Below are 57,671 nucleotides of genomic sequence, written 5' to 3'. Positions count from 1 at the left end.
CTAAGTTCATGGACTGGCGCGGTTTTATATTTTTACTACAGTATTTGCCGAGCTAACGGCAACACCATGTTGCCTGGCACAATGATGATGGTGACCAGCGGTGTGAACCTTGTGCTCGATCCACTATTTATTTTTACGTTTGACTTGGGTATTAACGGAGCCGCAATAGCAACCATCGTTGCTTTTGGGTTTGGTATTTTAGTCGTCGCGCCTCGCGTAAAGAAGAATCACTGGGCAACAACGCAGTGGCAAGACCTCAACGTAGCTAAAAGTGTTGCGTCTATCGGCAACATCATGGGACCTGCGATGATCAGCCAACTGCTGCCTCCGTTGTCGTCCATGTTAGCAACAAAGTTATTGGCAAGCTTCGGGACCGCCGCAGTCGCCGCTTGGGCGCTCGGTTCACGCTACGAATTCTTTGCTATCGTTTCGGTGTTAGCGCTGACAATGTCTATGCCCCCAATGGTCGGGCGCTTACTTGGCGCAAAGAACTACCAAGATATCCAATCGCTAGTCAGTATTGCCGTAAAATTCATTCTGGGCTTTCAACTTTTGATCGCAGCCATTACGTTTGCCGTCGCAAACCCACTTGCACTACTGATGACCAGCGATGTTCAAGTAGAGCAAGTATTAGAAATGCATTTGCTGATTGTTCCCATCAGCTTAGGTTCACTAGGTGTATGTATGTTGATGGTTTCTCTTTGCAATGCATTAGGTAAGTCTTACACCGCGCTCACCATTTCAGCGCTACGCTTGTTTGTCTTTTTCCTTCCTTGCTTATGGGTTGGCGCTCAAATGGGGGGAATCCGAGGTCTACTGTTAGGAGCTTGTATCGGCAACATTCTGGCGGGCATTTCCGCTTACCTAACCTATCGACAAACCATACGTAAACTCGCTGGCGCTCAAGCAAACGCATAACAATACATGGTTAAAATAAAGCCCCTTTGATTGGGGCTTTATCGTCTTGAAATGTTATCGATTTAGGCGAGTTTTAATTCATTGAAGAGCTCAAATAGCTGATTCGATTTATAAGGCTTAGGTAAATAAGCATCCATACCTGCAGCAAAACAGTTGTGAATGTCTTCTTCCAAAACACTCGCGGTGAGCGCAATAATGGTCGTTTTCTCACGCCCGGCTTTCTTTTCCCAACGACGAATTTCTTTCGTCGCGGTCAGTCCATCCATCACTGGCATCATACAATCCATTAAAATTGCATCGAATTCTTCTCCCTTTGTGATGGCTTCCAACGCTTCTTGTCCATTGCTTGTTATCAAATAGTCATATCCTGCTTTATCCAGAAAGAAACTCGCTATTTTCTGATTCATCAAGTTATCCTCCGCGATTAAGATCCTCCTGTGAGAGCGCGACGTTCGATATTCAGACTTTGGAATACTATTAGTGACAGCGTCACTTGAAATGGTTTTTTCTACCTTCGCTAAATCGTCAATGACATGCTTAAATCGATTGCCAAGAAAAGGCAATGTGAGCACAGCATGTACTCTTTCTGCATTGTCGTAGGGAGTGGATAGATGATGCTGACAAATAATCACACGACGAAGATCATACTTGAGTGACAACTCATCTAAGGCTTCATCCGTATTGGAGTCGTCACTATGGCACAGAAATATGACATCAAAGTCATCGTTTATTGCTTTTACTTCATTAACATTATTCGCACCAAAGAGATTGATTTTCGCTAATCGACACTCTTTCAAAAGTTGATCAGCGTAATCGTAATTTGTGCAGATCAAGAGCCCTTTATTTATCACGTCCGAGCGCCAGCCAAACATCGGAATAACGTCAACCTCAATAGAGAATTCAAAGCATGTGCCCACTCCTTTTGTGGATGTCGCTATAAGCTGCCCTCCCATCATGGATACCAGTTGACGACAAATTGCCAATCCCAGCCCCGTTCCACCGAACTGCCTCGACACCCCTTCATCTTCCTGAGTAAAGGGTTCAAAAATCGTCGTTAACTTATCTTGTTCAATGCCTATCCCGGTATCTTCGACTTTAAACATCAGCGTTCCGCGCTCGTTCTCAGGTAACTCGTCATAACTGACATCAACACGTATATGACCGCTTTCGGTAAACTTGACCGCATTCGATACCAGATTCGTGATGACCTGCTTGATGCGATGATCATCAACCATCACTCGAGTTGGAATGTTTTCAGCTAAGTTAATCCCCAGCTCTAGCTGTTTAGATGTGGCTTTGGATTGAAATAAAACCATCGACTGGTACACCACCTCTCGGATATCGGCCTCGACTAGCGACAACTCCAGTCGACCAGATTCGATTTTAGAAAGATCCAAAATATCGTTAAGCAAGGTAAGTAATGTTTGAGATGAAGAGTCAATGTCATCAACGACTTCTTGTTGATGGGAAGATAACTCGCTTTGAGAGAGTATCTCCGTCATGCCCATAATACCGTTTAGGGGGGTACGTATTTCATGCGACATGTTGGCAAGAAATACTGATTTAGCGCGATTAGCAGACACTGCTGACTCTTTAGCATGGAGTATTTCGTCTGTTTGTCTCTGCTTTTCTTCAACCACTCGATTCACTTGCTGAGCGAAAATCGTCAGTTCATCACTGCCATCGACTTTGACTTTCGTCTGTTTCTCTTCATCGTTGATCAGCGCCGTTAAGGTATGAATAATCGCATCTAGTTTGCTATTAACCCGAAACCAAGTGCCAAAGCCAAGCCAGCAAAGCATGACGATAACCAAAATAACGCCAGAGGTAATCATCGCAATATTGGTCTTTTGTTCATGAACTTGTGTTAGGAGCGATTGCTCTGTTTGTTTCGTGAACCCATCAATGAGTACTTGCAAGCGTTGCACACGGAAATCGAGTTCTCTCAAATACGCTTCATAGTCACTACGTGACATGTCCCCTGACATTAATCGCCCACGAGATGCCAAATTTCTCTGATATCTGGGCGACGTAAACAAGCCTAGCAGTTTATCAACTTGATCGTATGACCCTCCTAAATTTAAAAACGCATCCAAATTTTGCTGCTGTCGATCAATAGCCTGAAAAAACAGACTCTGACTCAACCGACTCTTAGGATCTTGAACTAGGCGATGCGTCAACCAGGCTTCTTTCTGTGTCCAAAAAGACAGCTGAGCAAGGTAAGCAATAAAATTCTGCATTCGAATACCGTCCTCACTGCCATACCACTGATGATTTTGTAGCAAAGAGCGCGACATATTTTGAAGCAGTTGAAATGCCCAATCGCCAAGGTCATCCATCTCGTCCAACCTACCGGATAATACCCCTAGCATGGCCTCTTTCAGCTCATCAGCATATTCAGCGGTATTGGGGTTACTGACGAATTTTTGATGCATGGAAGAAATAACACCGTTTTGTTCTTCTATATTAAGTGCGGCTGATGCTTGAAGCGTAGGCTGGCGGCGTGCTTTCTCTATGGAGTAAATAAAATGAGAGGCTTGGGATATCAACTGGAAACCTTGGATATTGATTACCGTTTGATTGAGACGGCTTACGCGCAACGCATTGTCAGAAAACTGCTGAACTGCAAAAACCACTATCACCACCGTGGGTAATAGTGCGAGGAGTGCCAAGCGTGTTTTTATTGATAATCTCAACATCCATCAGCCCAATGGTTGATCTCATCCGATTATTTAATACTAGACTAGTTTCTAGCATTGAAAGGCATATACGACATGGTTACTTTAAAACAATATTCACCTACCAAAACCATGGTCATTCCGCTTATTTCGCCATCGGTCAATGAAATGGTAATTGTGACTCGAATCATACTTTTTGATCTTCAAGCTGAGTTCAAACAGTGAAGTTTCACTCATACCTAAGATGCACATCGCTTTTCATAAAATTCCAAACCATATGTTCACCTATTTCGTTGCCTTATCGAGGAAAATCACACAAAAATGCAAACGAATTCACAGTGACAACAAAACTAATTTGAAAACACACATTATCATCGCGAAAAAAGTGGATGACTTTTTAAATGTCAATACGTGAAAACCACCGCTTTAGTCACATTAATTCACCACTAACACGACCTTAACTAGTGTTTTACACTGGATTTAATTTTCCTAGCAGAATAAGGGCTCCGACCTTAGAATCCGCACACATAACTATTACAACCCGATTACATAACCCACCACACTCTTGCACGCTGCCGAAGAGGCAACAGCAGAGAGTATGGTTAGCCCCCAAAACGTGAAAGGTCTAATACAACAATGAGTCCAGAGAAATATCTCCAAGACTGGCAAACTAGCCAAACGATTGCTGAATCTATTTCCCCTCTAATTGGTAAGCTATATCGTCAAAAAGGAATCGAAGTGGTTCTGTTTGGTAAAACGCTTATCAATGCTACTACTATAGACATTCTCAAAACTCATCGCGTTGCAAGACGTTATACAGGCAGCCCACTCTCACTTGAGCACACGATGCCTATCATTCAAGCGCTATGTGAAATGAGCATTTCTTCGTGTCGTGTCGATGTTGGCCAATTGGCAACTAAGTACTGGAATGAACATGACGATACTGCCTCTCTAAATGATTTCCTTATCACTGCACTTGATGGCGCACGCGATGCAGACTCTTCATTGAAAGCGCGTGATGTAGTTCTTTACGGTTTTGGTCGCATTGGTCGACTACTAACTCGCCTTCTAATCGAGAAAAGTGGCCCAGGTTACCCACTACGACTGCGAGCGATTGTGGTTCGTGGCGGTAAAAAAGGCGATTTAGAGAAGCGTGCTAGCTTACTGCGTCGTGACTCAGTCCACGGTCAGTTCAACGGTAGCATTGTGATCGATGAGGAACGTAAAGCTCTGATCGTTAACGGTAACTACATCCAAATCATCTACGCAAACAATCCAAGCGAAGTGGACTACTCTGCTTACGGTATTAACAACGCGCTTGTTGTTGATAACACAGGTGTTTGGCGTGATTCTGAAGGCCTAAGCCAACACTTAGCGTGTCAAGGTGCAGAGAAAGTGCTGCTAACGGCACCAGGTAAAGGCGATATCAAAAACGTTGTATTCGGTGTAAATGAATCAGTTATTCAAGAAGATGACACCATCATCTCTGCCGCGAGCTGTACCACAAACGCAATCACGCCGGTTCTTAAAGCGCTGAATGATAAATATGGTGTCCTTTCTGGTCACATCGAAACCGTGCACTCATACACAAACGACCAAAACTTGATCGACAATTTCCACTCTGGTGACCGCCGTGGACGTAGTGCTTCTCTGAACATGGTTCTAACTTCAACTGGCGCAGCTAAAGCAGTAGCAAAAGCACTGCCAGAGCTAGCTGGTAAGCTAACAGGTAACGCAATTCGCGTACCGACACCAAACGTTTCGATGGCAGTCGCTAACCTAAACTTAGGTGAAGACGTAGACCGTGATTCACTGAACGATTACTTGCGTGAAATGGCGTTGAACTCTGAGCTTTCGGCACAGATTGACTACACCGATTCAACAGAAATTGTATCAACTGACTTAGTTGGCTCTCGCCATGCAGGCGTCGTAGATGGTCAAGCGACTATCGCACAAGACAAGCGTTGTGTACTTTACATCTGGTACGACAACGAATTCGGTTACAGCTGCCAAGTTGTGCACTGTATGGAACAAATGATGGGTGTTCGTTACCAAACATTCCCTCGATAGGTGAACTTTGCTCCACAACGTTAACCACATAGCGTAACGGACAATATCTCATATTTGTTCTAAATAATAAGCGCAAAGCGCATTACTAATATTTTTCCCCGTTTATACGCCTGATCACCCTCAGGCGTTTTTTCATTTCGCTCATTTGACACTCTCCGGACAAAGTGAAGGCTATCATTCATGTTTTGTTCATGTTCACAGCATTAATCTGAGCACATGAATTACAGAGAGGTCATGATTATGAATCGGATTATTGTTACCGCACTGGCACTGATTACGGGCTTTTTTACATTAGTATTTAGCTTGATCATTGCGATTCCGTTGACCATCGCAGCATTGATTACAGGCAAGCGTATTGAGAAGCGCGTGAAGAAAATGCAGAAAGAAATGCATGAAGAGTATGAATTCAATACTGGTAAAGCCGATGCTATCGAAGGTGAGTTCGAAGAGGTTCGCCGATAAGTAAATAGAATTTATATAAGTTTCTCTCCCCCGACTGCTCCTGAGAAACTTCTTGCTTTCACCCTGTCTTTACAATGGCAGGGTGCTTTTTTTGAAAAGCACAACGTCAAATAAGCAACTAGCGGCTTATTGTTTTATCTTTGTGTTGTGAGAGGCTGTGTAGCCAGCCTCCCACAAATCACCATCAACACCAGAGTATGGGTTAGATTCTTTCGGGGTCCCATTTTGGCAAGCTTCTCTGCCTTCTCTCTTTATTTCTTCTATGTGATTTAAAACGAAGTCAAAGTGCTGAGGATCAACCTTTTGTAGTAGCGCGTACAAAAGCCCAAAACCAAGCATCGTGAATACAAACAGTTCAAAAAACACCCATATGCTCTTTGTTGAAAGAAATATCCAAGCAACGCTGCAAACACTGGTCAAAATTACTACTAGAGCTAGATTTACTATTCTTTGCATATTGCTCTCTCACCTTCTAAACGGTCATGAAGTCTCTACCCCTTTCATAGGATAAGTAAGAGGAAAGTCCGTTTTACCCAATAAAGCATTCTCGACTTAATATGCGACACTGTTAGTATTAACGTTAAGTGGCTCTCGTTCTAATTATAACAGTGCGTTGGAAAGCTGCGCTTACTACAAATGATAATGTGAACCAAAGTAACACTATTGATAGTATTAACTTTAGCTGCATTTAGCGTCAAGATTACGTAAATTATATGAGGGTTTACTGAGAGCAGAAAAAGGCAGCCGTCCGGGCTGCCTTTAATATTTTGTTGTCTTTGCAAACTTATACGGTTACGACCACTCGAAGTGCCAATAGCATGAGAACAATCCCTGACAAACGATCAATTAACACTGCTTTAGAACGAATTCTGTCCACCACTTTAGAGCTTGATAACACTAGGGTGATAAAGGTATACCAAAGCCCGTCCACAACAAATGGTGTAGCAACAATGATCATTTGATTGCTCAAATCATTACCTAGCGCTACAAACTGACTGAATAATGCGATAAAAAACAAAGCAATTTTAGGACTTAAAATCGAGATAAAAAAACCTTCTCGAGCGGACTGGCTTACCGTTGTTTCCTCGCCTGACTCCAACTTCGCCGCCACACCGCCTTTCGAACGCAGCGCATTGAACCCTAAATATGCAAGATATGCTGCGCCTGCAAGGCTGATCGTCTTGAACAACATCGGGCTTTGCTGCAAAACAACAGCGAGGCCAATCAGCGTGATAAAGGCATAAACGCCAATTCCAAAAGCGTGTGCCCAAGCCGTTGCCAAACCATTGATGCGTCCACCAGCCAAAGCATGTTTTGCCACAATTGCTAGGCTAGGCCCAGGTGACATAGCGCCGAGTAAACACACGGTAAAAAGTGATAACCAAACTGTTAGTGTCATAAATAACCTCTCTCCATTTGAACTCAATCTATCAATTGAAGAGCTATAATTTGAAATCAAAGTTTCGCATAAAAGTCATGATTTAAAATCATAACTTAATGGATGGAGTATTCCGATATTTTCATCACCGCGTGGATTTGCTCTCGCACCCACTGATGAGCTGGATCATTGTCGTATTTAGGATGCCACATCAGCCAGTATTCATGGGTAGGTGTCTCAAAAGGAAGCGCTTTATGAACCAAAGGCCAGTGCTTGGCCAAATTATTTGCAATGTGCTCCGGAACTACCATCAAGTGGTCACTTGAGACCAAACGATTTACCGCCGCAGAGAAAAAAGGCACTTTAAAGGTAACATGACGCATCAGCCCCCTGTCTTTTAGTGCCATATCAGTACTTGAGTCTTTGTCTCCCCCACCCGTCACTTGAATATGCGAATGACTGATGAGGTCCTCTATAGAAATCGAAGCCTTACCAGCTAAAGGGTGAGACGCCTTCATCAAACAAACTGACTTATCAGAACCAATATTGATGCTAGATACACCTTCAGGCTGAGTGGGATACATAGAAGAAGCAAGATGGATTCCTAACTCGTGAAGCTTATCGATAAAATCTAGTTGCCACAGTCGATACGCCAAATCCAATTGTGGTGCTTGTTCACCTAAGTGAGATGCAATATCGGGCAAAACGTATTGTGCCACGTAATCACTTGAGGCAATAACCAGCTCGCCTTGCCACAGTTGCGGCTCAAAAGGTTTGTCATCGAGTAAATGGTCAAACTCAGCCAGTAACGCATCAAGCTTTGATTTTAATGCTATTGCTCGCGGGGTTGGTATCAGCTGATTACCTTGACGAATAAGCAGTGGGTCACCACACAGATCGCGCAATTGTGCAAGCTGTCGGCTAACCGCAGACTGAGTAATGTGCAAACGTTCTGCAGTTCGGCTGACATGACACTCTTCTAAAAGTACATGCAAGGACCTAAGTAGATTCAAATTGATGTTGTTTAACATACCGGCTCAAGAAGGTTTAATAAATAATGGCACCCATGATGCTTATTTCACAAACTGGTTGCCAGTCGTATTAAAGAACTCAGCTAAAACGGTATGAGTCATGAGGTGCCTTAGCTCTGGGTAACGTTGAATTTGATCTCTGATTTCGTTCAAACGAGTCATCGTAGGTACTTCGACAAAAACCATCATATCCGTTTCACCACTGATTGCATGGCACCATTTTACGCCATCGATTTTGTATAGTTCGTCGGCATATGATTCGCAATAATACGTGGATGTAGATTTATCGAACTTTAGAGCAAAATAAGCACAAATCGAGTCCCCGCCTGAAGAGGCAATTTCAGCGTGATACCCGAGAATCACTTTGTCATGTTCTAGCTTACGAATACGAGCCGTCACCGCAGAACGAGAAAGGTTCACTTTATCCGCAATTTCAGTCACCGACAGCCGAGCGTTGTGTCGGAGAAGATCCACAATCTTGTGATCAAACTTGTCCATATACTTACCAAGCTTTCCTTATTTTTCTCATTCTATACCGATTCTAACTGCATAAGAAACCAACATTTTGTTGGAAATATTTAAAACAACCGTCATATTGACGGTTCAGTAAATCATTTTGTTATTAAGATTTTGGATATGCTATTTGGTAAGCATGAGATGAGCACCGTTATCCATTCAAATAAAAGAGCGATAACGCATTGAAATCAAATACGCTTCTTATGCACTCAGCGCACTAGCGCGCTCATTAAACTCCAATAAATGAGATAATTAGAAGCCACAAGCGTTTTCGTCATAAGCCCTACAACATTGGATGAATCAATTAGCATGGAACAGCTCAAAAAAGACATTTCACTCACATCCGGTATCGCCCAACTATCCACAACATTAATGGGAACGGGGCTTTTTATGATACCAGCCATTGCAGCAGGCATAGCGGGTCATTTTTCACTATGGGCCTGGATTTTATTATTCATCGCCATTTGTCCTATTGCGCTGACTTTTGCCCAGCTAGGCAAGCGATATCCCAACGCGGGCGGAACCGCATTTTTTGTGCGTAAAGCATTTAACGCCAAGCTGGAAAGTAGTGTAGCTTGGCTATTTGTTAGTGTCATTCCGGTAGGGGTTCCGGCCGCGATTGCACTCGCCGCAGGCTTTCTACAGCAAATATTGCCAGAGCCTATTAGCAATAATCTGTTTGCACAAATTCTAACGGTATTACTTCTTGTGTTCGTCAACTTGATGGGCACTAAGTCATCAGGTCATTTACAAACTCTTATTGCTTTGAGTGTCTTTGCGCTCGTTGGCACATTTTTATGGAAAGGTGACGTTAACAGCGCCGATCTCGTGATGCCAGCTATCACACAAGAGTCAATTTGGCCTATTACCGCAGCGCTTGGCGTGATGTTCTGGTGTTTTGTTGGCATAGAGGCTTTTGCTCATATGGGGGAAGAATTCAAAAACCCTCAAAGAGACTTCCCTATCGCCATTATTGTCGGTTGTTTTGTAGCGGGAGCTACGTACTGGGCTTGCTCTGTTGTTATTTTAAAGTTTGGTGCATATGGTAATGCTCAATTCGATAATGCATCGATTCCATGGTTGAGTGCTCAACTACTTGGCGATGGGGCCAAATGGATAATCAGTTTGATCGGATTCTCCGCTTGTTTCGCGAGCGTTAACTTATACACACAGAGCCTAGCGCGAATGGTCTGGGCTCAAGCTCGGGAACATCGTCCTTACAGCCCACTAGCCAAGATTTCGCGTCGTGGTGTCCCTTTCTCAGCCACCTTATTAGTTGGCGGCGTACTGCTAATATCTTGCGTGATAGGAACGCTATCGCAGCTCGATCTGGAGTTTTTCCTAAAACTAGCAAATAGTGTATTCGTTTTGGTTTACATGTTGGCGATGTTAGCCGCTTATAAATTGCTCCGTGGGTTTGGTAAAGCGCTTGCGGGACTTTCTCTACTGCTTTGTACCGGTGTTTTTATATGTTTAGGCTGGTCAATGTTTTATGCACTTGGCATTTTCACTCTACTTTTACTGCCTTGGAAACAGTGGCGACATAAACGACAAACACGCGCAGTTGAATAGTCACCGCTTCCCATGTCGAAAAATTTGGGCTAAACGTTGGATACCAGCGTCTATGTTCTCTAACGCGATATTACCGTAACCAAGCACGGCACCATGCCAGTGACGTGCTTGGAAACCTGGATGTTCATAATAGCTCAAAGGTCGCAATATGATCCCTTCATGCTCTGCCAGTTTTGTAAAACGCAGCTCATCTATACCGTTTTGCCATTTCAACGTAATATGAAGCCCAGCCGCTTGGCTAACGACGCAAACACTGTCGCCAAAATGCTGTTGAATGGATAAATGCATCTGTTCATGCTTGGTTTTATATAGTCGGCGCATTTTTCGGATATGGCGCAACAACCCACCCTCGGTAATAAAATCTGCCAACGCTTCTTGAGTGTGCGTCGGTGAATCACCACTTAACGCATCTTTAACCACTAAGCATTGCTCTACTAAACGTTCAGGAACCACCAGGTAGCCAAGCCGCAATCCGTTAAACATCACTTTACTGAAGGAACCCACATACAACACATGCTCATCTCGACCCATTTGAGCGGCTAGCCCCTGTAAGCTGGTGTAGGGACGATGAGCAAACTGAAATTCGCTGTCATAATCGTCCTCGATGATCCAACTTGATTGCTCGACCGCCCAGTTGATGATCTTTCCTCTTTGCTCGGTATTGAGTGTGGTCCCCATCGGATATTGATTACTTGGTGTGATATACAGCGCATCGGCATCGCTTGAGGTCACAGCTTCCACATCAAAGCCTAATTTCTCTCTTACGAACAAAGGCTCAAATTGATAGTTTTGGAACTGAATCAACTTCCGCATTTGCGCGTAACCCGGTTGCTCCATCAAAACCTTATCACCTTGTTTTAGAGCTACCATCGTCGCGATTGACAACGCTTGCTGTGCCCCAGAGGTAATAATAATGCGCTCTGGAGAACAATTCACTGAGCGACTTGATGCGAGGTAGTCAGCTAAAGCACTGCGCAATGCCCAACTACCCTGAATATCTTGATTCCCCAACAAGCAGGGGCGGGACATGTGGCGAGCAAGTAACTTTTGCCATTGCGCCATCGGAAATGCGTCCAAATCCGGCACACCCGGTGCAAATGCGCGGTTGATGTCAAAGTTGGTTTTCGGTGATGAGTCTCTCTGAACTAAACTAGGTTCAGGCAAGTACTGCTCTGGCAGTTCTACGGCAACATAAAAACCAGAACCTTTTTGGCTGTTCAAGTAACCTTCCGCCACTAACTGCTCGTAAGCAGAAATCACGGTATTCCTACTTAGATTAAGCGCTTGTGAAAGCTTCCGCGTAGAAGGCAGCTTCCCATTCTTCATCCACAGTCCTTGAACAATTTTCTTGCGAATAGCAAAAAACAACGCTTGCTGACGCGTTCCATCACTGTCTTTTAAATGCAGGTCACCGATATCAATCAAAGACAAACTGGATCCATCCATTAGTTAAAAGTGGCTCTCTTTAAGCTACCAGTTAAACGCTACATTGCAATCAAAGAATGAGGATCAATCGCTCGTAATCGTGAGCAAACAAGGAGAGAAAATGCTATCCAACACCAATAGAACGGAAATTAAGAAAGGCGCACATAAAGCCGTCTCTGATGTTAGCAAACTGCACGCCATCATAGATGAAAGCCTAATCGCTCATATTGCGATAACCAACGAGTCAGGCCCTGTGGTCATCCCTATGCTGGCATGGCGTGTCGATGATTACGTGTATATCCATGGTGCCAACAACAGTCGACTGTTACGCTCACTCAAACAAGGAGTGCAAACGTGCTTAACCTTTACTTTGTTTGATGGTTGGGTATTGGCTCGAAGTGCGTTTCACCACAGTGCGCATTATCGCAGTGCTGTGGTCTTTGGCCAGTTTGAGGTGGTGGAAGATAACCAAGAGAAAGACAGGTTGCTGAATCACTTTATTGAACAGATCGCTCCGGGGAGAACAGAACAAGTCCGTTTGAGTAATGAAAAAGAACTCAAAGCCACCATGCTACTGCGTATCCCACTCACAGAGGCATCTGTGAAAATCAGCAATTTTGGCGTCAACGACGATGCGGAAGACATGGACATTCCTGTTTGGGCAGGTGTCCTACCCTACCGAACTGTCGTAGGTCCACTGCAAGCTTGTGAAGATTTGTATGAAGGTATCGCTGAACCAGACTACCGCAGTGCCTACTCTAATCGTTGGCAGGAATAAGCACCGTAAAACGTGCGCCGCCTAAGTGACTCTCGCCGACAGAAAGTTCCCAACCTAATTGCCTCGCTGCACTGGTAGCGATGGCAAGCCCTAAACCAAAGCCTTTCACGTCGGCGTTGCGGCTTTTGTCTAAACGCGAAAATGGCATAAATACTTCTTCTCGCATCGCTTCAGGTACGCCCGGACCATCGTCCTCAATATCGATGCTCCAGCAATCCGCTACCATTCGAATCGTCACCTCAACGCAGGATTCACCGTAACGCTTGGCGTTTTGCAGTAAATTATCGAGGACGAGGTTACCCAAAGTAGGCTGAAAGTGAATCAATTGGTTCGCGAGTTCATTTTCCGCTCTCAACATGGCGGACTCTAAGCCTAGGTAATTCATACGGCTTTTGCACCAAAGTGGCAGTTCCATGGTTTCAACAGAATCGACCCAAGAGTGGTTTTTCACACTCAAGCGAGACAGCATGACGATGTCGGAAGTTAAATCCGTCACTACATCAACGTATCGTTCAATATCGTCATGTAACTCTGCCTGCATTTCACCACTCGTGCGCCTAGCTAAATCCGTCGCTAGCTGAATACGACTCAGCGGAGTGCGCACTTCATGAGGAATAGCTTGAGTAAAGATGTGTGTTTGGCGTACTCGTCTCTCAATCTCTTCAGACATGCAGTTGAAGCCTTGGGCGAGCTCTTTCACGGGTTGCGAAAATTGCTTTAGATCGACTCGCGTATTCAACTCACCAGAACCAAATTGTTGTTGTGCAGCCGTTAGTTGCCTAATTTGGCGGTCAAGACGTCGTACAGGTATGTAAACCATAATGCCTAAACTGCACACAACAACCAAAAGTAGAGTCAGTATAAATACAATCTCAGAATCTTCATTCCAATCAACATCTGGGCTAAAGAAATCCGTTTTTTCTTTGAAAACTAAACTCTTCGAGGTGTTAGGTAAAGGGAATACCGCAGCATAGGTACTGCCATCAATAAGATAAACAGGTATCCCCTGTATTCGGTACAGCAGCTTACAATCTCGACAAGGCGGTGATCCGTCCCAGTTTTCAACCAATGTTAAATCAAAGATAAAGAAATCTTGCTTGCCGTTTTCGGTTAACTTCTTGTAGAGAGAATCCGGAGTGCCTCGTTGCTCAATGTATTGATCGACAAAATAAGCACCATCACTCAAAAAAACACCGACTTCTGTTTTGCGCATGTACTCTTCCCCCATAAAGAGAAACAAAGCAACAGTCAGCGCAAGGCCAGTAACTAACCCCACATATAGACGAGTAAACAGGGAAAACATGCGTCATTTACCTGTCAGCATGTAGCCGTGGTGACGTATGGTCTTAATGGTAGCGGTATGGATATGAGCCTTAGAGAATTTCTTCCTTAGTGAGGATATACGCATATCAATCGAACGATCAGTAATGCAGTATTCAATGCCTCTGGCAAGACGGCAACATGATTCACGAGATACTGGCTTATCGACATTCAGCATCAGGAGCTCTAGAATTTCAAACTCAGAGCTCGTTAAACCAATATCTTTTTGCAAATAAAATGCTTGGGAGCGACGAAGACAAAGGCTAATGCCATATCGGCTCAGCTTTTCTTCTTCAACGGTATCAACTTGACGACGATAGCGACGCAACGCCGCTTCAATACGGGCGAGAAGGATATTGCCTTTTATCGGTTTGGTAAGGTAATCATCAGCACCGAACTTAAATAAGCTCACCTCGCTCATTTCATCATCGGTTGCAGTCAAAACAATGATAATCCCATGATAAAATTTACGTGCCTCTTGGCATATTTCTGTGCCATTTTTTCCCGGTAACATCAAATCTAACAGCACTAGGTCCGGATTGAGTCCGTGAATCGTTTCTAATGCATTTTGACCGTTGTCGATAACGGTTACTGTATAGCCTTCGGCTTCGAGGTACATTTTGGTTAATCGAGCAATCTCAGAGTCGTCTTCTACCAGTAAGATTGTATTGCCCACCATGAATCATTTACTCCACCAATATGATGGAGGGAGTATATCGCTCGTCCTATACTGCGCAACCCACTTAAATGATAATTTTAATAAAAAGCGGGCTTACATACGCTTACAAACCATACATATACGATAATCCTAATCATTCCACGCCCCTAAAACCATGCAATAACCTGATGTTTTATTTATTAGCAGAATATAGCTTCACATAAAAAATAAATTTCGGAATAAAAATCTAATACATTTTTAAATATATCGAATGATAGTCCTTACCAAAAAACAATATCGATATATATGACTTGGTTTGCTTATATAGACAGGACTTTATGTTGCTTCTAAGTTTCTTGCTCTAATAAAGTCTACGAGTAACATGAAATGAGATATTCCCAATTAACACCTTTAGCCATATTTTGCGCGATAAGTCTAACTGCTTGCGGCGGCAGTGAATCTAATTCGAAACCATCGACAACGACACCTCCAACACCACCAGCGCCAACATTGAGCACTGTCACAATCCCAACTGTCGTTTCTACAGAGCTTCCAGCCAAGTTAAAAGTGGCTGCTGATGCGGGCTTCACCCACTATGTGAAAATCTCCCTTTCTGAAGCAAATAACAATGATGCATTTCACATTGTGGCTGTTGATGACGGTGCGAATAATGAAAAAATCTTTCGTGCAGCCAAAATCATCCAACACCTTCTCACAAACCAACCAGACTCTAAGTACGGCGCTGACAAGTCTCGTATCGCTAAGACATTAGCCGAGCGTGATGCCACACTAATGCTGACCGAAAACGACGAACAGAATGATGAGATGTTAACCAAAATCTTTATCAACGAACTGATTCGCCAAGACAAACTGAACGATGCAGTGACAAACTCGGGCTTAGCACACTCTTTTGATACGAGTTCTCTAGAAAAGTTTGTTGTAAGCATGATGGTACTTAACGAAGAAGATATGGATACACTTGTCACATCTATCGTGGCAACATTAGTAAATAGTAAAGAAACACCAAACTGGCTAAGGAACAGCCAATCTTTGATGTATCGAGAACTGACAGTTGAAGGCGATTGCCATTACATGAGTAATTTTGCCGATTACTGTGCCAATCTTGGTAAAAAAGCCGAACGAGACGCCGCTTTTGAAGAAATTTTACACTTGGTCCAAGCGCAAGGTATTGCACCTAACACGGGGACTGCGGCACTGCAAAATGACATTCAAGCTCATGCGTTAAAAATCTATAACGATATTCAAGCGGGCAAACCGACGGTGTGGCGCCCAACTCAGTATGACTGGGACGATTGGAAATCGGACGACTTCGATCCTGAAAGTGTTAAACAAACGGGCCCTTCATATTCTCACGAATACTTTGCTGCCGCTTTTGAAGCTTACATGGGTGTAGCAAAAGCAAACGGACAAGGTTTAGATGGCTACCAAGCGTTAACACGTGAAGAAATGCAAACTCAAGATCCACAAGCCGTTGATTGGATCAGCGGCTTATTCCACGGATACTTGCAATACACCGCGAACATCGACTCTGCGGGCGTCAAACTTTACACAGAAAAGACAAATCCAGGCACAGTGCCTACCTTCCGTATGGCTCCCAACAAAGACGGCTTGATAGAAGCATACACCTACAAATCTCAGTGGCTGACAAGAGTGAAGATCATTGGCGACGACGCAATGAATGTCATCGGTAATGACCAAAACAATACCTTTGAAGGCAACAGCAAAGACAACAGCATTTATGGTGAAGGTGGTATCAACACCTATATCGTGCCACACAAACTGGCAGAATGTACTGTTATCAAAGCAAAGAGCGTTTCTGTTAAGTGCCCGAGTACAGGCTCGGATGAGTTGTACGACATTCAAAAGATCCAATTCACCGACCAAATCTTAGATGTAACCGAGCTATAAACGATGAAAAACATGAAGAAACTTACTCTATTCGCTCCCCTACTCCTTGTAGGTTGTGGTGGCCTAGCTGTCATGGATCGTACTGATGCCGTAAAAGCACAACCAGAAATGCTGATCAAAACCGACGGAGATTTTTGGGGATTCGGTGCAGATGGTCATTTTGATTTTGCTGGTAAGTACAAAGGCAACTATTCACGCAGTGCTTCTAACTCAAGTTGGTTTAACCATATCTCTTTCAAAGAAGGTGCGATGGGCGCAGAAGTTACTCGTATCGACAACGGGGAAACTTGGCTTCTGAGCTGCTCTGGAGGCGGTATGTCGGTTAACTACATGGGCGTCGATTTTGGTGGGAATGATCCTTACACCTGTGATATCACCCAAGATGGCGTCAAAGTGGGAGAATTTGCCATGGAGCCAAAATCCGCTCTCATCGACATCAGCTTTGAGAAAAAAGAGACTGGCGTAGTGCGTATTGGCAACACACACTTTAATGTAGAAACCGTACATACTAGTCCTGACGCCATGATGGCGGTAGACATTCCATTGGGTTATAGCTTTAAGGAAGGCACACAAGAAATTGCCGCTGTGCAGACGAACGGTACCATTGCGGTACAAATGCTCCCTGAACTTAGCGAACAAAAAAAGGATGTAATTGCCATCGGCGCTGTTGCAAGTGCACTAAGTTGGCGTCCTAAGAAATAGCCATCATATAAAACGACACAAAAAATAACAAAGCCCTCTACTTTGAGGGCTTTTATTGCTTGTACTCATAGAGATAAGTGAAGCACTACTTATCTAATCTTCCCGTATACTGCTTGGGCGTTAATCCACGATGTTTCTTAAACATACGATTGAAGCTCGCCACATTGGTGTAACCCAGGCGCATGGCTATGTCATCAATACTCACGCGCTTACTCAATAACCCAGCCGCAACATTACTCAATACATAGCCGGATACCATCGAGAAGTTGAGGCCTAATTTGTGCAAACGACGTTGAAACTGCTGCTCAGATAAATCAAGCAGAGAAGAAACGCGCTCTAACGTTGGCAATCCATAATGACTGCTGTAGTTCACCACTTCATAAATCACTTTCAACTCATCTTCTGGGTCGGGCATATTAAGCAAATCATCCAAATCGGAAAAACTCATCGCTAGACGGCGGTCTTCGCGATGGCTCACTTGGCGGGAAGCTAATCGGTCATCTCCCGGGATCCATATTTCTGTTTTTGGCTGACTCCATTCCACCTCGCAGCCGAAATATTCCCGGTATCGCTCAGTATTTTTTCTCGACCCTGAAATCTTGACGCGCAAAGGCTGATAGTCTTTACCAAGAAATTCGCGTAGCACTTTAATCATAAATACCGCACAGCGGATACTATCGTGCACCTTTACTGACGTTTCTATAAACGGATTGTGGTAAGTCCATTTGATGATTTTGCCCGACTGTTCGCCAGCAAAAAACGCCCCAGATTGTAAGTTACTCGCACCATAATTAACGCGTCGAATCGCGCTGGCTAAATCATTCCCAGAAAATAGCCAGCGTCCCACAGGCCCAAGCTTTTGCAGTTCAATACCTCGGCTGAGACTCAAAACCACATCCGGGTCACCACTGGCTTGTTCAACACAACGATACCATTCTGCGACGGCTTTTAGCGGGATCAGTGTCATTGGGTTGTGAAATACCGACGACGGAATCCCCAGTTCATCCGAGCCCAAATTATATTTAGATAACGCGAGGTTATGCATGTTTAGAATGCCCATCGCGCGAATAAATCGAACCCTCTTCATTACCAATCACATCAAATTTAATCCTCTATTGATTGAATCTGTCACAAAGAAAGACCTAAATCAAATCCAGATCACAATACGCCAACCGTTTGATAGAGGAGTGTTTAATGAGTTTACTGAGTGTCCCATTTGTCGGAACTGGTGCAGATACAGCGTTACATGTTGTCGCTGCTGTCGTTTTAATCGCGAGTGTCGCGGGCGCGTGTTACGGCTTTTGGAAAATCCATGAGTTGCCAATTAATAAGGCGCACAGCAAAGACCATCATCAGATAGGGCTCATCAGTGCGCTCACCTGGATTGGGTTTGTCTGGCACTGGGTTTGGGTGCTAGCTGTGATCTTTGCATTTGTTGATATGGAAAAAGCCATCATCAATCTGCGTGATACATGGAGAAGTAAACCGCAAACAGAAACACAGCCAAAAGAGGAAGCGTAATGTTAGAAGGTTTAGCGGTATGGGCACTCTTCATCTATTTGCTGCGTTTGGTTGGCATGCCTTGGAACAAAGCAACCAAATCGTTCGCTTATCTTGGCGGTTTGAGTTGGCTGATGTTCGTATGGGTAGGTTTGATTAACTTCACCCCGATGGATTTATCCGGTGGTTCTGTCGTGCAGTCACCACACATCCAATTGCGTCCAGATTCAACCAATGTGAAGGGTAAAGTTGACCATATTTACATTAAGCCAAATCAACAAGTTAAAGAAGGTCAGCTTATTTATGAACTTGACCCAACTCAATACGAAATCGCATTAAATCAGGCGAACGTATCCGCCGATTCTGCACGAGTCGCATTAGCTACGGCAAAAGGCGACATCGAGATTGAAGAAGCGAATCACGAAGCGCTAGTGCAAGATCTAGAAACATCCAAGAGCCAGTTGGAAGCGGCGAAAGTTGACTACAAATTGCAGAAAAAAATGCTAGATCGTTATCTTGAGCAAAACCGAGTGGTGCAAAACACCATCACGGAAAGCGATATCGACAAACAATCGAGTGCGGTTGATATGGCACGTCACAACGTGTTGACCCTTGAGTCTCAAATTAAGAAGAAACAAGTCGATATTTCCCGTGCAAAACTGGCGATTCATAAAGCGGAACTTGCAGTTGAAACCAAACAAGCCGAACTGCGCCAAGCTGAAGAGCAAATTGCAAAAGCGCAATGGGATTTGAATAGCACAAAAGTTCATGCCCCAACAGATGGCTTTGTCACCAACTTTATCCTACGTGAAGGTCAGCGTGTATCGATGATGCCGCGTATCAACATGTACACTAACGAGAAGTACGTGCTGATGCGAGTCAACCACCAGGCGATTCGTAACATCAAACCGGGTCAGCCAGCGGAATTCTCTTCGTCCGTTTACCCAGGTAAGATCTTCTCAGCGACCGTTGAAGGCATTGTTGAAGCAACAGGTGAGTCACAAGGTAATCTACTGGGTTTCGATGATTCCGTACGTGTCACCACTGGAAAGAACTTACAGAACAAACACCACTTTGTTCGTCTTAAGATTGATGAGCCAGAAGGCTACGACATCCCTGTTGGCTCTGTTGGCCTCGCATGGGTCAGCGGTGAAAAACCGATAGGCTTCATGGCCTTCTTAGATGTGATTCGCGGGATCATCATCCGAATGAAGTCTCAACTGTACTTCTTCTACTCTATCTAAACTCGCAAACCGCCAGTTACGCTGGCGGTTTTCTTTTCATTTGTATCCAAACATATCCTTTTCCCGTATAACAATTAGTTAGTAAATAGCGGAGAAGATTCATGTCGGCAAAGGAAAGAAGCCTACCTACCCATCGCATCTCAAGATTCAGCAAATTCGCCTCACTTGCTACCCGTGTCGCAGGCAATGTGATTGCAGAAGGCACGAAGCAGATAGCCAAAGGCAACAAACCAAAAGCGAAAGACCTATTGCTGACGCCGCAAAACATCGCGCGTTTAACCGACCAACTTGCTCACCTACGTGGCGCTGCAATGAAGCTTGGTCAAATGCTCTCAATGGATGCTGGTGATGTTTTAGAACCTGAACTTGCCGATATTCTTTCCCGTCTTCGTTCCGACGCAGACCCAATGCCTGCAAAACAACTCAACGCAGTAATGGAAAGTTCGCTTGGAACGAATTGGAAAGCTGAGTTTCTATCATTTAACTTCAAACCAATCGCCAGTGCATCAATAGGACAAGTGCACCAAGCCTACAGCGATGCGGGCGATAACCTAGCCGTCAAAGTGCAATATCCGGGCATACGGAAAAGTATTGATAGCGACGTCGATAATGTCGGTACACTGCTCAAGGTCGTTGGGTTGATTCCCGAGTCTGTCGACTACAAAGGATTGCTCGAAGAAGCGAAAAAGCAATTGCATGATGAAGCCGATTACACCCGAGAAGCGCAATTTGCGATTCGTTACCATGATGCTTTGAAGGAGCATCCTCATTTTGTCGTACCAAAGATTCACACTGAAAGTTGCTCAGACTCCGTTCTCGCCATGGAGTTTATTGACGGCGTACCCATTGAACACATCGAACATTATGATCAAAGTACGCGAGATTTTGTCATGCACAGTTTGCTCGAATTGCTGTTCAGAGAGCTGTTCGAATTCAAGATGGTGCAAACCGACCCTAACTTCGCCAATTACTTGTACATTGAAAGTACTCGCCAAATCGGCTTGTTAGATTTCGGTGCAACTCGCGAATACAGCGAACGATTCAGTGCCGGCTATCGCAAAGCCTTTGCGTCCGTCATCAATAATGACGAACAAGGCTTGAATGACGCGCTTGAACAAATTGGCTTCTTCAGCCAAACCATCCTACCTGACCAGCGCCAAGCGATTCTCGATTTAGTAAAAATGGCATGTGAACCCATGTTGGTTGATGAGCCATATGATTTTAAAGCCAGTGGCTTAGCGCAAAAACTTCGCGAAGCTGGCACTATTTTGAGCATGGAACAAGAGTACTGGCATACCCCACCTGCCGATGCCCTATTTTTACATCGTAAAATTGGTGGAATGTATTTGCTCGCAGCGAGAATTGGCGCAAAAGTGAACATTCGCCAATTGGTACAGCCATATCTCACTATCAACAGCGAATAGCCTATTGTTTTTCTGTTACTTTCAAGTACCTTGAGCAAGGTTAAGATGCATAGTTGTGCATCTCAATAACATGCCATACTTCCATAAAACGAATTAACTATCGGGGTACTCGGTGAGCAAGTTTCAAGATCTCTCCACTCTAATCCAGCAAATTGGCCAAGCCGAAGAAGCGGATCAAGTCGCAACGCTCAATGAATCTATTGAAGCGGGTCTCGAACCTGGCGCAGTCGCCCTAATTCTGGAAGCCTTTCCAATCGATGATCGTGTTCGCTTATGGCGAGCTTTACCACTAGAGCTACATATCGACGTGTTAACGGAAATGCGTGCCGACGTACGTTTTTCTATCATCAATGCATTATCTGAAGTCGAGCTAAAACTCACCCTCGCTAAACTTGATAACTTATCGCTGATCGAATGGGCGGATTCGTTGCCTGAGTCGATCATCAACGAAGCGCTCGCGTTAATCGAAAAAGATGAGTTAGAGCTTTACGATCAAGCAAACGAATATGAAGATGAAGAACTCGGCCACTGGGCTGAGCGTAAAATCATCACCCTGCCCTTTAATATTACGATTGGAACGGCTAAGCAGTTAATGGAGCGCTATAGCTACGACACGCCTCAACAAGTCTACCTGATCAACCGTAATAAACAGTATCGAGGGACAGTCAATTACTACGAAATTTTACGTAGTGATCCTGATACTCGCTTGAAAACACTCGTTATTGAAGCGGTGACGGTGCTAGACAGTAAGATGATGCTTCCCGAAGCGGTAGAAGCATTAGAGCACAGCACACTGCCCGCTCTGCCTGTGACTGATGCAGACCAAACTCTGATTGGTGAAGTCGATTGGCAATTTGCATTGAGTACGCAACGTGAAATCTACGAAGCGCGCTTAATGGCCGGTACTGGTATGGATGAAGGCGATGACTTGTTTGCGCCAGTATTAAAAAGCTCACAAAAACGCGGCGTGTGGCTGGGCATCAATTTGCTGACTGCAATTTTAGCGTCTGTCACTATCGGGCTATTTGAAGACGTGATTGCTCAAGTGGTGGCTTTAGCCGTACTAATGCCAATTGTTGCATCGATGGGTGGCATTGCAGGCAGCCAAACGCTGACTCTAATGGTTCGTGCGATGGCGCTTAATCAGATTACCCCAGGTAACCGATTCAAATTCTTAAAAAATGAGTTGGGCATAGGCTCACTGAACGGCATTGCTTGGGCGCTAATCATCGGCGGGTTAGCCGGATTGTGGTTCCAATCGCCAGTTTTAGGTGGAACCATCGCGCTGGCCATTATCGTCAACATTATTACCGCTGCTTTATTTGGCGTGTTGATACCCATTATTTTGGATAAGTTTAAATTGGATCCAGCCTTAGCAGGTTCGGTTATTCTAACGACGGTGACAGATGTGGTTGGTTTTTTCGCCTTTTTGGGAACGGCGAGTTTAGTCATGCTCTAAAAAGTCCACTGTTTATTAATCAATCATTAGCATAATAGAGTCAAATTGCATAACGCAGTTGCAAATTGCAAACAAACTCAAACTTTAAGCAACGCATGTCACAGAAACTACGTATTTTAGGGCATATTAAAGTTGGCACAGTAACTGCATTATATAAATCGACCCTTCTTAAGCCGAGGGTCACCTAGCCAACTGACGTTGTTAGTGAACTTGATTTTGTTCACATGTATATAAGCCAATCGCACTCTTTGCGGTTGGCTATTTTTTTATGTGGCTATTGCCCTCTTATCCTCTGACCGAGCTCGGTTGTACTTTTCTTGCCCACAACAGATTGTTTACTGTTTATAAAATTCAAATATCCCCTCACTAACCCATTAGAAATACCGACTTCAACAAAAACAAACCACCTAACCCAAATAAAACCAAGAAAACACACCCAAAAAAGAAAAAATAATGTCCAAACCAAAACGCTCATCATGAAATCGTTTTCTTTTCATAGAAATTGACTGAACAATCTAGAGTTATAGATAAATTTAATCCATAAGCACAAATAGCAATTCAAAACATTCATTTCACATATAAAACCTGTCTATAAATCATAGAAAATACGTAAAAATAAACTTTTCACTTTTAGAACTTAAAAACCAAACCATTGTTATTTAAAGAAAAAACAGAAACCAAAAATCAAGCAAACGTTTAAATTGCAATTTTATCATTGACTATTAAATTTACATCACGATAATACGCGCCGTTTGCCTGAAAACCAGGTGCTATAATTTAATATTTCAATGTGCGGAGGTAATAATGGCTGGAGACAATAACTACAGTCTTGGACCAGTTCCCAACACGGCCAGAAAAGGCGTGGCATCACTAACCATGGTGATGTTAGGACTCACTTTTTTCTCCGCAAGTATGTGGACAGGGGGTTCTCTCGGTACTGGGCTCTCCTTTAATGATTTTTTCCTCGCTGTTCTCATCGGTAACCTAATCCTCGGTATTTACACTTCTTTCCTCGGTTACATCGGCGCTTCTACTGGTCTCTCTACTCACCTTCTTGCTCGTTTCTCTTTTGGTTCTAAAGGATCTTGGCTTCCTTCCGCTCTTCTTGGCGGAACTCAAGTTGGGTGGTTTGGAGTTGGTGTCGCGATGTTTGCGATTCCGGTGCATAAAGCAACGGGCATCGATACCAACACGTTGATCCTCGTCTCCGGTTTGCTCATGACCGCGACCGTTTACTTTGGCATCTCCGCACTGATGGTGCTGTCAGCAATCGCCGTTCCTGCCATTGCGCTACTTGGCGGTTACTCTGTCATTGAGGCAGTAAATAGCGTTGGCGGTATTAGCGAACTACAACAAGTTCAACCAACCGAGCCACTCGATTTTTCAATAGCTCTCGCGATGGTTGTTGGCTCTTTTGTCAGTGCTGGTACATTAACGGCAGATTTCGTGCGCTTTGGCAAAAAGCCGCGCAGCGCCGTGATGATCACCATGGTGGCATTTTTCATCGGTAACTCGTTAATGTTTATCTTTGGCGCGGCAGGTGCATCCGTGACTGGTCAATCAGACATCTCTGAAGTGATGATTGCGCAAGGCTTATTAATTCCCGCCATCATCGTACTTGGATTAAACATTTGGACGACTAACGACAACGCGCTCTACGCATCGGGTCTTGGGTTTTCCAACATCACTGGCTTACCAAGTAAATACATCTCGATGGCGAACGGGCTTGTTGGCACACTTTGCGCTCTCTGGCTCTACAATAACTTTGTTGGCTGGCTAACCTTCTTATCGTTGGCAATTCCACCGATTGGCGGCGTGATCATCGCTGACTTCTTCACGAACCGTAAGCGCTACGCAAACTTTGAAGCCGCCCAGTTCCAAAGCGTAAACTGGGCTGGCATTATCGCTGTAGCGATTGGCGTTGGTGCGGGACACTTCCTTCCTGGCGTAGTACCGATTAACGCTGTACTTGGCGGCGCTATTAGCTTCCTAATTCTTAATCCTATTCTCAACAAAAAAGCACTGGCTACACAGCCAGCGTAAGGAACCATCATGACAACACTACTGATCAAAAACGTAACGCTAAAAGGACAAGAAGGTCTGCAGCAAATTTTGATTGAAGATGGTCAATTCAAGCGCATTGAAAGCAACGATGTGGAGCTTAATCACAACGGTGACACCATAGATGCTGAAGGCGGTATGGCGGTTGCGCCTTTCTGCGAGCCACACATTCACCTAGATACAACGCAAACCGCTGGCGAGCCAAGCTGGAACATCTCTGGCACATTGTTTGAGGGTATTGAACGTTGGGCTGAGCGCAAAGAAATGCTGTCGATTGAAGACGTGAAAGCGCGCGCAAAACAAACCTTAAAATGGCAGATAGCAAACGGCGTACAACACGTTCGTACTCACGTCGATGTTTCTGATCCAACACTTATCGCTCTCAAAGCGATGCTAGAAGTACGTGAAGAGATGAAAGAATGGGTAGACATCCAAATCGTCGCCTTCCCGCAGGAAGGTATTCTCTCTTACCCAAATGGCAAAGAGCTGCTAGAAGAAGCCGTCAAATTAGGTGCGGACGTGATTGGCGCGATTCCACACTTTGAATTCACACGCGAATATGGCATTGAATCGCTGCACTACGTATTCGAGTTAGCGCAAAAATACGACCGCCTGATCGACGTGCATTGTGATGAAATCGATGACGAACAATCTCGCTTCGTTGAAACACTGGCAGCATTAGCGCACAAGTTTGATATGGGGAATAAAGTCACGGCCAGTCACACCACAGCGATGGGTTCCTACAACGGTGCATACGCATCTCGCCTGTTCCGTTTATTACGCATGTCCGGTATCAACTTCGTGGCAAATCCGTTGGTGAACATTCACTTACAAGGCCGTTTTGATGATTACCCAAAACGTCGCGGCGTAACACGAGTGAAAGAGATGCTGAATGCCAACATCAACGTCTGCTTTGGACACGATGATGTATTTGACCCTTGGTACCCACTAGGCACTGCAAACATGCTGCAAGTGCTGCATATGGGTCTGCACGTGTGTCAGGTGATGGGTTACGACCAAATCAACAACTCACTGGATCTGATCAGCACCAATTCAGCACGTACACTGAACATTCAAGATAAGTATGGAATTGAAGAAGGCAAACCAGGTAGCCTACTGATTCTTCCTGCAGAAAATGGTTTTGACGCCGTACGTCGCCAAGTGCCGGTTCGCTACTCTGTTCGTCACGGTAAAGTGATTGCAGAAACACAGCCTGCGACGACTCATATTCATCTTGAACAAGCAGAGCAAGTGACGTTCAAGCGCTAAGGTTCGTAAAAATACCGACTAAAACGAAAAAGGGTCTGACGAAATCATCAGGCCCTTTTGCTATTGGCAAACGTCACTGCTGTTCTGTGTCTTACGACCTGAGTAGCCAACCGAACGCACAAAAATGCTATTTAAGATGACCCGATGCCCACTAAGTTGCATAAGGTTCTGATGGCTAAATCTCAATTACACTATCGAACTTGGAAATTCCTCTCTGCGTTCGGCATACTTCTGCCTTCACTTTAGTTGTAGATATAACTCATGACCTTATTAAGCCAGATAGAATCGCAATTTTTGGAGTTTATGCAGCAAGAGATGCAAGTCGATGCGGCGCATGACATAAGCCATGTTCAACGGGTCGTAAACACCGCAAAAAAACTGGCTATGGAAGAAGGCGCCGACTTATCTATTGTGCTTCCCGCCGCCTATTTACATGATTGTTTTACCTATCCGAAAGATCATCCAAACCGCAAGCAGAGCTCAATCATTGCAGCCAAAAAAGCGGTCGCGTTTTTAGAAAGTATCGATTATCCGCGGCAATACCATGATGCCATTGCCCACGCGATAGAAGCACACAGCTTTAGCGCGAATATCAGACCCAACACATTGGAGGCAAAAGTCGTTCAAGATGCCGACCGTCTGGACGCTTTAGGCGCAATTGGCATTACTCGCTGTATACAAGTGAGCACTGAGTTTGATGCGCAACTTTACGATAACAAAGACATCTTTGCTCAACAGCGAGAACTCGACGATAAACAATTCACTCTGGATCACTTCCAGACCAAGTTATTCAAAATCGCTGAAACTATGAACACGGAGTCAGCGAGACGCGAAGCGCAAAAACGCAAAGCCTTTATGCAAGCGTATATAGAGCAATTACACGACGAGGTGACAGCATAAATGTCAGAAAGCTATACGTTAATTAAAGAGCTTAAACGCCAACTAAAGTTAGCTGGGCTGCATTATGTCGATGTTGCACAACACCTTGATTTAAGTGAAGGAAGCGTCAAACGTTTACTCGCTGAAGGTCAACACATTAGCCTTGAACGCTTAGAACGCATTTGCCAATTGATTGGTTTAGAAATGGCGGAACTGTTTAAGCTCGCGGCTGCGCATAATAAAGGCCTGGAGTCGCTAACGTTAGAGCAAGAAAAGCAGCTGGTTGACGATAAAGCCCTGCTACTCGTGGCGATCTGTGTTGTAAATGGCTATCAGTTTGAACAAGTCGTTCAACAATACACCTTCAATGAGTTGGAACTGGTACAAAAGCTTGCTCATTTGGATCGTCTGAACATCATCGACTTGCAGCCAAATAACAAAATTCGTTTGCGTATATCTCCGACATTTAAGTGGCAGATGGGCGGCCCTATTCAACGGTTCTTCCAACAGCAAGTTCAAGACGCCTTTTTCCAAAGCTACTTTTCTGGTGAAGATGAACAGTTATCCATGGCAACAGGATTGATGAGCGTACCAACCAACAAGAAGCTGCAACAGAAACTGCAAAAGGTCATCGATGAGTTTTATCAGGCTTGCCAAAGTGATAGCTCTCTCGATATGGACGAAAAGCACGGCACCTCTCTGATTATTGCGATGCGTCGCTGGACGTTCCCTCTGTTTGAACCATGGGAAAGAAAACCTACTCAAAAGTCTCGAAATTAGTAACTCAATAAACAAATGGAGATGAAAGTAACGAATTTCGTTACTTTTGGTGACACCCAACGTCACTTGACAGAGAAAGCTGGTTTAATCGTTCATTGAGCATAAAGTGCTCCCATCTCATTCGACTTTGTTTAATCGGGGCCAGCATGTTTTTCTCAAAACGCTTTTTTCCTTACTTTGTGACGCAGTGTCTTGGCGCACTCAATGACAACATCTACAAAAACGTTCTGTTATTGATGGTGACATACAGCCAAATTGATAACTTACCAATATCCGTTAATCTATTTGTTAATTTGGCGGCAGGCTTATTCATCCTACCTTTCTTTCTATTCTCTGCGCATGCTGGTGCCGTCGCTGACAGCATGGACAAAGCCAAATTAATACGACGTCTAAAGCTCATCGAGCTGGCTATCATGTCTTGCGCAGCAACCGCTATTGCGACCCAAAGTGCTATGCTGATGCTGGTTCTGCTGTTTATGACAGGCACTCAATCGGCCTACTTTGGTCCCGTAAAATACGCCTTGCTACCACAAGCACTCAAACCAAATGAGCTTGTTAAAGGAAATGCTTGGGTTGAAATGGGCACGTTCCTTTCGATTCTTATAGGTACGCTTAGCGCAGGCCTGCTGTTAGCCATTCCTAATGGTACCTTGATTGCTTCTTGTGTCGTTATTGCCTTGTCTTTGCTAGGGTTTATGAGCAGTGTGAACATTCCAACGATGCCTAGCCAATCGACTGACAAAGCGAAGTTTGAACCGATTTCTGGTTTAAAAAACACGTTAAAAGTGGCAAAAAAACAGAGAGGCATTTGGATGTCTATTCTAGCCATCAGTTGGTTTTGGTTCATGGGTGCGACTTACCTGACTCAATTCCCTAACTTTGCGCGTGAACATTTGTTTGCAGACAGCACTGTCGTTTCTTTACTGTTGGCATTGTTTTCCATTGGTATCGCTACAGGCTCTTGGTTGTGTGAAAAGCTCTCTTTCAACCACGTTGAGCTTGGTATTTTGCCATTCGGTATCCTTGGTCTGACCGTCTTTGGCGTCGACTTGCTATGGGCAGTCCCAAGTTATCCATCACTTCCGGTGCACTTTTATGATGTGCAAAACTTCGTTGCTGAATCCAAACATCTGCGCGTCATGATTGACCTGTTCCTTGTTGGTGTAAGCGGCGGTGTCTTTATTGTTCCTCTTTATGCGTTCATCCAATCGCGTTCAAACAAAGGTGAATGTGCACGTGCCATTGCTGCTAACAACATCATGAATGCGTTGTTTATGGTGGTGTCTGCTTTGGTTTCGATCGTTGCACTCAGCGTACTAGAACTTTCTATTGTGGAACTGTTTGCCATGATGGCAATAGGTAACTTCTTCGTGGCAATCTATGTCTATCGTCAAGTACCGGAATTTACACAACGCTTTATCAGTTATTTACTCAGCCATTGTATGTATCGTGTGTCAGTAAAGGGGCGCCAACATATTCCTGAACAAGGTGCTGCGTTAATCGTGGCTAACCATGTTAGCTATGTCGATGCGTTGATTTTGATGGGAACCTCTACTCGCCCGGTTCGTTTTGTGATGGACAAATCCATCAGCGAGCTGCCTGTTCTTAAATATGTTTTCCATCATGCCGGTGTTATCCCGATCTGTTCTCCACGTAAGTGTGCCGACACTTATCGACGAGCATTTGAACAGATTGAACAAGCGCTTAACGACGGTGAAGTTGTCTGTATCTTCCCTGAGGGTCGCTTAACGTCTAACGGTGAACTGGGTGAGTTTCGCCCTGGTGTGGAAAAAATCCTTGAGCGTAATCCTGTTCCTGTCATCCCTATGGCGTTAAAAGGGCTTTGGGGTTCTTTTTTCAGCCACAAAGGCGGACATGCTCTCACAAAACGACCGACTCGTTTTTGGTCAAAAGTGGATGTTGTTATCGGTGAAGTGTTAAGCCCAGCTTCTTTAAATCGTCATCAATTGCAACAACAAGTACAGGATTTACTGGGCTGATACGCTTGCTATACCGATCAAACTTTGCAGCAAAACGTAAATATGCACCACAAAGGGCAAGTAGTTCTTTGTTAATTAGAGTAGGATATCTACAACGTCATAAATCTAGGAGGTATTATGAAAATCATCATCTTACATGGTCTTTATATGCATGGGCTGGTCATGCAGCCTCTTAGCCAAAAGCTGAGAAAACTCGGATACGAAACGCAAGTACTCAGCTATAACACTGTTGCTATCGATGAGTCTTCACTGTTTGATTCTATTGATCATTCGCTTAATCCACTGACCACAAACGTGCTCGTGGGGCACAGCTTGGGAGGCTTGATGATTAAGCGCTATCTCGCCAACAGAAAGCCAACCACCAGCTTGATCTCTCATGTTGTCGCTATCGGTTCGCCTCTTAAAGGCGCGTCCATAGTAGGTAGGATTCAAGATCTCGGATTGGGTGCAATTTTAGGCAATTCGCCACACCACGGATTAAACAGACATAATGACGCGTGGGCTTTTCCGCAAAAACTCGGCAGTATCGCAGGAACGATGCCGATTGGTGCTCGCCCATTGTTGATCCGTAATGACAACACCATGTCGGACGGTACGGTTACCGTAGAAGAGACAAGACTGGACGGTATGCAAGATCATATCGAAGTGAAACAAACACATACGAGTCTGATTTACAACACCTTCGTGCCCCAGCAGATTGATCACTTTATTCGCACAGATTATTTCCGTCGATAGCACACTTTTCCATCATACAGATGGAATCGACTTTCCAAGCTATTCAGTTCGCAGTACTATCCTAGCTCCACTTCCTCACAATTTGGATGAAGTGGCACATTTTTAATTGTTCTCAGGGCGGGGCGAAATTCCCCACCGGCGGTATACTTTTTCAAGTGAGCCCGCGAGCGCTCGATTCGTCGAGGTCAGCAGATCTGGTGAGATGCCAGAGCCGACGGTTATAGTCCGGATGAAAGAGAATAAGAATACACCAGCATAGCGAGTCAGATTGCTAAGAGTGCTGGTGCACTTCTTTTTGATCGTATTTTACGACGATCTCTCATACCGCCCTGATTCTGGTGAAATTTAGGAGTTAACCATGAATCAGTCATCACTACTTGCCGAATTCGGCGACCCAATTACTCGCGTTGAAAACGCACTTATCGCTCTAAAAGAAGGCCGTGGCGTACTTCTTCTTGATGATGAAGATCGCGAAAACGAAGGCGATATCATTTATTCAGTCGAGCACCTCACCAACGAGCAAATGGCGTTGATGATCCGCGAATGTAGCGGCATCGTTTGTTTGTGCTTAACAGATGCTCAAGCGGACAAACTGGAACTGCCTCCAATGGTAGTAAACAACAACAGCGCAAACCAAACCGCATTTACGGTTTCTATTGAAGCGAAAGTTGGTGTAACAACGGGGGTTTCAGCAGCAGACCGAGTGACGACCATTAAAACGGCGGCAAACCCGCATGCGAAACCTGAGGATCTTGCTCGCCCGGGCCACGTATTCCCTCTGCGCGCACGTCCAGGTGGTGTAATGACTCGCCGTGGTCACACAGAAGGTACGATTGACCTGATGCAAATGGCAGGGCTTCAACCCGCTGGCGTACTATGTGAAGTGACCAACCCAGATGGCACGATGGCAAAAGCACCAGAGATCGTTGCGTTTGGTCGCCTGCACAACATGCCAGTGCTGACTATTGAAGACATGGTGATGTACCGCAATCAGTTCGAGTTAAAACTGGCATAATTAAATCCCAGCTCTGAAAGAAGCCGCGCATTTGTGCGGCTTTTTTGATCGATCCTCTTTGCACTTGAGTAGTTATACTTATTGAAAACAAGGGGAACAACACCATGAAAGGATTACTGAAACTCGCCGCTCTCGTTAGCTTTCTCTCCATGAATTCGCTTGCTCTTGCATCTGAGTGCCCTGATATTCTTCAAGGTAAGCAAAGGTTGTTAAACTCAACAGAAGAAGTCGATCTATGCGAAAGCTTTAAGGGAAAGACACTACTAGTCGTCAATACAGCAAGCCAGTGCGGCTTCACTCCTCAGTTCGAACAGTTAGAAACCCTCTATCAAACTTACAAAGAGCAAAACTTCACCGTCATTGGTTTCCCGAGCAATGACTTCCGACAGGACAGAGGAAGCGAAACAAACACTGCGAAAGTCTGTTATCTCGATTACGGGGTCACCTTTCCAATGATGGCTCGCTCCTCAGTATTAGGCGTAGATGCAAACCCCGTATTCAGCGAGATTACTAACCAAGCTGGCATCAAACCAAAATGGAACTTCTATAAGTTTCTAATTAGCTCTGAAGGCAAAGTTATTGCCACTTTTCCAAGCTCCACATCACCGACAAGTACTACGCTTACCAATATGATAGAGCAACAATTGTAAGGTGACGACCATGACAACACGCTCAACCATGCTACAACTCGGTTACTTAGGCCTGGTTCCATTTGTGTTTAGTTTAGGGCTGATTTTCACTGACATTTCACTCTTCAATTTAAGTGGCCAGCAATTTTTCATCGCTTACAGTGCCGTAATATTAAGTTTTTTATCCGGCATACTCTGGGGGAATGGCATTGAGCATTACTACCACCGCCTTAGCAGAAATATATTAATTCTCAGCAACCTTTTTGTCTTACTCGCTTGGGGCGCATTATTGCAGGGTCACAAACACTACGCGGTCGCTACCCTACTCTTAGCAATTGGGTATCTTGCTGTTTGGTATGCAGAAAAACTCGTGAGGAAAGTCGAACAAGACGCCGAGCCCAAGGGATATCAAGGAATGAGGAGCAAACTGACCTTCGGCGTAATCGTAATGCACGGATTGGCTTTAGTTTCATAACCTGGTCTGTCCAGTGCTAAGATCACAAAAAAACGTCTTTTTATAAAACAATGTTCATTTCGTGAATGCACACATATTTTGAACACTGTTTTGTTTTATTTATGAATCAATCCACATATAAGTATTTCAAAGCATTCACAAAGGATATGAATATGTTTTTTCGCAAACTTTTGTTTAGCACTGCGATGATCAATGCAACGACAGGTTGCGTGTCTTACCAGGCACAACAAGCCGCCGCTCAAACAGTAAATAATACAGGCGCCGTGCTTACCAATGTGATTAAAACCACGATTGCTCAGCCATGTAATGTTGCAATCACTGCTGCTAGCTTGTTTTATCCGCATGCCATATTTATGACTAGTGTTCCGACTCAAGCATGTACAAGCGTTCTTAGATAATACGAGTGTGATAAGCATAAAAAATGGCGACTCTACCGTCGCCATTTTTAAGCATCAATGCTATTTATAGTTACAGCGTCAATAAGTAATTAACTAATTGATTGTACTCGTCGTAAGTACGAATTTCGCTGGCCAAAACAATGTATTTATTGTTCACAACCACACCCGGAACCCCTCTTAACGTGCTGGCAGAGAATTGCTTATCAAAACCTTTCTGCATTGAGTTTACGGCGAAACTGTTGTACGCCGCATCAAACTTCTTACCTTCTACGCCATTATCAACTAAGAGCTGTTTCAGCTCAGCTTCGTCTTTTGGCGCTTGTCGCTTTTGATGAATTTGGGCAAACATGGCAGGAATCATTGTATCTTCAACCCCGAGCGACACCATCGTCGCGTAGGACTTGGCCATCGGAATCGCCATATCTCCGCCCATGAACCCCACATGTACCTTTTCAAACTTTGCCTCTTTTGGCAGAGCAGGTTTTAAACGCTCAATAAGCGACTCAAACTTGTAACAATGTGGGCAATAAAAAGAAAAGAATTCCGTCACAACAGGTTTCGATGCTTTCTTAACATCCAGAACTTTGTAGTGCTTCCCTTCTTCAAATTGCGCTGCGTGAGCGGTAAAAGTCAGTAAAAGTGCACTACATAAGGCAAGTAGTTTTTTCATTGTTTATTTCCTCGTGGCATTCAAATGCCAAATCATTTCATTTGGTAAAAAGGGGGAACCCCAAGTAATTTGAGATGGGAAATTAAACAATCGGAGGGCGATAAAGCTTGGTGATCACTGTCACTACTTTTTCGACTAGAGGCCTATCAATCAATGCAAGGCTATAAGGAAGAAGCAGTAAGTCGTTTTGAGATAAGTTGGCGGGAATTTTGACCATGCAGGAAGAGCTACAACTCGTGTGAGATTGTTGTGCCTTATTGATGGCTGACTCATCGTGATGTAATTCTACGCAGTCGTCATTGACGCCAAGTTGTTTGTGCAGAGCAGCCTGTTGAACAATAATATCGCGTACTTCAATTGTTTTCACCGGGGCTGAAGCCTTTGCCATAGGAGCGACACTGCTCAAAAGCATAGCGGCTAAACAAACTATCGCGGTCAACAATGTACGGTTAAACTTCAACATAGCTACATCAACAAAAATGGTGATTTAAGATAATACATGATAACGATTTGACTTCAAGATACGGACTCTGAGTTCCGCCTCGCCTAAAAACTTGGTACGTTAACGGTTCCATATCCTTGAGGCTTCTCAATACCGCTCCCCTCTCACAAGAACTCATAGCGATTAAGCTATTCATCATTTAGATAGTTCTTCACCTGATACCAGCGACAATTCGATAAAACTTGAAATCGTTATGAAACACGAGTAATAGTTAGAACAGTTTTTGTACGAACAAGGAAAGATCAATGCTTAAAAAGAGATTCTTTAAGACAAAAGATGAAGTTGAAGTCACGTTCGAGCTAGATAAAGACCAGTGGGACTCCATCCATATTGCTGGGGATTTTAACAACTGGCAGCCAGAACCGATGAAATTAGTGAAGAAAAGCCGTCAATTTAAATTTAAAACGCGCTTACCTAAAGAGCAGAATGTTCAGTTCCGCTACTTGCTCAATGATGCAAAGTGGGAAAACGACCCTCAAGCCGACGCTTATGTTCCCAATGCTTTTGGCAGCGACAACAGCGTCGTGTGTACCACCGAATAAAACGTAAGTTCACTCTAATATTCCATATTAAGGCGCAGCAGTTGCGCCTTTTTTAGACTCTTCATAATGTGATTAATGATTAAGTTTGAATCATTACTTGGGGTATTTATCGAATCAACTCATCCGATAACCTTATTCTGAGAAAGCTTTATTTGAAATAATTCGTAAATTTGTTTAAGTTCCAGTGATATTAAATATTGTATACATCACTCAAATGAACGCACAACAAGTCAAACCATCTTTAATCATTGTGGAAGACGATCCCAAATTACAAGCTATGCTGGGAGAGTATTTTGTTGAACAAGGTTTCCAGGTCAAATGTATCGACAACGGGACAGACGCACCCGAAGCGATTATTGACACACAGCCAGACGTGGTTTTGTTAGATTTGATGCTACCTGGACAAGACGGCCTGAGCGTATGTCGTCAAATCCGTGAATGCTACAAAGGCAAAGTGTTGATGCTGACAGCGAGTGATGACGACTTCGATCACGTCGCCGCATTAGAAATTGGCGCCGATGACTTTGTTACCAAGCCAATCAAACCTCGCGTGCTACTGGCGCGCATTCGCATGCTATTGAGAAGAAAAGAGGCAGCCTCTACCGAGTCCGAAAACGGTCTACAAATTGGAGTGCTGTGTTTAAACCGATTACGTAAATCATGCGTCATGAACCAGGAAGAAATTGCGCTGACTGACGGTGAGTTCGATTTATTATGGGTTCTCGCAACACACGCAGAAAAAACACTCTCACGTGAGTGGTTAACGAAAACACTACGTGGTATTGAGTACGACGGTACAGATCGCACCATTGACAACCGTATTGTGACATTGAGAAAAAAATTAGGCGATGCCTCTTGCTCTCCACAAAAAATCATCACGGTTCGCGGCAAAGGCTACCTATTTATGCCTGATGCATGGAATGAATAATGAGACGGATTTATCTGGAAAGCTTTGTCGGTCTTATCATTCTATTTATGGTGAGTTTGTGGGGTTACGAATTCTTAGTCTATGAGATCAACACAGATTACGATTACCTGCTACAAGAGCAAGAAGGTCAAGCTTTCCACGATCTTATCTATCCTATCTACGAAGAGCACGGACTAGAATACACTCAACAACAGCTTGAGCAATTTGCCACGTCCAGCCATCGCTTGTTGATTCCTCACACGCTCGAAGAACTTCCAGAAGACATCAGAAAAGCATTTGAAAGTGACACCTCTGTTAACGTTACTTACGACGAAGAAAGGGATATATGGTTCCGCCTAGATGCGGACACCCCTATTTTCAAAATGATCGATGATCCGGATAGCTCAGTTATTCAGGCGATTAACTTTGATGACAACATTGTATGGTTATTCTTTTTAGCCGGATTTGCTCTGTATTGCATACTGCTGATCTGGTTTTTGAGTCGTCGAATTCGTGAGTTAGAAAGAGTCACAGTAGAGTTTGCTTCAGGCAACTTCAAAGCACGAGCAAGCACCTCAAGCGCCAAATCCGTTGGGACACTGAACAAAAGCTTTAATACGATGGCTGACAAAGTTTCTCGCCTGATCACTAGCAATAAAATGCTGACCAATGCAGTTGCGCATGAATTACGCACTCCTATTTTTCGTTTACAGTGGCAAGCTGACTTGTTATCGGACTCTACATTAACCGAACAACAGAAAAAGCATGTACGTAGTATCGTCGAGGACATTGACGAGATGGAAGACATGGTTGAAGAGTTGCTTTATTACGCCAAAATGGAACGCCCAGATACGGCGTTGCAAACAGAAAACGTAGCGCTCGCCAAGTTAGTTAATGAGTTAAAACAGAGATGGCAAAAAGAGACCAAATTATCAATCTCACTCAATGAAACAAACTCTGAAAACGCGCGCGCATTCGCCGATCCAAAACTGCTAAAACGTGCCTTGGATAATCTGCTACGCAATGCAATGCGATATGCAAATACTCAAATTATGGTTGAGATAAAAAGTGATCAGCAAAGCTGCTTAATCCATGTACATGATGATGGTATCGGTATAGAAGAGCAGCATTGGCCTCACCTTTTTGAAGCATTTTATAGCGCCGATGAGTCCCGAAACAAAAACACGAGTGGATTTGGGCTTGGTTTGGCGATCGTCAGGCAGATAATGGAACTTCAACATGGCGAGGTTTCGATTTCTCATAGCCCACTTGGTGGTGCTTGCTTCACACTTCGTCTTCCAAAATCAGACAGTTAAGTTAACGTCTTTCCTCCTTTACAGAAGACGACACTTCAATACACTCCAGCGACAGAGCCCAACAATAAAACAGTGTACATTTAATCCATAAATTCACAGAACAAATGGATAATACTCATGTACAAACCTTTTATTCTGGTTATGACGCTTGCCTCTACTCTTAGCGCTTGTACTTATAATCAAAAGCCTGTTGTCGACATGACCAATGTTGATCCTGCTAAATATGAACAAGATTTTCTTTATTGCCAAGGGTATGCGGACAACGTAGACAAAACGGAAGCTGCAAAATCTGAAGCCGCTAATGGCGCAGTTACAGGTGCACTAATTGGGGCAGCAGCTGGAGCGCTAGAAAGCGGGATAGGTGGGGCTGCTGTGGGTGCCGCTGCAGGCGGTGCTGTAGGAGCAGGGGCCGGAGCGTTGAGTGGAAGCAATGACTCCACCAAAACACAATCTCTTGTACTGCGAAAATGCCTTCAGAATAAAGGCTATACCGTCTACGACCTTGATTAATTCAACTCTTTTTTCTTATTCAAACCCTATATCGTTGTGTGATGAATGCCATTCACAAATGTTTCACGCAAGAACGATTAGTCTCATTTCATCGTTTGGATAGATGCACAATCTAAATTATTAAGCTGTAGTAAGGTCATATTTTGAAGCCAGGAAAAACAGGTCTACGCCGTGTCATGGATGCGACCGGCTATTCATTTCAGGGATTGAAAGCCGCATGGAAATACGAAGCCGCCTTCAGACAAGAATTGATTCTAGCCTTAGTGCTTTCCGTCTGTGCTTTTTTCCTTCCAGTCACCACATTTGAAAGAGTACTGATGATCAGTAGCCTGTTATTGGTCCTGATCGTCGAACTTATTAATTCCGCCGTAGAAGCGGTTGTCGACCGTGTTAGCGATGACTGGCACGAGCTCAGTGGTAGAGCCAAAGATATCGGCTCGGCTGCAGTATTTGTTGCGCTCACTCTTGCCCTTTTTGTTTGGGCTTCGTTCTTGCTCTAATTTTGATTCAAGACATTTACTTATGAAGACACATAATTTGCAACAGAAAGGTATCTCGTACGTTACCTTTACTTTCTTGTTGGCATTCTATTTCGCGCTGGTTGTAAACATTCCTATTTACAAAGAGCTGAATGGTATTTTTTCAAGCCTAGATAATGTCAAAATTGGTTTTATTATTACGATACCCATTTTCTTTCTTGCCGCGCTCAATTTCCTTTTTAACTTATTTAGTTGGCCTTGGGTTGGAAAACCATTCTTTATTACTTTGCTCATAATTTCGAGTATGGTTAGCTACGCAAGTTACAACTATGGCACACTTTTCGATTCTGGAATGATTGCTAATATTGCTGAAACCGATTCGAGCGAGGCAACCTCTTACCTGAGTACTTATTCTGTAATCTGGACGCTACTTATGGGGGGCGTCCCTGCGATGATTGTCTATAAGGTCAAGTTGCAATCTCAGCGCCACCAATTGCTGTATTTTTCTCTCACGAAGTTGGTGTCGATGTTGTCATCTCTTGCAGTAATTGCTGTTATTGCCAGTGTTTACTACCAAGACTATGCATCTGTCGGTCGCAATAACAGCTATCTGAAAAAAATCATTATTCCCACTCAATTCGTTTACAGCGCGACTGGGTATGTAAAGGAGAAATACTTCACCACGCCAGAGCCGTATCGCGAGATTGGAATCGATGCAAAGCAGTCAGATAGCGCAGTAAAGCAAGCACAGAACAAGCCGACACTACTGGTGTTTGTTGTCGGAGAAACCGCTCGAACACAGAACTACCAACTCAATGGCTATAAGCGAGAGACAACCCCTTACACCAGTAAGCTGGATGTGATTTCATTTCAAGAGGTTGCGTCTTGTGGCACTGCAACTGCAGTATCTGTGCCTTGCATGTTTTCTCAGCTCACGCGAAGCGAGTTTGAACGGACCAAGGCAGATAACCAAGATAATGCTCTCGACATCATGCAGCGCGCTGGAGTTGACCTCATCTGGAAAGAAAATGATGGCGGAGACAAAGAAGTCGCCCACAAGATCAAGAAAATTGAAGTGAACCGAAAGCAAGCAAGTCCTCTGTGTAACGGTCAAACCTGTTACGATATGGCGCTGTTAGATCACTTTGATCAAGAAGTTGCGGATATGCACGGCAATCGCGTTGTCGCCATGCACCTTATAGGAAGCCATGGTCCTACCTACTTCCAGCGTTATCCTAGAGACAAAGCGTTTTTCAAACCAGACTGCCCACGTGCAGATATAGAAAACTGTAGCGTCGAACAAATCGTGAATACGTACGACAATACGATACGCTACACTGATCTTGTGTTGGCAGAAACCATCAACAAACTCAAAGCATTAGAGTCTCAATATAATACCGCTCTCATCTACGTATCGGATCATGGTGAATCATTAGGCGAAAACGGATTGTTCTTACATGGCATGCCTTACGGCCTTGCACCAGACTTCCAAAAACGTGTTCCTTTGCTCATGTGGCTATCTTCCGGCTTTAAGCAAGTGAAACAAATCAACACCGACTGTTTGTCGAATGAAGCGCAAAAGGCAGGCCAGTACTCACATGATAACGTGTTCCACTCTTTATTAGGCATTATGGATGTACAAACCCAAGCCTACGACGGCAAGTTAGATATATTCAAAGACTGCCGCACGACTTCCTAAGTGGACCAACAAAGCCTGACTCAAAATGTGAGTCAGGCTCTTTTCTAACAAGGCATTTAAACTCACCAACTTGCCAAGCGTTATACTACAACCTGCCATCCATACATCGAAATAAGGACTAGGATGAAAATTGGTATTATTGGTTTAGGAGATATTGCTCAGAAAGCATACCTTCCCGTTATCACTCAGCTTCCAAATATCGAACTTGTATTTTGTACCCGCAACGCAAATGCACTTGAGAATCTGGCTAAGCAATATCGAATCTCAGAGACCTGTCAAGACTACCAGCAGCTTCTGCACTTTGGCGTAGATGCAGTCATGATTCATGCGGCAACAAGCGTACATCCTCAAATCGCAGCATTCTTTTTGCGGCATGGAATCCCAACCTTTGTCGACAAACCATTAGCGGACAATGCTGATGACGTGGAAAAACTGTACGATATTGCCGAAAAAGAAAAACAACCACTTTATGTGGGCTTCAACCGACGTCATATTCCGCTTTACAACCAACACATGCCAGAGGTACAGCAAGGCAACATTTCTGACCTAAAATCGCTACGCTGGGAAAAGAACCGTCACCAACTACCAGGCGATATTCGTACCTTTATATTTGATGATTTTATTCATCCATTAGACAGTATTAACGTGACAGCCAAGACCGATTTAAAAGAGGCTTACATAACGCATCAGCTTGAAGGTGACCAATTGGCGCGTTTAGATATTCAGTGGCAACACGGAGATACTATACTCCACGCTTCGATGAATCGTCACTTCGGTGTGACTATGGAGCGCGTTCAAGCTTGTTATGCTAACAAAGCAGTGGAATTCGACTCTTTCGTTGAAGGGAAACGATGGCAAGCGAACCAAGAGCAAAAAATCAATTTGAAAGATTGGACGCCAATGCTGACGAGCAAAGGTTTCCATGCGATGTTGCTCGACTGGTTTAACGTCGTTGAATCTGGAAAAATCGCTAGTGAAGTAGTGAAACGCAACATTGCTAGCCATCAGTTAGCAGAGCAAATTTGTCAATATATCGAGAAAGTTAACTCTAGGTAGCTTAATTCTTGGCTATATGCTTAATCGAGTATTACGCTCTATACTAAAACAAACGTAGCTTCAGGGAGTCATTCATTCTCTGTTAATACTTATGCGGCTATTCTATCAAGCAAGTGAATGAGGGAACGGATCACGTTTATTAACGGAGTGGTTCTAGTTTTACATTACTATACCCTCAGGAACCTGCATCGTCATATTCAAGAGTAAAGGAAATAGAATGAGAACACTCGGTAACATCATTTGGTTTGTATTTGGTGGCGTATTTATGGGGTTGCTATGGTGGTTTTTCGGTATCTTAGCCTTTATTAGCATCATCGGAATACCTTGGGGGCGTGCGTGTATCGTTATGGGTAATTTTTCCTTTTTCCCATTCGGAAAAGAAGCCATTTCACGCGATGAATTGACCAATGAAATGGACATTGGTACGAGCCCTCTAGGCGTTATCGGCAACGTCCTTTGGTTTGTCTTTGCAGGTCTTTGGTTAGCAATCGGTCACGTACTTTCCGCCGCAGCGTGTTTTGTAACCATCATTGGTATTCCGTTTGCACTCCAACACCTGAAGCTTGCGGTTATTTCACTCGCACCAATTGGTAAAACGGTTGTGTCGTCAGAAGAAGCTGCAATGGCTCGGTACAATATCAACCGCTAACAAACAGCCAATATACTTTCTATCCTCTGGGCAATCGTGCTCAGAGGGCAACTCCCGTCAAAAGTAAGCCTATTATCGCTATCGCATATTCAATAATGGTTGATTGTATATCCATACCGTCACCTTTAAGTTGAAGTTCACCCTAGCTCTGTACTACTTTACTTTTTTATTAATCAATGGATTAGCTTAACCCTCCAAGCTCACCCACGCTCAAAAATCAGTATTATTTCCGCTCATCTAAATTGAGTTCATTTACGAAAAGTCGAACTATAAGCATAGTTGATATTAATGATTTTTGACGATAAATAACTCACACCAATCCAGCGATAGTTCCAGCGTTTACTTTTTCTCAGTAAACGCAAGCCGTTACGAAAGCGGGTTTCTTCCCGATCAAAGCCACCACTTCGCATCACTATCGCTTTTCTTTAAAGGCAACAAATATTCGTTGTTATCTTGAGTAAATTATTTTGTTTGTCGCATTTAAGTTCAATCAATATTATTCGCGACATCAGAGAAATAGACCATTGAGCTCCTTAGCATTTATCACAGACATAGAACGTAAAGCCCCTTTTTTGCTCGTTTTTCTTTTTACAAATGTTCTAACTCAACGTCTATTCAGACAGGAATACACCGTGGATAAATATCAAGCTGCTTATGCCAAACGTCTAGAGAAGTTAAAGGGTAATCAATCCCCAAACACGATAGCCCGTCTTTCGGCTTGGGAGGCATTTCTTAACAAAGAGTACGAACTCCAAGACTTAGAATACCAACTATCAGACGCAGCACACCTACACTATGAACAATCTCATGTGAAAAATGATATTTCTTTTAAGGCGTTCAAGCGGGCGTTCTATAACGAATCCATCAAAATCTACAACCTAACCGATGGCGCCTCTATACAGAAAGTATTCACTCCGCTGCTCGCATTAACGACAGTTTGGGTGCTATTTATCTGCTTTTTTGACAAGTGATCATCACTTTTATTAGAACAATAAACTTAGGGCGCTTGCATCATGATTCCAAGCGATAACCAGACGCACAACGCCCCACTTAAATATAAAAAAAGGAGTTTGATCTTGTATGTCTAAGATGACACTTCTTTTAATTACAACAACGATCAGTATCGGAATTACAGGCGCCGCTTTCTGTGTGGGAGTGACATATTTATTCAGTGCGCTTTCACTAAATGAGCTGCTCAATAACCTGTAACTCCCTAGGCTTAATATGAAAAGGGCATCCATCGATGCCCTTTTCTTTTACTTAAGGAGATGCCCTAGCACTTAGGACCACTTGGGTATAAAACCGTTATGCGTTAAGCTGCATTCTATTCATCCAATAGGTAAAGAATGGAACACAGTGATGGAACAAGTAGGAGAGCGTGCGTTGATTGTCGAAGGTGGTGCCATGCGAGGTGTATTTTCTTGCGGCATACTCGATCATTTTCTCGCTAACGAGTTCTCTCCATTTGATAGCTTTTGGGGCGTATCGGCGGGCGCAAGTAACTTGGCGGCGTATTTAGCTAAAATGCCCGGGCGCAACTTAAAAATCTATCTCGATTACAGTTTAAGGAAAGAATTCATCTCACCATCTCAGATTCTACGTGGCGGCGATATGATGAACTTAGATTGGATGTGGGACGTCACTCTCGAAGAGCTTGGCATCGACAAATCCGCACTAAAAGCGGATTCGAGACCTTTCTTTTTAGGCGTAACACGTCAAGACAATGGCCAAGCCGAGTACCATACTCCTAATGTCGACGAGCTCGCAGAAACAATGAAAGCCAGCAGCGCACTTCCCGTACTTTACCGAAATGGTGTCTTACTGAACGGTACCCGATACGTTGATGGTGGGGTTTCTGATGCACTTCCTGTCGCAGAAGCAATAAAGCGAGGCGCCAAAAAGATTATGGTTTTACGCAGTCAACCCTCTAGCTATCAAAAGCCGAAAGGAAAGTTCAGCGCACTAACCAAACGGATGTTGAAAGAAACGCCAGGATTAATTGAGCCGATGTTGACGCGTGAAGTTCGCTACAATCAAACGTTAGCACTGATCGACAATCCACCATCGGGAGTCGAAATCATCCAAGTTTGTCCTCCTGAATCATTTAAATTAAAACGATTGAGTCGCTCGCCAGCACCATTGCGTCAAGCTTATGAGTTAGGTATTGAAGCAGGAAAAGAAGCCATCATGCGATGGAATCAGAAGTAGAAAAAAGCCACGTGGATTAGACGTGGCTAACGCAAATTCGATGGCAGTGGATTATCGTATTTGCTTCTGGTCGAGCCCAATGGTCAGGCTCAAAACTGTTGATAACTGCGCTACTCACAGAAAAGGGAGTTAGGATGTTGATGCTAGTAGGTTTCAAACAATCCTGAATTGTAATCTTGGATTGCTTGTTCTATTTCTTCCATGCTATTCATTACAAAAGGGCCATAGTGAACCACTGGTTCATTGATTGGTTCGCCAATAAAAATCAGAGCACCACTCTCCTTTTCGGCTTGTAATTCAACCCATTCACCTTTCGATAGAATCGCCATTTCGCCTTGATTGATCTCACGATCTTTTAACTGAATACGACCTTTATAAACGTAGAGCATCATGTTGTGGTCTTGCTCCGTGGTCAAATTCAAAGCGTGACCAACCATCGCTCTCCAATCGGCCACCGTGGCAGCAACACCTGTTTCTGTTAGAGGCCCCTGAATACGTTCGTTGTTTATAGTCAGATGACCAGCAATCAAGCGCACAACGCCCGAGCTTTGAGTTTCGAATTCCGTTATCGTTTCAGGTTGAAAGTCATGATATTGAGCCGGTGCCATCTTATTTTTCGCAGGCTGGTTTATCCAAATTTGGAAACCATGCAATTCACCTTCCTGCATAATAGGCATCTCACTATGAATGACGCCTCTTCCTGCCGCCATCCATTGAGCGCCACCAGAACGAAGCTCACCAACATTATCCATGTGGTCACGATGCTGGAAATGACCTTTCAACATATAAGTAAGCGTCTCGATGCCGCGATGCGGATGAGGAGGAAAGCCACCAACATAATCAGCACGGTCGTCAGACTTAAGTTCATCCATCATCAAAAATGGAGAAAAACTCGCATGATTAAACCCTGCTACTCGACGAATTTTCACTCCGTCACCATCAGCAGTGGGTTGTGATTGAATAAGCTGACGAATTTCTCTGAATGTGCTCATACTATTTCTCCTCGTTTACCTTTGTGGCCGCTTGCAAACCGCATGTTCAGCCATGGCTATCGATATGGTTCTATTTTAGATTGAAGAAAAATAATCATGAGCCTTGCTATTTGAGCTACTTATTCAAATTTTTCGAACAGCCCACTTATCCAAGCTGTCGACATATATTTAAAAATAAGTGTAGCTATTTCCTAAACAAGGTGTATAGTAGGCCTTGGCTCTTAGAAGAGAGCTGTTAATGCAACATTTAGTTTAAGTTTCCTCTCAGTAAAATCTTGAATCCCCCAATTCAGACACCTGCGTACAACTTCCTCTTGATTGAACATTCAATAGCTTAGAAAAGATCCACAAAACAAATTCAAATTTTAATGTTTAATTCAAAGGTATTTTTATGTCTAAAGTAAACGGCTCAGTAAAATGGTTTAACGAAACTAAAGGCTTTGGCTTCCTATCTCAAGACAACGGTGGTCAAGATGTATTCGTACACTTCAACGCTATCGTTTCTGACGGTTTCAAAACACTGACTGAAGGTCAGAAAGTAAGCTTCAACGTAGAGCAAGGTAAAAAAGGTCCTCAAGCGACTGAAGTAACTCCTCTATAAGACTGCTTTTCTTGGTGTAGCATGCCCATGCTGCACCAAATCTCTCTCCTTCAAAAATATTCTCACTTTAATCACTCAGCCTAATATCAGGCATTGCTTTGTGCTACCTAAAATAAATAGGATAGTACTGCTTAATTTATTATTTATAGGAAAAATCATGTCCTCAAAAAGAACAGGCCGTCAAAGGCATTGGTATCAATTACTTAACAAAGACAAAATCACTAAGAAACAGGAGAATAAATGTTAGAAATTGAATTTAATCTAGAACAACCTCACACCTCTTGGAACGCTAAAATACATCAATTAAATGGTGATATTTTACGAAGGCACGTATTACCTAAGCTTCATTCTCATAGCTACATGATCGATTTTGAATATTGTGAGAAAACGCAATCTGGAACTATTCTCTGTGATTCAGGTTCAAAGTTAGGAAGTTTTACTGTTAACTAATTCAGTTTTCATGCATTAATGAATGATGCAACTAATTTGGAAGGTATCCAATGGCTAGAAAAAGTAAGAAGCAAGCAGAAAAAGACAAAAAAGAGTCTGAGCAAAACGCGGCGGCGGTAAAACAAAAAACGCGACGCCGTATAGAAGACATTATGGAACAAAGAGAATTTGACAAGTTATTTGATCTATAAGCTATCCTTGACTCTCTCAATTCTCTCTCTGCTCCATAGTTGTGCAAGGTACCGCCACCTACCTTTGCTCAAACGAAGCCTCACTCTTTTCCTCGCTTATAACAACACGATAAGCCTCGTTCACGCTCAAAAACCAATTTGCTCCTCTATACCCAAGTGACTTATACGGTTGCCAGTTACTTTTCTTAGAAAAATCCTTCGACTACTGACAACTAGGTTATTTGCGTATAGCCAAATTGAGAATTTTGCGTATAATCGCCTCGTTTGCTTCGTATAACCCCAATGATATGGTTTGGGGGTCTCTACCAGTTCCCGCAAAGTGCTGATTACGAAGAGTTGAGATCATCGTGGGTCTTACTCTTTGTGATAGCGTTCGATTTATTCCTATCTATACCTATTCTTAGAGTAACTGCATCCACAATACACATAAGGTGGAATATGAACGCATTTATTCAAGGTCTTCCAAAAGTAGAGCTGCACTTACATATCGAAGGTTCACTTGAACCAGAACTCTTATTCAAATTAGCGAAACGAAACGGCATCGAGATCCCTTACTCTTCTCCGAGTGAACTGCGCAGCGCGTATCAGTTCGAAGACTTACAGTCATTCCTTGACCTTTATTACCAAGGGGCGGATGTTTTGCGTAAAGAGCAAGACTTTTACGATCTCACTTGGGAATACTTACTGCACTGTAAAGCGGATAACGTTATTCATACCGAAATCTTTTTTGACCCGCAAACGCATACAGAGCGCGGTATTGACTTTGACACCGTTATCCACGGGATCGCCCGCGCACTACAAGATGGGCACGAGAAGCTCGGCATTACTTCACAAATCATTGCGTGTTTCCTCCGTCACCTTTCAGAAGAAAGCGCCATGGAGACTCTGCAAGCCGTTCTGAAATACCGTGATAAGATCATTGGTGTTGGCCTAGATTCTTCAGAACAAGGCCATCCACCAGCTAAGTTCAAACGAGTATTTAAACAAGCGGTAGAAGCAGGCTTACTGACTGTTGCTCATGCAGGTGAAGAAGGCCCGGCACAAAACATTACCGATGCAATTGAAATGCTTCACGTCAGCCGCGTGGATCATGGTGTTCGCTGTGTTGAGAATGAAGCATTAGTCGAGTCGTTAATTGAAAGCAAAATGCCACTAACGGTATGTCCATTATCGAACCTTAAATTGTGTGTATTTGACGATATGAAAGATCACAATATTGTCGAGCTACTGCGCAAAGGTGTCGCTGTGACGATTAATTCGGACGATCCGGTATACTTTGGTGGTTACATGACAGATAACTTTTTAGCCGTCAACAACGCACACCCAATGAGTAAGAATGAACTAGCTCAATTCACAATGAATGCGATTGATGCTAGCTTCATCGATAATGAGTTGAAAGCGAAGTATCGCCATCTCGTTAGTCAATACGTAAGTCAGCATGAAGCGTTGTAATAAAGCCATCAGTGCTACATCTTAGGTCAAACACTTAGGTGTTAAAACCTTACAAAAGCTCTGTGGTTAACCGCATTTATAAGCGCTAGACTGAGAAAGCTAAACTAGCACACAAAAAGGAATAAAATCATGATTCAACAAGGCCAAGCTCTACCAGTTGCGACTCTAAGCGAATTGACTGCCAATGGTATGGTTAACCACGACGTTACTGAGCTGTTTGCAAACAAGAAAGTCGTACTCTTCGCTGTACCTGGCGCATTCACCCCAACGTGCTCGGAAGCTCACCTACCAGGCTATGTGGTATTAGCCGACGAGTTGAAGGCAAAAGGTGTTGATTTAATTGCGTGTGTTTCTGTAAACGATGCATTTGTGATGCAAGCTTGGGGCGAAGCTCAAAACGCTTCAGAAATCCTGATGTTGGGTGATGGCGACGCAAGCTTTACTAAAGCATTGGGTCTTGAAATGGATACCGGCGGCTTTGGTGGTATTCGCTCACAACGCTACGCCATGATCATTGAAAACGGCATTGTGACCAAACTTAACGTTGAAGAACCAAAAGAGTTTGAAGCAAGCAAAGCAGAAACGATTTTAGCGGCGCTTTAAGCTTACCCTTAGATACAAAAACGGAAGCCATCGCTTCCGTTTTTTGTTGGCTAACGCATTCTCACAACACTCGTTTGTTGCTTACGCTGCATTTCCGCAAAAGTCAGCACAAATGGGGATGATTGCTTTACGCGGCTCGGCAGTGAAGAAAGCGCATTGTAGGCATCCTGTTTCGTTTTAAAATCGCCAACAGTTACCGTATACCAACGCGTGCCTCGGCTGTTTTTCCAGTTAACCCAAACCGGATGCTTAGGATCGATATAACGAATGTAATCTTTCACATCTTTTTCTTGCTTTAGCGCGAGTACCTGCATCGTGTAATGGTTTGGGTTTAAATAACCATACGCATCCTGAGAGGTCATTACTCCAACACATTGGCCACTATCGACCTGCTGCTGGTAAGGCATAGCGCAGCCCATGAGCGATAAAATCAATGTCAAAGATAAAATCTTGTGCACGTGTCACTCCATTTTTGTTCTAGTTTCTTTTTTCTCGCACTCAAAAACACAAAAACGCTTCTAATTAGGCGAAAATAGCCCCTTACAAGAAGGTTCGATGTTTTAGCACAACGAGTATTCCAAAAAAGTAAGGCGACCACGTTGGCCGCCTTAGTAAATTGATTTAATAGAACAATAACAAGATAGAGTGATAATGGCAGAAGTTAGCTGTTTTTTAGAGCCAACTCGCGACCAATTGCTTAAACCAGTCTAAAACTCGCTTGAATAAGCTGCCTTCTTCCACCGATTCCAACGCAACAAGTTCGGCTTCATTCACAACTTTACCTTCGACTTTGTAAAGCACTTTACCAACCACTTGTTGTTGAGAAATTGGCGCTACCAAATCGCCATTATATTCAACTTCAGCTTGTAGCTTTTTCACATCCCCTTTTGGTAAAGTGAGATAAACGTCATTGGCCACGCCTACTTTAAGCTCATCTTGTTCGCCCATCCAAACTCGAGCGTTCGCAACTTCCGTTCCTGCCTCGGTTGGCATTACCGTATCGTAAAAGCGGAAGCCATAACTTAGCAGTTGTTTGCTTTCGGATTCACGGATATTCTCACTTTTTGCTCCCATCACAACAGCAATTAAACGCATGTCACCTTGAGTCGCTGAAGTCGCTAGACTATAACCAGCACCGCTTGTATAACCAGTTTTCATGCCATCGACATTCATACTGCGATCACGAAGCAAGCCATTGCGGTTATATTGCGTAATGCCGTTGTAGGTAAACGAGGTTTCGCTATACAGTGGGTAGATGTCAGGTAAGTCACGAATAATAGCTTGACCCAACTTGGCAATGTCATAAGGTGTTGAATATAAACCGTCACTGTCTAGACCATGAGGGTTGGTGAAAGCTGTGTTATTTAATTCAAGCTTAGCAGCCCAACTATTCATCAAGCTTACAAACCCTGACTCACTACCTGCGACATGTTCAGCAATGGCCACACTAGCATCATTACCTGATTGAACAACCAGGCCACGGTATAAGTCAGATAAAGAAACGGAAGTATTGACTTCAATAAACATCTTTGAGGAATCTGGGAAGTTTTTTGCCCAAGCATTTCGGCTAATGACGACCTCATCATCCAAAGTAATATTACCTGCGTTAATTTCTTGACCAGCCACATAAGCCGTCATTAACTTCGTTAAGCTCGCAGGATTTAGCCGTTTATGTGCATCACGTTCAACCAGCACTTTCCCAGTGTGAAAGTCCATCAAAACATAGCCACGAGAACTGAGTTCCGGTGCATTTGGCACAACGGTTGGTGCTGCATAAGCCAACGAAGATACAGCAGCGAACCCTGTAATTAACACTGTGTTTAATATAGTACTTTTTCTCATCATGACATCTTATCTTAGTAGCATTTAAGGCTTACAAACGGTACCCGAATGAATTCAAAGCGCAGGGTTACCTAGGTAAAGAGCGAGTATATTGAAACGGCGCTCAGTTACAGCCACCTTGTTACGATTAGTTACTTTTACTCAATGTTTGTCGAGAATAATGAGAGGCAGGTAGAGCTTTCGTCTAGAAAGATGAGACAAGAGGCGAGAAATCATGCCGTTATGCTATGTAATTAGTGTTCAGAGAAAAAACCGTACAAGCCAGATCTAAAACTAAGCTTGTACGGGAAAAGATAGCTAAAAATTTTATCACTATCTAACTAGGGGCAACTAAGAAAATCTACAATTCAATTAATAATCCGAACTAATAATTTACCAACCAATGCTTCATCTCGGTCATAACAAAATAATAATTTATTGTCAGAATTTCAGATAAAAATAAAAGTTTAATTTATATATAACCTAAATATTATCTATTACTAGACAGGAGAAAAGTATAATTTCCCTTTCTTAAAACTAAGGGAGGCTTTTTTCGATGCCTTTGAGTTTGTATTGTCATCAGTAAACTGAGTGTAACAATGAGGGATAAGGCATCCGGCTTTAGCACGAAAAGATAAGCCACTGTTATTTAAGTTCACTCTCTGCTTTTTTATCACTAAAGACTTTAAATTTCGGTTACCTTCAGTTTGTATAGCAATTCTTTCACGTACCCCAACCCAGTACGAATCAAACGACGACATTATACATATCCTCTTTCATGGTATAAGCAGTTGTAATTAAACATTGCTCAAAGCTAGATGTAGAATTCAGTAAATTATTTAAATTTTATTTATCTCTAAATTTTAATTTAAATAGATTAACCTGCATATTCCACACAAAATAAAAGGTTATGTCAAAGATTAATTATCATTAAGTTTATTTATATTAGATATAAAATTAAGTTATAAATTTAAGGTTATCTAAAGTATAAATTTTTAGAATGTCATCAGCTAATAGTTAATAGAAATGCAGAGGGCTTGTTGAATATGAAAACGACAAATAGAAGCAAAGAACTATCTATAGATTGAATAATCTTCAACGGGGTTACAATTCAAATAAAAGTAGCGCATCTAGTAAGATGCGCTATGGATTTGATCAGTTTTGGAGTATGAGTTCGGATGAAAACAAACTTACTTGAAGTGACTGAGCCAAGGTTGCTTATGGTTTAAGCTTCAATACCTTATCAATATCTTCTGCGCTGTGACGTTCAGGTAACTGCTCCCACTCTTCTCCCCATGAGCGATTCACAATACGACCACGCTGGACAGCTTCTCGCTCATCAATCGCTTTCGCCCAACGCACAACGTTTTTGTAGCTTTCTACATCTAAGAATTCAGCCGCATCGTAAGCACGACCCAGTACAAGGTTGCCGTACCATGGCCATGTTGCGATATCAGCGATACTGTACTCATCGCCACCTAGGAATTCATTGTTTGCGAGGCGCTTGTCTAATACATCTAACTGACGTTTTGCTTCCATTGTAAAACGGTTGATTGGGTACTCGAACTTCTCTGGTGCGTACGCGTAGAAGTGACCAAAACCACCGCCTAGGTATGGCGCAGAACCTTGCAGCCAGAATAACCAGTTCATTACCTCAGCACGCTTAGCGCCTTCTTTTGGTAGAAAGTGACCAAACTTCTCTGCTAGGTAGAACAGGATGTTACCTGATTCAAACACGTTCACTGGCTCAGAACCTGAACGGTCAACCAGTGCCGGAATTTTCGAGTTCGGGTTCACAGCAACAAAACCAGAACCAAACTGGTCGCCGTCACCAATCTTGATCAGGTATGCATCATATTCTGCTTCTTTTACGCCTGCCGCCAGAAGCTCTTCAAACATGATCGTTACTTTCTGGCCGTTTGGAGTCCCCATGGAATAAAGTTGGAATGGGTGTTCCCCAACAGGCAATTCTTGCTCATGACGAGCGCCTGAGTCCGGGCGGTTAATGCTCGCCCACTGGCCACCGTTTTCGTTATCGTTTGTCCAAACTTTTGGTGGAATATATTCGTTAGCCATTGTTATCCCTTATTGTGTTTGAATGCATTATCAAACTGGCAAACTCAGTGCGCCAGCAAGCATGATGAAGTAACCCACCGCATTCGATAAATGGGCATACCCAAGATATTAGGCCGGAATCTTCAAATAAAAGTCCTGACCTTTCACTTAATTAGAACCTTTGGTTATGGGATTTTCTTTCACGCTATAAGGAAAAACGTCGCGGTAATGTGAACTAGGTTCGAGATGCCAATAACGAAGAACAGATAAGATTCAACGGTCCATCCATCATCTCCGTCTTAATCAAGCTCGTATCGTGGCAACAACTGATCGAAAGCGCGAACCCGTGTAGATAATCTGCCAATAGATCCAAACTGTCTCTCTCCACTTGCGGAGACAACGCCAAAGGTTGAACAATGATTTGATAACGCTCGGTAAACACTTGGGCAGGGCCATGAGATGTCATGTTCAGCATGGTTTGCAATAACCCATTGTACTCACGCAGCAGTTCAATATAGCTAACACACAAGTTCTTGAGTTCGCCTTGCCAATCTTCATTCACTTTCGGTTGATAAATTTCTTCCACCAGCGATGTGGTTAACGCTTCAAGCAATGCATTCTTGTTTTTGAAGTAGTGATAGATCGCCATAGGATCCACATTTAGTTGCGTCGCTAACGAGCGAATGCTTGGTACCTTACCATCCTTTTTCATCAACCACTTAGACGAATCTAGAATGCTTTCTGCGCTTAACTGCGACAGCTTGGCGGCTGGTCTCCCGCGTTTCTTTTCGTTGACAGACATTTGATCTTCCCTATAAACTCAAAATTATTCTACATTGTAGAATTAATTTTAAACCATACTTTAGCTTGGCTCAAGCATCACCATTTTGATGGGGTACTCATGGCAAATATCGTATTTATTGCAACCAGTCTGGACGGTTACATTGCAGATAAGCAGGGCAAACTCGACTGGCTACATTCAGTACCAAATCCAGACAACATTGATACTGGCTTCCTCTCACTGATGGAGCGTATTGATGGCTTGGTAATGGGACGCAACACCCTAGATGTCGTGCTGAGCTTTGATTGCGATTGGCCATACAGCAAACCTGTGTTCGTACTCAGCAATACCATGACAAAAGTACCACAGGGCTACGAAGACAAAATCTTTTTAGTAAAAGGTGAGCTAAAAGGTGTGCTTACTGACCTGAATGCAAAAGGCTTTAACGACTTTTACATCGATGGCGGGGTGACAATTCAGAACTTCCTCAAAGAAGATCTTATTGATGAAATAATGATCACGCGTTTCCCTATCCTACTTGGCGGTGGCGCGCCACTATTTGGGGATTTAGCACAACCATTGAACTTCAAAGTCACCAAGAGTGAAGTTGTTTTGGATACCTTAGTTCAAACCACTTACGTGCGTGAAAAATAGTTAGGCTAGATAGTTTAAAAGAAAACGCCCTTCACTGAGTCAATGAAGGGCGTTTTAATATCTTTGTAATCGAAACCGTTACTTAGCTGATTCAAACAAACCAGTGATGCCTTTCAAAGGGAAAAGCCTTGCTTGCTCCAACCCTTTCAACGTTACCTTGTTGAGGTCATCAATAAAGAAACGACTGGTCATCGTGTGTTTGCCACCATTAATAAAAATCTCGATGACAGAGTTGTCGATATATATATCAATCGTCTGCTTAGCGTCCAATCTTGGTGCTTTTCGAATGCTACCAAATTCTTCTGCGTACAAATGAGACATGTAACGACGGTCCAACATAAACTCGTGCTCTGTCGCACTAAAGACGATGTTGTCACCTTTGAGGTTACTTAGCTCAAGTTCAAAGCCATCGCCCTCAAGGTCTAATTGGATCAAACAATTGGTGCTTTCCAGTGTATGGGATTGTGCAAAGACCACCTCTTCTTTTCTTAAACTCTTCAGCTCAGGGAGTGGAGTTTGAACAAGAAAACCATCTTTCAACGTTAGTTCTCTAGGAAGAGACAACATTCCTGCCCACTGGTGTGTGACCGATGGTGTGTCGATTTCTGGCAACCCTATCCATGCAATAAGAATGCGACGCCCACTCTCATCTAAATAGGTTTGTGGGGCGTAGAAATCAAACCCATAATCTGGCTGTAAAATACCTTGGTGGTTTTCTAAAGTCATCGACTCTAGGTTCAACTGATCACCCACGATATACGCGACAGAATAGATGTTTTTAAAATCATAAGGATCATTCCTGGTCACACCCTGTGGAGAAAACAGCATCACCGATTGACCATTAATCTCAAAGAAATCAGGACACTCCCACATGTACCCAAGGTCAGAAAACTTGGTCTTGATAGGACCTTTATGCTGCCACGTTTTCAAATCTTTGCTTTGATAGAGCGCCATTGAGCCATGCTCGGTTTCAGTTTGAGCACCCACCACCATCAAATAGTCGTCGCCTTTCTTCCAAACTTTTGGATCACGAAAGTGCTCCGTGTAATGTTCGTTCTCAATGACCACACCATGCTTTTCAATGTTGCCGTCTGAGTCCATGGTGGCAAAACACTGTGTTGGGATTCGATTCCAGTTTTGGTCACGCTTGTTGCCAGTAAAAAAAAGCAAAGCCTTGTTGTTTTCCACCAAAGCGCCACCCGAATAAACGCCATGTGAATCGTAGTCTTGGTCGGGATGAAGACCAACACCATGATCAGTAAAATGGATGAAGTCTTTAGTAGAAAGGTGATACCAATACTTCATTCCATGGACTGGTCCCACTGGCGTCCACTGGTAAAAGATGTGGTGCTCACCATTGAAATAGCACAACCCATTTGGGTCATTTAACAGCCCAAATCTAGGGGCGATATGAAAACTAGGAAAGCCTTTATCTTGCTGACGTGAAAGTGTCATTTCTTCGATATCACACTGAGGGATTTGCTCAAGTCGGCGATACCTTTGCTCTACAGTCCAACGGTTGTTTAAGCTCATAATTTTTCTCAACTGAAATTGGATCTGAAGATCATTGCCCAATAAATTGCAGCAATTCTGTCTGGGTCGGAAGCGCAGTCATTGCGCCTTTTTGCGTCGTCGCTAATGCACCACAGCCATTTGCCCATTGAATCGCAGAGCTAACAATAAGATGATTTTTCCAATCGTCATGTTGAGACAGACATGCCAGTAGCCCTCCGACAAAAGCATCACCAGCCCCTGTAGTATCAACCGGACTAACGACTTGACCAGTGATCAGCTCACTCTGGCTTTCAAAGACTCGCCAAACGCCTTTCGCACCTTGTGTCACCAAGACCAAAGCAATATTCAAAGCGGCTATTTGTTGTAAACCTTGTGCCATCGATGTTGAGTCAGTTAAGAACAAAAGCTCTTCTTCAGAGAACTTAACCACGTCAGCCATCGCTACAGCCTTCATCACGACAGCTTGGATTTCTGATTGATCTTGCCACACTTCATCACGCAAGTTAGGGTCAAAGCTAATGAAACCACCAGCGGCTTTTGCTCTTTTGATCGCCTCAAATGTGCTGCTTCGACTTGGCTCATTTGCCAGTGAAATCGAGCAAACATGCAGCCAGTCACCTTGCTTAAAGTTTGGGATGTCTTCAACAGACATAAACTGATCAGCGCTCGGTTTTACCATAAACGTAAAGCTGCGTTCACCTTGATCGTCTAAATCCACCACCACTGTTGATGTTCTTTGCTCAGGGTCTTTAATGAGAAACTCCGTGCAAACGCCCTCTTGATCGAGTATTGATTGCATGAAGCGACCAAATGGGTCATCACCCACACGTCCAAAAAACGCACTCTTACCAGATAGACGAGCAATTGCTACGGCGACATTCGCTGGTGCACCTCCGGGACATTTGAGTAAAGAAGTCTCAGATTCCGGTATTAGATCGACAACAGCATCACCAGTTACCCACACTTGATTCATCTTGCTTACCTTAAAATTAAAGCCCTGATAGCCCAACGTGTTGAACACCTTCACTACCAAGTAAAAATTGAAAAAGGCTAGCCAAGCCATTAGTGCTTAGCTAGCACCCCAAACATTTAGGAAAAGAAGTGGATTTTGGGGGACTCCACCCTTAAGGAGTTCAGATTAAGCCGCTGCTTTTTTACCGACTTTAGCGCGGTCACGCATACCAAGAACAATGGTGAGAACAAATGCGGTCAAGAACGCGATCACCATACCCGCGATGTAGTAACCAATCTTATCTGGCGTGATGGAAATGATACCTGGAAGACCAGCTGCCCCTAATGCCTGAGCTTTCACATTAAACATTGTAATAAACGCACTTGATAACGCCGCAGCGCAAACTGCCGCGATAAATGGGTAACGTAGTTTTAAGTTAACACCAAACATGGCTGGTTCTGTAATACCCAGCAAACCCGTGACACCCGATGGAATCGCAATACCTTTCATCTTCTTATCTTTACTCATTATGCCCACCGCCAACGCTGCAGCACCTTGAGAAACGTTAGACATCGCCGCAATAGGAAAGATAAAGGTGCCGCCTGTCGTCGCAATATCCGCAAGAAGTTGCGTTTCAATCGCAATGAAGCTGTGATGCATACCGGTAATAACAAACGGAGCATAGATAAGACCAAATACCGCACCACCAACAAAGCCAGCTGTGTTGTATAGCCAGTTCAGACCATCACCCAATAGGAAACCGATATCACGCGTGAACGGACCGACGACAGTAAACGTCAGCAAACCCGCTATGAAAATCGCCAGTAATGGCGTTAAAAGGTTGTCTAAAACAGAAGGTATGACTTTACGTAAGCCTAGCTCAACCTTCGCAAGAATGAATGCCGATACCAAAACCGGTAACACTGAACCTTGGTAACCCACTTTTTGGATTTCAAAACCAAGAATATTCCAAACCGGAATGTTGCCAGACACAGATGCGCCGCCGAATCCCCAACCATTCAGCAAGTCAGGGTGAACCATCAACATACCTAGCGCTGCCCCTAAATATGGGTTGCCGCCAAACTTCTTGCTGGCTGAAAATGCCAGCAGAATAGGCAGGTAAACAAACGGCGCGTTTGCAAACGTGTTGATCATGTTCGCCAAGTCTGTCAGTCCTGGATTGGCCTCAATCAAGGATTTACCATCAATAAACAAGCCTTGGGCAGTCAGTAGGTTGTAAATACCCATCAACAAACCGCCAGCGACGATTGCTGGAATGATTGGGACGAAAATATCAGACAGCCCCTTCACTGCGCGCTGAACGATGTTTTGTTTCTCTGCGCCAGCAGACGCAACGTCGTTGGTGGACATTTCACTCATACCCGTCAACTTCGCCATTTCTGCATAAACTTGGTTTACGATGCCTGATCCAAAAATGATTTGGTACTGACCCGCAACTTTGAACTGCCCTTTTACCCCTTCAAGGTTATCAATCGCTTGTTCATCTATTTTTTGCTCATCTGCAACGGCAAGGCGTAAGCGTGTCGCACAATGTGCAAGTGCGGTGATGTTGCTTTTACCACCTAATAGAGTTAATAACTCTTTTGCTACTGCCGGATAATTCATTTCATACCCCATTGGATTATTATCTGAGCTTGCGAAATTTTCGGGAACGTTTGCAAAACAGATTTTTGCTCAATAAAACCAAATGATCAAAGATAAAGCAGAGAGAATGTGAGAATGATCGTCAAATTCTCTCCC

General features: G+C 43.6%; 56 protein-coding genes and 2 riboswitches (1 of these 58 only partly in view). Of the genes, 37 read left to right on the top strand and 19 right to left on the bottom strand.

All coding sequences use genetic code 11. The features are described from left to right. On the top strand, nt 1-918 hold the 3' portion of the coding sequence (locus L3V30_RS09200) for an MATE family efflux transporter (protein WP_065646232.1). The gene continues 420 nt to the left of window position 1, outside the view; the window shows 918 of its 1,338 coding nt (coding positions 421-1,338); its start codon lies beyond the left edge, outside the window; it ends in the stop codon at nt 916-918. A 62-nt stretch (nt 919-980) separates the two neighbouring features. Here L3V30_RS09200 and L3V30_RS09195 read toward each other — a convergent pair whose 3' ends face one another. Next, nucleotides 981-3,617 carry an ATP-binding protein gene (locus L3V30_RS09195; protein WP_237308775.1) on the bottom strand — a complete coding sequence of 879 codons (2,637 nt, stop codon included), beginning with the start codon at nt 3,615-3,617 and terminating at the stop codon, nt 981-983. A 615-nt stretch (nt 3,618-4,232) separates the two neighbouring features. Here L3V30_RS09195 and L3V30_RS09190 point away from each other — a divergent pair. Then, nucleotides 4,233-5,666: a glyceraldehyde-3-phosphate dehydrogenase gene (locus L3V30_RS09190; RefSeq protein WP_006741169.1), complete on the top strand. Its 1,434-nt coding sequence runs from the start codon at nt 4,233-4,235 to the stop codon at nt 5,664-5,666. Between the two features lie 240 nt (nt 5,667-5,906). Beyond that, the gene (locus L3V30_RS09185) at nt 5,907-6,128 is read left to right on the top strand and encodes a hypothetical protein (RefSeq protein WP_005397748.1); all 222 of its coding nucleotides are present in this window, start codon (nt 5,907-5,909) and stop codon (nt 6,126-6,128) included. A gap of 126 nt (nt 6,129-6,254) precedes the next feature. On the opposite strand, the gene L3V30_RS09180 is transcribed toward L3V30_RS09185, so the two are convergent. The 4 genes from L3V30_RS09180 to L3V30_RS09165 all read right to left on the bottom strand — a co-directional run bounded on the left by L3V30_RS09180 (nt 6,255) and on the right by L3V30_RS09165 (nt 9,035). After that, a complete protein-coding gene (locus L3V30_RS09180) occupies nt 6,255-6,494 on the bottom strand; it encodes a hypothetical protein (protein ID WP_237308774.1) in 240 nt (79 codons plus the stop codon). A gap of 418 nt (nt 6,495-6,912) precedes the next feature. Continuing rightward, the gene (locus tag L3V30_RS09175; RefSeq protein ID WP_048624827.1) at nt 6,913-7,527 is read right to left on the bottom strand and encodes a LysE family translocator; all 615 of its coding nucleotides are present in this window, start codon (nt 7,525-7,527) and stop codon (nt 6,913-6,915) included. Between the two features lie 95 nt (nt 7,528-7,622). Continuing rightward, nucleotides 7,623-8,537 carry a LysR family transcriptional regulator gene (locus tag L3V30_RS09170; RefSeq protein WP_104972357.1) on the bottom strand — a complete coding sequence of 305 codons (915 nt, stop codon included), beginning with the start codon at nt 8,535-8,537 and terminating at the stop codon, nt 7,623-7,625. A gap of 42 nt (nt 8,538-8,579) precedes the next feature. Further along, on the bottom strand, nt 8,580-9,035 hold the full coding sequence (locus L3V30_RS09165; protein WP_005396378.1) for an Lrp/AsnC family transcriptional regulator: 456 nt from the start codon (nt 9,033-9,035) through the stop codon (nt 8,580-8,582). Nucleotides 9,036-9,362: 327 nt separating this feature from the next. Between L3V30_RS09165 and yjeH the strand changes: the two genes are divergently transcribed. After that, nucleotides 9,363-10,625: an L-methionine/branched-chain amino acid transporter gene (gene yjeH / locus L3V30_RS09160; RefSeq protein ID WP_006741172.1), complete on the top strand. Its 1,263-nt coding sequence runs from the start codon at nt 9,363-9,365 to the stop codon at nt 10,623-10,625. On the opposite strand, the gene L3V30_RS09155 is transcribed toward yjeH, so the two are convergent. Next, nucleotides 10,626-12,071, bottom strand: a complete 1,446-nt coding sequence (locus L3V30_RS09155) for a PLP-dependent aminotransferase family protein (protein ID WP_237308773.1) — start codon at nt 12,069-12,071, stop codon at nt 10,626-10,628. Nucleotides 12,072-12,171: 100 nt separating this feature from the next. On the opposite strand from L3V30_RS09155, the gene L3V30_RS09150 reads away from it, so the two are divergent. Further along, nucleotides 12,172-12,828: a pyridoxamine 5'-phosphate oxidase family protein gene (locus L3V30_RS09150; protein WP_237308772.1), complete on the top strand. Its 657-nt coding sequence runs from the start codon at nt 12,172-12,174 to the stop codon at nt 12,826-12,828. Here the strand turns inward: L3V30_RS09150 and L3V30_RS09145 are convergent. Continuing rightward, on the bottom strand, nt 12,809-14,131 hold the full coding sequence (locus L3V30_RS09145) for an ATP-binding protein (RefSeq protein ID WP_048624822.1): 1,323 nt from the start codon (nt 14,129-14,131) through the stop codon (nt 12,809-12,811). The two genes, L3V30_RS09150 and L3V30_RS09145, sit on opposite strands and share 20 nt — an antisense overlap. Before the next feature lie 3 nt (nt 14,132-14,134). Then, nucleotides 14,135-14,827 carry a response regulator transcription factor gene (locus tag L3V30_RS09140; RefSeq protein WP_237308771.1) on the bottom strand — a complete coding sequence of 231 codons (693 nt, stop codon included), beginning with the start codon at nt 14,825-14,827 and terminating at the stop codon, nt 14,135-14,137. Nucleotides 14,828-15,193: 366 nt separating this feature from the next. Between L3V30_RS09140 and L3V30_RS09135 the strand changes: the two genes are divergently transcribed. Continuing rightward, complete coding sequence (locus L3V30_RS09135; protein ID WP_047008110.1) at nt 15,194-16,735, top strand: hypothetical protein; 1,542 nt, start codon at nt 15,194-15,196, stop codon at nt 16,733-16,735. Between the two features lie 12 nt (nt 16,736-16,747). Beyond that, on the top strand, nt 16,748-17,437 hold the full coding sequence (locus L3V30_RS09130) for a hypothetical protein (RefSeq protein WP_237308770.1): 690 nt from the start codon (nt 16,748-16,750) through the stop codon (nt 17,435-17,437). An 85-nt stretch (nt 17,438-17,522) separates the two neighbouring features. On the opposite strand, the gene L3V30_RS09125 is transcribed toward L3V30_RS09130, so the two are convergent. Then, on the bottom strand, nt 17,523-18,524 hold the full coding sequence (locus L3V30_RS09125) for an AraC family transcriptional regulator (protein WP_237308769.1): 1,002 nt from the start codon (nt 18,522-18,524) through the stop codon (nt 17,523-17,525). Nucleotides 18,525-18,631: 107 nt separating this feature from the next. Here L3V30_RS09125 and L3V30_RS09120 point away from each other — a divergent pair, with 107 nt between their 5' ends. The 14 genes from L3V30_RS09120 (at nt 18,632) to L3V30_RS09055 (ending at nt 33,305) form a co-directional block, all read left to right on the top strand. Then, nucleotides 18,632-18,958: an MFS transporter gene (locus L3V30_RS09120; RefSeq protein ID WP_237308768.1), complete on the top strand. Its 327-nt coding sequence runs from the start codon at nt 18,632-18,634 to the stop codon at nt 18,956-18,958. Then, entirely contained in the window at nt 18,958-20,181 is a 1,224-nt protein-coding gene (locus L3V30_RS09115; RefSeq protein ID WP_237308767.1) for a biotin/lipoyl-binding protein, read from the top strand. The genes L3V30_RS09120 and L3V30_RS09115 overlap by 1 nt, the downstream gene beginning before the upstream one ends. 101 nt (nt 20,182-20,282) lie before the next feature. Continuing rightward, a complete protein-coding gene (locus tag L3V30_RS09110; protein WP_237308766.1) occupies nt 20,283-21,605 on the top strand; it encodes an AarF/ABC1/UbiB kinase family protein in 1,323 nt (440 codons plus the stop codon). A gap of 112 nt (nt 21,606-21,717) precedes the next feature. Continuing rightward, nucleotides 21,718-23,064: a magnesium transporter gene (locus L3V30_RS09105; protein WP_005396363.1), complete on the top strand. Its 1,347-nt coding sequence runs from the start codon at nt 21,718-21,720 to the stop codon at nt 23,062-23,064. Between the two features lie 804 nt (nt 23,065-23,868). Beyond that, entirely contained in the window at nt 23,869-25,107 is a 1,239-nt protein-coding gene (gene codB / locus L3V30_RS09100) for a cytosine permease (RefSeq protein ID WP_053807934.1), read from the top strand. 9 nt (nt 25,108-25,116) lie between these two features. After that, nucleotides 25,117-26,394, top strand: coding sequence for a cytosine deaminase (locus tag L3V30_RS09095; protein WP_150916957.1), 1,278 nt, complete (start codon nt 25,117-25,119; stop codon nt 26,392-26,394). A gap of 261 nt (nt 26,395-26,655) precedes the next feature. Then, nucleotides 26,656-27,294: an HD domain-containing protein gene (locus L3V30_RS09090; protein WP_134645483.1), complete on the top strand. Its 639-nt coding sequence runs from the start codon at nt 26,656-26,658 to the stop codon at nt 27,292-27,294. Continuing rightward, nucleotides 27,295-28,053, top strand: coding sequence for a helix-turn-helix transcriptional regulator (locus L3V30_RS09085; protein ID WP_006741188.1), 759 nt, complete (start codon nt 27,295-27,297; stop codon nt 28,051-28,053). 146 nt (nt 28,054-28,199) lie between these two features. Beyond that, a complete protein-coding gene (locus tag L3V30_RS09080; RefSeq protein WP_237308765.1) occupies nt 28,200-30,053 on the top strand; it encodes an MFS transporter in 1,854 nt (617 codons plus the stop codon). A 117-nt stretch (nt 30,054-30,170) separates the two neighbouring features. Continuing rightward, complete coding sequence (locus tag L3V30_RS09075) at nt 30,171-30,788, top strand: cob(I)alamin adenolsyltransferase/cobinamide ATP-dependent adenolsyltransferase (RefSeq protein WP_006741190.1); 618 nt, start codon at nt 30,171-30,173, stop codon at nt 30,786-30,788. Between the two features lie 104 nt (nt 30,789-30,892). Continuing rightward, nucleotides 30,893-31,033: riboswitch (FMN riboswitch) on the top strand. Between the two features lie 113 nt (nt 31,034-31,146). Beyond that, nucleotides 31,147-31,803 (top strand): 3,4-dihydroxy-2-butanone-4-phosphate synthase, encoded by a 657-nt coding sequence (gene ribB / locus L3V30_RS09070; RefSeq protein ID WP_006741191.1) that lies wholly within the window; start codon nt 31,147-31,149, stop codon nt 31,801-31,803. 104 nt (nt 31,804-31,907) lie between these two features. After that, nucleotides 31,908-32,453, top strand: coding sequence for a glutathione peroxidase (locus tag L3V30_RS09065; protein WP_237308764.1), 546 nt, complete (start codon nt 31,908-31,910; stop codon nt 32,451-32,453). 10 nt (nt 32,454-32,463) lie between these two features. Next, entirely contained in the window at nt 32,464-32,907 is a 444-nt protein-coding gene (locus tag L3V30_RS09060) for a DUF3429 domain-containing protein (protein WP_005396352.1), read from the top strand. Nucleotides 32,908-33,059: 152 nt separating this feature from the next. After that, nucleotides 33,060-33,305: a hypothetical protein gene (locus L3V30_RS09055; protein WP_005373664.1), complete on the top strand. Its 246-nt coding sequence runs from the start codon at nt 33,060-33,062 to the stop codon at nt 33,303-33,305. A 70-nt stretch (nt 33,306-33,375) separates the two neighbouring features. Here the strand turns inward: L3V30_RS09055 and L3V30_RS09050 are convergent, their stop codons facing one another. Together L3V30_RS09050 and L3V30_RS09045 are read right to left on the bottom strand one after the other, a co-directional pair. Continuing rightward, nucleotides 33,376-33,975, bottom strand: coding sequence for a thiol:disulfide interchange protein DsbA/DsbL (locus L3V30_RS09050; protein ID WP_237308763.1), 600 nt, complete (start codon nt 33,973-33,975; stop codon nt 33,376-33,378). Between the two features lie 82 nt (nt 33,976-34,057). Further along, on the bottom strand, nt 34,058-34,438 hold the full coding sequence (locus L3V30_RS09045; RefSeq protein ID WP_074190469.1) for a hypothetical protein: 381 nt from the start codon (nt 34,436-34,438) through the stop codon (nt 34,058-34,060). Nucleotides 34,439-34,722: 284 nt separating this feature from the next. Between L3V30_RS09045 and L3V30_RS09040 the strand changes: the two genes are divergently transcribed. The 10 genes from L3V30_RS09040 (at nt 34,723) to L3V30_RS08995 (ending at nt 43,843) form a co-directional block, all read left to right on the top strand. Further along, complete coding sequence (locus tag L3V30_RS09040; protein WP_005396349.1) at nt 34,723-35,019, top strand: isoamylase early set domain-containing protein; 297 nt, start codon at nt 34,723-34,725, stop codon at nt 35,017-35,019. 214 nt (nt 35,020-35,233) lie between these two features. After that, nucleotides 35,234-35,947 (top strand): response regulator, encoded by a 714-nt coding sequence (locus L3V30_RS09035; RefSeq protein WP_005396348.1) that lies wholly within the window; start codon nt 35,234-35,236, stop codon nt 35,945-35,947. Then, nucleotides 35,947-37,242 carry an ATP-binding protein gene (locus L3V30_RS09030; RefSeq protein ID WP_237308762.1) on the top strand — a complete coding sequence of 432 codons (1,296 nt, stop codon included), beginning with the start codon at nt 35,947-35,949 and terminating at the stop codon, nt 37,240-37,242. Before L3V30_RS09035 ends, L3V30_RS09030 begins: the two co-directional genes overlap by 1 nt. A 117-nt stretch (nt 37,243-37,359) precedes the next feature. Then, on the top strand, nt 37,360-37,752 hold the full coding sequence (locus L3V30_RS09025; RefSeq protein WP_005396344.1) for a glycine zipper family protein: 393 nt from the start codon (nt 37,360-37,362) through the stop codon (nt 37,750-37,752). A gap of 143 nt (nt 37,753-37,895) precedes the next feature. Further along, nucleotides 37,896-38,252 (top strand): diacylglycerol kinase, encoded by a 357-nt coding sequence (locus L3V30_RS09020; protein ID WP_012842368.1) that lies wholly within the window; start codon nt 37,896-37,898, stop codon nt 38,250-38,252. A gap of 22 nt (nt 38,253-38,274) precedes the next feature. After that, nucleotides 38,275-39,930, top strand: coding sequence for a phosphoethanolamine--lipid A transferase (locus tag L3V30_RS09015; RefSeq protein WP_237308761.1), 1,656 nt, complete (start codon nt 38,275-38,277; stop codon nt 39,928-39,930). A 123-nt stretch (nt 39,931-40,053) separates the two neighbouring features. Beyond that, on the top strand, nt 40,054-40,986 hold the full coding sequence (locus L3V30_RS09010) for a Gfo/Idh/MocA family oxidoreductase (RefSeq protein WP_237308760.1): 933 nt from the start codon (nt 40,054-40,056) through the stop codon (nt 40,984-40,986). A 217-nt stretch (nt 40,987-41,203) separates the two neighbouring features. Further along, nucleotides 41,204-41,635: a YccF domain-containing protein gene (locus L3V30_RS09005; protein ID WP_005373685.1), complete on the top strand. Its 432-nt coding sequence runs from the start codon at nt 41,204-41,206 to the stop codon at nt 41,633-41,635. 632 nt (nt 41,636-42,267) lie between these two features. Then, nucleotides 42,268-42,606 (top strand): hypothetical protein, encoded by a 339-nt coding sequence (locus L3V30_RS09000; RefSeq protein WP_237308759.1) that lies wholly within the window; start codon nt 42,268-42,270, stop codon nt 42,604-42,606. 388 nt (nt 42,607-42,994) lie between these two features. Further along, a complete protein-coding gene (locus L3V30_RS08995; protein WP_237308758.1) occupies nt 42,995-43,843 on the top strand; it encodes a patatin family protein in 849 nt (282 codons plus the stop codon). A gap of 143 nt (nt 43,844-43,986) precedes the next feature. Here the strand turns inward: L3V30_RS08995 and L3V30_RS08990 are convergent, their stop codons facing one another. Then, a complete protein-coding gene (locus L3V30_RS08990) occupies nt 43,987-44,835 on the bottom strand; it encodes a pirin family protein (RefSeq protein WP_237308757.1) in 849 nt (282 codons plus the stop codon). A gap of 391 nt (nt 44,836-45,226) precedes the next feature. Here L3V30_RS08990 and L3V30_RS08985 point away from each other — a divergent pair, with 391 nt between their 5' ends. The 5 genes from L3V30_RS08985 to L3V30_RS08965 all read left to right on the top strand — a co-directional run bounded on the left by L3V30_RS08985 (nt 45,227) and on the right by L3V30_RS08965 (nt 48,132). After that, nucleotides 45,227-45,436, top strand: a complete 210-nt coding sequence (locus L3V30_RS08985; protein WP_005396336.1) for a cold-shock protein — start codon at nt 45,227-45,229, stop codon at nt 45,434-45,436. 240 nt (nt 45,437-45,676) lie between these two features. After that, nucleotides 45,677-45,886 carry a hypothetical protein gene (locus tag L3V30_RS08980; RefSeq protein WP_053807947.1) on the top strand — a complete coding sequence of 70 codons (210 nt, stop codon included), beginning with the start codon at nt 45,677-45,679 and terminating at the stop codon, nt 45,884-45,886. A 50-nt stretch (nt 45,887-45,936) separates the two neighbouring features. Further along, the gene (locus tag L3V30_RS08975) at nt 45,937-46,077 is read left to right on the top strand and encodes a hypothetical protein (protein WP_005396335.1); all 141 of its coding nucleotides are present in this window, start codon (nt 45,937-45,939) and stop codon (nt 46,075-46,077) included. 249 nt (nt 46,078-46,326) lie between these two features. Further along, nucleotides 46,327-46,426: riboswitch (purine riboswitch) on the top strand. An 89-nt stretch (nt 46,427-46,515) separates the two neighbouring features. After that, the gene (locus L3V30_RS08970; RefSeq protein ID WP_237308756.1) at nt 46,516-47,529 is read left to right on the top strand and encodes an adenosine deaminase; all 1,014 of its coding nucleotides are present in this window, start codon (nt 46,516-46,518) and stop codon (nt 47,527-47,529) included. Between the two features lie 129 nt (nt 47,530-47,658). After that, nucleotides 47,659-48,132, top strand: a complete 474-nt coding sequence (locus tag L3V30_RS08965) for a peroxiredoxin (RefSeq protein ID WP_167427310.1) — start codon at nt 47,659-47,661, stop codon at nt 48,130-48,132. Nucleotides 48,133-48,182: 50 nt separating this feature from the next. On the opposite strand, the gene L3V30_RS08960 is transcribed toward L3V30_RS08965, so the two are convergent. The 4 genes from L3V30_RS08960 to L3V30_RS08945 form a co-directional block, all read right to left on the bottom strand. After that, the gene (locus L3V30_RS08960) at nt 48,183-48,590 is read right to left on the bottom strand and encodes an SPOR domain-containing protein (RefSeq protein ID WP_006741205.1); all 408 of its coding nucleotides are present in this window, start codon (nt 48,588-48,590) and stop codon (nt 48,183-48,185) included. A 214-nt stretch (nt 48,591-48,804) separates the two neighbouring features. After that, complete coding sequence (locus L3V30_RS08955; RefSeq protein ID WP_104970520.1) at nt 48,805-49,974, bottom strand: D-alanyl-D-alanine carboxypeptidase family protein; 1,170 nt, start codon at nt 49,972-49,974, stop codon at nt 48,805-48,807. Nucleotides 49,975-51,171: 1,197 nt separating this feature from the next. Continuing rightward, nucleotides 51,172-52,029 (bottom strand): glutathione-dependent disulfide-bond oxidoreductase, encoded by an 858-nt coding sequence (yghU, locus tag L3V30_RS08950; RefSeq protein ID WP_074190461.1) that lies wholly within the window; start codon nt 52,027-52,029, stop codon nt 51,172-51,174. Between the two features lie 214 nt (nt 52,030-52,243). Further along, the gene (locus L3V30_RS08945) at nt 52,244-52,810 is read right to left on the bottom strand and encodes a TetR family transcriptional regulator (RefSeq protein WP_237308755.1); all 567 of its coding nucleotides are present in this window, start codon (nt 52,808-52,810) and stop codon (nt 52,244-52,246) included. Nucleotides 52,811-52,909: 99 nt separating this feature from the next. Between L3V30_RS08945 and L3V30_RS08940 the strand changes: the two genes are divergently transcribed. Next, the gene (locus L3V30_RS08940; RefSeq protein WP_237308754.1) at nt 52,910-53,443 is read left to right on the top strand and encodes a dihydrofolate reductase family protein; all 534 of its coding nucleotides are present in this window, start codon (nt 52,910-52,912) and stop codon (nt 53,441-53,443) included. A gap of 78 nt (nt 53,444-53,521) precedes the next feature. Here the strand turns inward: L3V30_RS08940 and L3V30_RS08935 are convergent, their stop codons facing one another. From L3V30_RS08935 to L3V30_RS08925, 3 genes are all read right to left on the bottom strand, one after another. Beyond that, nucleotides 53,522-54,976, bottom strand: a complete 1,455-nt coding sequence (locus L3V30_RS08935; RefSeq protein ID WP_237308753.1) for a sucrose-6-phosphate hydrolase — start codon at nt 54,974-54,976, stop codon at nt 53,522-53,524. Between the two features lie 31 nt (nt 54,977-55,007). Continuing rightward, a complete protein-coding gene (locus tag L3V30_RS08930) occupies nt 55,008-55,931 on the bottom strand; it encodes an aminoimidazole riboside kinase (protein ID WP_237308752.1) in 924 nt (307 codons plus the stop codon). Nucleotides 55,932-56,096: 165 nt separating this feature from the next. Next, on the bottom strand, nt 56,097-57,536 hold the full coding sequence (locus L3V30_RS08925; protein ID WP_006741425.1) for a sucrose-specific PTS transporter subunit IIBC: 1,440 nt from the start codon (nt 57,534-57,536) through the stop codon (nt 56,097-56,099). Nucleotides 57,537-57,671 lie beyond the last annotated feature (135 nt).

The sequence above is a fragment of the Vibrio sp. A1-1 genome, assembly GCF_021728175.1.
Classification (GTDB): Bacteria; Pseudomonadota; Gammaproteobacteria; order Enterobacterales; family Vibrionaceae; genus Vibrio; species Vibrio diabolicus.
Note: the sequence above shows the minus strand (reverse complement) of the source record. Positions and strands in the feature narration are given on the sequence as shown.

Excerpts from the sequence above, each read along its gene's own strand:
- L3V30_RS09195 (WP_237308775.1), bottom strand. The coding sequence starts at position 3,617 with ATGTTGAGATTATCAATAAAAACACGCTTGGCACTCCTCGCACTATTA.
- L3V30_RS09190 (WP_006741169.1), top strand. The coding sequence starts at position 4,233 with ATGAGTCCAGAGAAATATCTCCAAGACTGGCAAACTAGCCAAACGATT.
- L3V30_RS09185 (WP_005397748.1), top strand. The coding sequence starts at position 5,907 with ATGAATCGGATTATTGTTACCGCACTGGCACTGATTACGGGCTTTTTT.
- L3V30_RS09175 (WP_048624827.1), bottom strand. The coding sequence starts at position 7,527 with ATGACACTAACAGTTTGGTTATCACTTTTTACCGTGTGTTTACTCGGC.
- L3V30_RS09170 (WP_104972357.1), bottom strand. The coding sequence starts at position 8,537 with ATGTTAAACAACATCAATTTGAATCTACTTAGGTCCTTGCATGTACTT.
- L3V30_RS09165 (WP_005396378.1), bottom strand. The coding sequence starts at position 9,035 with ATGGACAAGTTTGATCACAAGATTGTGGATCTTCTCCGACACAACGCT.
- yjeH (WP_006741172.1), top strand. The coding sequence starts at position 9,363 with ATGGAACAGCTCAAAAAAGACATTTCACTCACATCCGGTATCGCCCAA.
- L3V30_RS09155 (WP_237308773.1), bottom strand. The coding sequence starts at position 12,071 with ATGGATGGATCCAGTTTGTCTTTGATTGATATCGGTGACCTGCATTTA.
- L3V30_RS09150 (WP_237308772.1), top strand. The coding sequence starts at position 12,172 with ATGCTATCCAACACCAATAGAACGGAAATTAAGAAAGGCGCACATAAA.
- L3V30_RS09145 (WP_048624822.1), bottom strand. The coding sequence starts at position 14,131 with ATGTTTTCCCTGTTTACTCGTCTATATGTGGGGTTAGTTACTGGCCTT.
- L3V30_RS09140 (WP_237308771.1), bottom strand. The coding sequence starts at position 14,827 with ATGGTGGGCAATACAATCTTACTGGTAGAAGACGACTCTGAGATTGCT.
- L3V30_RS09135 (WP_047008110.1), top strand. The coding sequence starts at position 15,194 with ATGAGATATTCCCAATTAACACCTTTAGCCATATTTTGCGCGATAAGT.
- L3V30_RS09130 (WP_237308770.1), top strand. The coding sequence starts at position 16,748 with ATGAAGAAACTTACTCTATTCGCTCCCCTACTCCTTGTAGGTTGTGGT.
- L3V30_RS09125 (WP_237308769.1), bottom strand. The coding sequence starts at position 18,524 with ATGAAGAGGGTTCGATTTATTCGCGCGATGGGCATTCTAAACATGCAT.
- L3V30_RS09120 (WP_237308768.1), top strand. The coding sequence starts at position 18,632 with ATGAGTTTACTGAGTGTCCCATTTGTCGGAACTGGTGCAGATACAGCG.
- L3V30_RS09115 (WP_237308767.1), top strand. The coding sequence starts at position 18,958 with ATGTTAGAAGGTTTAGCGGTATGGGCACTCTTCATCTATTTGCTGCGT.
- L3V30_RS09110 (WP_237308766.1), top strand. The coding sequence starts at position 20,283 with ATGTCGGCAAAGGAAAGAAGCCTACCTACCCATCGCATCTCAAGATTC.
- codB (WP_053807934.1), top strand. The coding sequence starts at position 23,869 with ATGGCTGGAGACAATAACTACAGTCTTGGACCAGTTCCCAACACGGCC.
- L3V30_RS09095 (WP_150916957.1), top strand. The coding sequence starts at position 25,117 with ATGACAACACTACTGATCAAAAACGTAACGCTAAAAGGACAAGAAGGT.
- L3V30_RS09090 (WP_134645483.1), top strand. The coding sequence starts at position 26,656 with ATGACCTTATTAAGCCAGATAGAATCGCAATTTTTGGAGTTTATGCAG.
- L3V30_RS09085 (WP_006741188.1), top strand. The coding sequence starts at position 27,295 with ATGTCAGAAAGCTATACGTTAATTAAAGAGCTTAAACGCCAACTAAAG.
- L3V30_RS09080 (WP_237308765.1), top strand. The coding sequence starts at position 28,200 with ATGTTTTTCTCAAAACGCTTTTTTCCTTACTTTGTGACGCAGTGTCTT.
- L3V30_RS09075 (WP_006741190.1), top strand. The coding sequence starts at position 30,171 with ATGAAAATCATCATCTTACATGGTCTTTATATGCATGGGCTGGTCATG.
- ribB (WP_006741191.1), top strand. The coding sequence starts at position 31,147 with ATGAATCAGTCATCACTACTTGCCGAATTCGGCGACCCAATTACTCGC.
- L3V30_RS09065 (WP_237308764.1), top strand. The coding sequence starts at position 31,908 with ATGAAAGGATTACTGAAACTCGCCGCTCTCGTTAGCTTTCTCTCCATG.
- L3V30_RS09060 (WP_005396352.1), top strand. The coding sequence starts at position 32,464 with ATGACAACACGCTCAACCATGCTACAACTCGGTTACTTAGGCCTGGTT.
- L3V30_RS09055 (WP_005373664.1), top strand. The coding sequence starts at position 33,060 with ATGTTTTTTCGCAAACTTTTGTTTAGCACTGCGATGATCAATGCAACG.
- L3V30_RS09050 (WP_237308763.1), bottom strand. The coding sequence starts at position 33,975 with ATGAAAAAACTACTTGCCTTATGTAGTGCACTTTTACTGACTTTTACC.
- L3V30_RS09045 (WP_074190469.1), bottom strand. The coding sequence starts at position 34,438 with ATGTTGAAGTTTAACCGTACATTGTTGACCGCGATAGTTTGTTTAGCC.
- L3V30_RS09040 (WP_005396349.1), top strand. The coding sequence starts at position 34,723 with ATGCTTAAAAAGAGATTCTTTAAGACAAAAGATGAAGTTGAAGTCACG.
- L3V30_RS09035 (WP_005396348.1), top strand. The coding sequence starts at position 35,234 with ATGAACGCACAACAAGTCAAACCATCTTTAATCATTGTGGAAGACGAT.
- L3V30_RS09030 (WP_237308762.1), top strand. The coding sequence starts at position 35,947 with ATGAGACGGATTTATCTGGAAAGCTTTGTCGGTCTTATCATTCTATTT.
- L3V30_RS09025 (WP_005396344.1), top strand. The coding sequence starts at position 37,360 with ATGTACAAACCTTTTATTCTGGTTATGACGCTTGCCTCTACTCTTAGC.
- L3V30_RS09015 (WP_237308761.1), top strand. The coding sequence starts at position 38,275 with ATGAAGACACATAATTTGCAACAGAAAGGTATCTCGTACGTTACCTTT.
- L3V30_RS09010 (WP_237308760.1), top strand. The coding sequence starts at position 40,054 with ATGAAAATTGGTATTATTGGTTTAGGAGATATTGCTCAGAAAGCATAC.
- L3V30_RS09005 (WP_005373685.1), top strand. The coding sequence starts at position 41,204 with ATGAGAACACTCGGTAACATCATTTGGTTTGTATTTGGTGGCGTATTT.
- L3V30_RS08995 (WP_237308758.1), top strand. The coding sequence starts at position 42,995 with ATGGAACAAGTAGGAGAGCGTGCGTTGATTGTCGAAGGTGGTGCCATG.
- L3V30_RS08990 (WP_237308757.1), bottom strand. The coding sequence starts at position 44,835 with ATGAGCACATTCAGAGAAATTCGTCAGCTTATTCAATCACAACCCACT.
- L3V30_RS08985 (WP_005396336.1), top strand. The coding sequence starts at position 45,227 with ATGTCTAAAGTAAACGGCTCAGTAAAATGGTTTAACGAAACTAAAGGC.
- L3V30_RS08980 (WP_053807947.1), top strand. The coding sequence starts at position 45,677 with ATGTTAGAAATTGAATTTAATCTAGAACAACCTCACACCTCTTGGAAC.
- L3V30_RS08975 (WP_005396335.1), top strand. The coding sequence starts at position 45,937 with ATGGCTAGAAAAAGTAAGAAGCAAGCAGAAAAAGACAAAAAAGAGTCT.
- L3V30_RS08970 (WP_237308756.1), top strand. The coding sequence starts at position 46,516 with ATGAACGCATTTATTCAAGGTCTTCCAAAAGTAGAGCTGCACTTACAT.
- L3V30_RS08965 (WP_167427310.1), top strand. The coding sequence starts at position 47,659 with ATGATTCAACAAGGCCAAGCTCTACCAGTTGCGACTCTAAGCGAATTG.
- L3V30_RS08955 (WP_104970520.1), bottom strand. The coding sequence starts at position 49,974 with ATGAGAAAAAGTACTATATTAAACACAGTGTTAATTACAGGGTTCGCT.
- yghU (WP_074190461.1), bottom strand. The coding sequence starts at position 52,029 with ATGGCTAACGAATATATTCCACCAAAAGTTTGGACAAACGATAACGAA.
- L3V30_RS08945 (WP_237308755.1), bottom strand. The coding sequence starts at position 52,810 with ATGTCTGTCAACGAAAAGAAACGCGGGAGACCAGCCGCCAAGCTGTCG.
- L3V30_RS08940 (WP_237308754.1), top strand. The coding sequence starts at position 52,910 with ATGGCAAATATCGTATTTATTGCAACCAGTCTGGACGGTTACATTGCA.
- L3V30_RS08935 (WP_237308753.1), bottom strand. The coding sequence starts at position 54,976 with ATGAGCTTAAACAACCGTTGGACTGTAGAGCAAAGGTATCGCCGACTT.
- L3V30_RS08930 (WP_237308752.1), bottom strand. The coding sequence starts at position 55,931 with ATGAATCAAGTGTGGGTAACTGGTGATGCTGTTGTCGATCTAATACCG.
- L3V30_RS08925 (WP_006741425.1), bottom strand. The coding sequence starts at position 57,536 with ATGAATTATCCGGCAGTAGCAAAAGAGTTATTAACTCTATTAGGTGGT.